At 45.0% G+C, this 57671-nt stretch carries 54 protein-coding genes (1 of these 54 only partly in view); 11 read left to right on the plus strand and 43 right to left on the minus strand.

Features of this window, described 5'->3' with window-relative positions:
• From GVN16_RS09190 to GVN16_RS09245, 12 genes are all read right to left on the minus strand, one after another.
• Positions 1–621, minus strand: the 5' portion of a protein-coding gene (locus GVN16_RS09190; protein WP_166563589.1) for a serine hydrolase. 399 nt of this gene lie to the left of the window's left edge; 621 of the gene's 1020 nt are visible here — the first part of the coding sequence; its start codon is at positions 619–621; its stop codon lies beyond the left edge, outside the window.
• Positions 622–810: 189 nt separating this feature from the next.
• Positions 811–1284 (minus strand): isoprenylcysteine carboxylmethyltransferase family protein, encoded by a 474-nt coding sequence (locus GVN16_RS09195; RefSeq protein ID WP_166563590.1) that lies wholly within the window; start codon positions 1282–1284, stop codon positions 811–813.
• A 1-nt stretch (position 1285) separates the two neighbouring features.
• Positions 1286–1729 carry a hypothetical protein gene (locus GVN16_RS09200; protein ID WP_166563591.1) on the minus strand — a complete coding sequence of 148 codons (444 nt, stop codon included), beginning with the start codon at positions 1727–1729 and terminating at the stop codon, positions 1286–1288.
• On the minus strand, positions 1726–2172 hold the full coding sequence (locus GVN16_RS09205; RefSeq protein ID WP_166563592.1) for a copper resistance protein NlpE N-terminal domain-containing protein: 447 nt from the start codon (positions 2170–2172) through the stop codon (positions 1726–1728). Before GVN16_RS09205 ends, GVN16_RS09200 begins: the two co-directional genes overlap by 4 nt.
• A 75-nt stretch (positions 2173–2247) precedes the next feature.
• Positions 2248–2670 (minus strand): VOC family protein, encoded by a 423-nt coding sequence (locus tag GVN16_RS09210; protein ID WP_166563593.1) that lies wholly within the window; start codon positions 2668–2670, stop codon positions 2248–2250.
• Positions 2671–2745: 75 nt separating this feature from the next.
• On the minus strand, positions 2746–3558 hold the full coding sequence (locus GVN16_RS09215; RefSeq protein ID WP_166563594.1) for a helix-turn-helix domain-containing protein: 813 nt from the start codon (positions 3556–3558) through the stop codon (positions 2746–2748).
• Between the two features lie 133 nt (positions 3559–3691).
• On the minus strand, positions 3692–5410 hold the full coding sequence (locus GVN16_RS09220; protein ID WP_166563595.1) for a RagB/SusD family nutrient uptake outer membrane protein: 1719 nt from the start codon (positions 5408–5410) through the stop codon (positions 3692–3694).
• A gap of 33 nt (positions 5411–5443) precedes the next feature.
• A complete protein-coding gene (locus GVN16_RS09225) occupies positions 5444–8662 on the minus strand; it encodes a TonB-dependent receptor (protein ID WP_166563596.1) in 3219 nt (1072 codons plus the stop codon).
• Positions 8663–8927: 265 nt separating this feature from the next.
• Positions 8928–10625, minus strand: a complete 1698-nt coding sequence (locus GVN16_RS09230) for a sensor histidine kinase (RefSeq protein ID WP_166563597.1) — start codon at positions 10623–10625, stop codon at positions 8928–8930.
• Positions 10626–10684: 59 nt separating this feature from the next.
• Complete coding sequence (locus GVN16_RS09235) at positions 10685–11329, minus strand: response regulator transcription factor (RefSeq protein WP_166563598.1); 645 nt, start codon at positions 11327–11329, stop codon at positions 10685–10687.
• A 201-nt stretch (positions 11330–11530) separates the two neighbouring features.
• Entirely contained in the window at positions 11531–12628 is a 1098-nt protein-coding gene (locus tag GVN16_RS09240) for an MBL fold metallo-hydrolase (protein ID WP_205748826.1), read from the minus strand.
• 398 nt (positions 12629–13026) lie between these two features.
• The gene (locus GVN16_RS09245; RefSeq protein WP_166563599.1) at positions 13027–13821 is read right to left on the minus strand and encodes a phytanoyl-CoA dioxygenase family protein; all 795 of its coding nucleotides are present in this window, start codon (positions 13819–13821) and stop codon (positions 13027–13029) included.
• A gap of 131 nt (positions 13822–13952) precedes the next feature.
• Between GVN16_RS09245 and GVN16_RS09250 the strand changes: the two genes are divergently transcribed.
• Positions 13953–14807, plus strand: coding sequence for an AraC family transcriptional regulator (locus GVN16_RS09250; RefSeq protein WP_166563600.1), 855 nt, complete (start codon positions 13953–13955; stop codon positions 14805–14807).
• Positions 14808–14814: 7 nt separating this feature from the next.
• Here the strand turns inward: GVN16_RS09250 and GVN16_RS09255 are convergent, their stop codons facing one another.
• The 17 genes from GVN16_RS09255 to GVN16_RS09335 form a co-directional block, all read right to left on the minus strand.
• Complete coding sequence (locus tag GVN16_RS09255; protein ID WP_166563601.1) at positions 14815–16980, minus strand: xanthine dehydrogenase family protein molybdopterin-binding subunit; 2166 nt, start codon at positions 16978–16980, stop codon at positions 14815–14817.
• Positions 16981–16984: 4 nt separating this feature from the next.
• Positions 16985–17458: a (2Fe-2S)-binding protein gene (locus GVN16_RS09260; protein WP_166563602.1), complete on the minus strand. Its 474-nt coding sequence runs from the start codon at positions 17456–17458 to the stop codon at positions 16985–16987.
• A 61-nt stretch (positions 17459–17519) separates the two neighbouring features.
• Positions 17520–18080 carry a TetR/AcrR family transcriptional regulator gene (locus GVN16_RS09265; RefSeq protein ID WP_166563603.1) on the minus strand — a complete coding sequence of 187 codons (561 nt, stop codon included), beginning with the start codon at positions 18078–18080 and terminating at the stop codon, positions 17520–17522.
• Positions 18081–18327: 247 nt separating this feature from the next.
• A complete protein-coding gene (locus GVN16_RS09270) occupies positions 18328–18702 on the minus strand; it encodes a hypothetical protein (RefSeq protein ID WP_166563604.1) in 375 nt (124 codons plus the stop codon).
• On the minus strand, positions 18703–19056 hold the full coding sequence (locus tag GVN16_RS09275; protein ID WP_166563605.1) for a hypothetical protein: 354 nt from the start codon (positions 19054–19056) through the stop codon (positions 18703–18705).
• Positions 19057–19143: 87 nt separating this feature from the next.
• Positions 19144–19713 (minus strand): Crp/Fnr family transcriptional regulator, encoded by a 570-nt coding sequence (locus tag GVN16_RS09280; protein ID WP_166563606.1) that lies wholly within the window; start codon positions 19711–19713, stop codon positions 19144–19146.
• Between the two features lie 60 nt (positions 19714–19773).
• Positions 19774–20214 (minus strand): SRPBCC family protein, encoded by a 441-nt coding sequence (locus tag GVN16_RS09285; RefSeq protein ID WP_166563607.1) that lies wholly within the window; start codon positions 20212–20214, stop codon positions 19774–19776.
• A gap of 76 nt (positions 20215–20290) precedes the next feature.
• Positions 20291–20863: a Crp/Fnr family transcriptional regulator gene (locus GVN16_RS09290; RefSeq protein WP_166563608.1), complete on the minus strand. Its 573-nt coding sequence runs from the start codon at positions 20861–20863 to the stop codon at positions 20291–20293.
• 8 nt (positions 20864–20871) lie between these two features.
• The gene (locus GVN16_RS09295; RefSeq protein WP_166563609.1) at positions 20872–21471 is read right to left on the minus strand and encodes a DinB family protein; all 600 of its coding nucleotides are present in this window, start codon (positions 21469–21471) and stop codon (positions 20872–20874) included.
• Between the two features lie 120 nt (positions 21472–21591).
• On the minus strand, positions 21592–22074 hold the full coding sequence (locus tag GVN16_RS09300; protein WP_166563610.1) for a DUF6265 family protein: 483 nt from the start codon (positions 22072–22074) through the stop codon (positions 21592–21594).
• 6 nt (positions 22075–22080) lie between these two features.
• A complete protein-coding gene (locus tag GVN16_RS09305; RefSeq protein ID WP_166563611.1) occupies positions 22081–22449 on the minus strand; it encodes a VOC family protein in 369 nt (122 codons plus the stop codon).
• A gap of 81 nt (positions 22450–22530) precedes the next feature.
• Positions 22531–23343: a helix-turn-helix transcriptional regulator gene (locus tag GVN16_RS09310; protein ID WP_166563612.1), complete on the minus strand. Its 813-nt coding sequence runs from the start codon at positions 23341–23343 to the stop codon at positions 22531–22533.
• A gap of 204 nt (positions 23344–23547) precedes the next feature.
• The gene (locus tag GVN16_RS09315) at positions 23548–25710 is read right to left on the minus strand and encodes a multicopper oxidase domain-containing protein (RefSeq protein ID WP_166563613.1); all 2163 of its coding nucleotides are present in this window, start codon (positions 25708–25710) and stop codon (positions 23548–23550) included.
• 38 nt (positions 25711–25748) lie between these two features.
• Complete coding sequence (locus tag GVN16_RS09320; RefSeq protein WP_166563614.1) at positions 25749–26231, minus strand: DUF3347 domain-containing protein; 483 nt, start codon at positions 26229–26231, stop codon at positions 25749–25751.
• A 122-nt stretch (positions 26232–26353) separates the two neighbouring features.
• Positions 26354–26749 (minus strand): VOC family protein, encoded by a 396-nt coding sequence (locus GVN16_RS09325; protein ID WP_166563615.1) that lies wholly within the window; start codon positions 26747–26749, stop codon positions 26354–26356.
• Positions 26750–27133: 384 nt separating this feature from the next.
• The gene (locus GVN16_RS09330) at positions 27134–27436 is read right to left on the minus strand and encodes a DUF3817 domain-containing protein (RefSeq protein ID WP_166563616.1); all 303 of its coding nucleotides are present in this window, start codon (positions 27434–27436) and stop codon (positions 27134–27136) included.
• Positions 27437–27438: 2 nt separating this feature from the next.
• A complete protein-coding gene (locus GVN16_RS09335; protein WP_166563617.1) occupies positions 27439–27903 on the minus strand; it encodes a hypothetical protein in 465 nt (154 codons plus the stop codon).
• Positions 27904–28173: 270 nt separating this feature from the next.
• On the opposite strand from GVN16_RS09335, the gene GVN16_RS09340 reads away from it, so the two are divergent.
• Positions 28174–28662, plus strand: coding sequence for a hypothetical protein (locus tag GVN16_RS09340; RefSeq protein ID WP_166563618.1), 489 nt, complete (start codon positions 28174–28176; stop codon positions 28660–28662).
• Here the strand turns inward: GVN16_RS09340 and GVN16_RS09345 are convergent, their stop codons facing one another.
• The 12 genes from GVN16_RS09345 to GVN16_RS09400 all read right to left on the minus strand — a co-directional run bounded on the left by GVN16_RS09345 (position 28663) and on the right by GVN16_RS09400 (position 42097).
• Complete coding sequence (locus tag GVN16_RS09345) at positions 28663–29439, minus strand: META domain-containing protein (protein ID WP_166563619.1); 777 nt, start codon at positions 29437–29439, stop codon at positions 28663–28665.
• A gap of 7 nt (positions 29440–29446) precedes the next feature.
• Complete coding sequence (locus tag GVN16_RS09350; RefSeq protein WP_166563620.1) at positions 29447–30889, minus strand: lipase family protein; 1443 nt, start codon at positions 30887–30889, stop codon at positions 29447–29449.
• Between the two features lie 49 nt (positions 30890–30938).
• Positions 30939–33443, minus strand: coding sequence for a cation-translocating P-type ATPase (locus GVN16_RS09355; protein WP_166563621.1), 2505 nt, complete (start codon positions 33441–33443; stop codon positions 30939–30941).
• A gap of 59 nt (positions 33444–33502) precedes the next feature.
• Positions 33503–34276 (minus strand): NYN domain-containing protein, encoded by a 774-nt coding sequence (locus tag GVN16_RS09360; RefSeq protein ID WP_229244111.1) that lies wholly within the window; start codon positions 34274–34276, stop codon positions 33503–33505.
• Between the two features lie 68 nt (positions 34277–34344).
• Positions 34345–35340 (minus strand): acyl-CoA thioester hydrolase/BAAT C-terminal domain-containing protein, encoded by a 996-nt coding sequence (locus tag GVN16_RS09365; RefSeq protein WP_166563622.1) that lies wholly within the window; start codon positions 35338–35340, stop codon positions 34345–34347.
• Positions 35341–35353: 13 nt separating this feature from the next.
• Positions 35354–36646, minus strand: coding sequence for a DUF2268 domain-containing putative Zn-dependent protease (locus tag GVN16_RS09370; protein WP_166563623.1), 1293 nt, complete (start codon positions 36644–36646; stop codon positions 35354–35356).
• Between the two features lie 129 nt (positions 36647–36775).
• On the minus strand, positions 36776–37624 hold the full coding sequence (locus tag GVN16_RS09375) for a class D beta-lactamase (protein ID WP_166563624.1): 849 nt from the start codon (positions 37622–37624) through the stop codon (positions 36776–36778).
• An 83-nt stretch (positions 37625–37707) separates the two neighbouring features.
• Entirely contained in the window at positions 37708–39147 is a 1440-nt protein-coding gene (locus GVN16_RS09380) for a serine hydrolase (protein ID WP_166563625.1), read from the minus strand.
• Positions 39148–39323: 176 nt separating this feature from the next.
• Entirely contained in the window at positions 39324–39674 is a 351-nt protein-coding gene (locus GVN16_RS09385; protein ID WP_166563626.1) for a hypothetical protein, read from the minus strand.
• Positions 39675–40430: 756 nt separating this feature from the next.
• Positions 40431–41018: an NAD(P)H-dependent oxidoreductase gene (locus GVN16_RS09390; protein WP_166563627.1), complete on the minus strand. Its 588-nt coding sequence runs from the start codon at positions 41016–41018 to the stop codon at positions 40431–40433.
• Between the two features lie 78 nt (positions 41019–41096).
• Positions 41097–41636, minus strand: coding sequence for a Crp/Fnr family transcriptional regulator (locus tag GVN16_RS09395; RefSeq protein WP_166563628.1), 540 nt, complete (start codon positions 41634–41636; stop codon positions 41097–41099).
• An 8-nt stretch (positions 41637–41644) separates the two neighbouring features.
• The gene (locus GVN16_RS09400) at positions 41645–42097 is read right to left on the minus strand and encodes a DUF1569 domain-containing protein (RefSeq protein WP_166563629.1); all 453 of its coding nucleotides are present in this window, start codon (positions 42095–42097) and stop codon (positions 41645–41647) included.
• A 342-nt stretch (positions 42098–42439) separates the two neighbouring features.
• Here GVN16_RS09400 and GVN16_RS09405 point away from each other — a divergent pair, with 342 nt between their 5' ends.
• Positions 42440–43897 (plus strand): Gfo/Idh/MocA family protein, encoded by a 1458-nt coding sequence (locus GVN16_RS09405; RefSeq protein WP_166563630.1) that lies wholly within the window; start codon positions 42440–42442, stop codon positions 43895–43897.
• 463 nt (positions 43898–44360) lie between these two features.
• Here GVN16_RS09405 and GVN16_RS09410 read toward each other — a convergent pair whose 3' ends face one another.
• Complete coding sequence (locus tag GVN16_RS09410; protein WP_166563631.1) at positions 44361–45086, minus strand: NrtR DNA-binding winged helix domain-containing protein; 726 nt, start codon at positions 45084–45086, stop codon at positions 44361–44363.
• A 187-nt stretch (positions 45087–45273) separates the two neighbouring features.
• Between GVN16_RS09410 and GVN16_RS09415 the strand changes: the two genes are divergently transcribed.
• The 8 genes from GVN16_RS09415 (at position 45274) to GVN16_RS09450 (ending at position 55198) form a co-directional block, all read left to right on the plus strand.
• Positions 45274–46215, plus strand: coding sequence for a PD40 domain-containing protein (locus GVN16_RS09415; RefSeq protein ID WP_166563632.1), 942 nt, complete (start codon positions 45274–45276; stop codon positions 46213–46215).
• 17 nt (positions 46216–46232) lie between these two features.
• Positions 46233–47633: a Gfo/Idh/MocA family protein gene (locus GVN16_RS09420; RefSeq protein WP_166563633.1), complete on the plus strand. Its 1401-nt coding sequence runs from the start codon at positions 46233–46235 to the stop codon at positions 47631–47633.
• A 310-nt stretch (positions 47634–47943) separates the two neighbouring features.
• Positions 47944–48993, plus strand: coding sequence for a sensor histidine kinase (locus GVN16_RS09425; RefSeq protein ID WP_166563634.1), 1050 nt, complete (start codon positions 47944–47946; stop codon positions 48991–48993).
• Positions 48983–49678, plus strand: coding sequence for a LytTR family DNA-binding domain-containing protein (locus GVN16_RS09430; RefSeq protein ID WP_166563635.1), 696 nt, complete (start codon positions 48983–48985; stop codon positions 49676–49678). The genes GVN16_RS09425 and GVN16_RS09430 overlap by 11 nt, the downstream gene beginning before the upstream one ends.
• 309 nt (positions 49679–49987) lie before the next feature.
• Positions 49988–52588: an outer membrane beta-barrel family protein gene (locus GVN16_RS09435; protein ID WP_166563636.1), complete on the plus strand. Its 2601-nt coding sequence runs from the start codon at positions 49988–49990 to the stop codon at positions 52586–52588.
• 282 nt (positions 52589–52870) lie between these two features.
• Positions 52871–53281, plus strand: a complete 411-nt coding sequence (locus GVN16_RS09440) for an OsmC family peroxiredoxin (protein ID WP_166563637.1) — start codon at positions 52871–52873, stop codon at positions 53279–53281.
• 52 nt (positions 53282–53333) lie between these two features.
• Positions 53334–54236 (plus strand): alpha/beta fold hydrolase, encoded by a 903-nt coding sequence (locus tag GVN16_RS09445; RefSeq protein ID WP_166563638.1) that lies wholly within the window; start codon positions 53334–53336, stop codon positions 54234–54236.
• A 98-nt stretch (positions 54237–54334) separates the two neighbouring features.
• A complete protein-coding gene (locus GVN16_RS09450) occupies positions 54335–55198 on the plus strand; it encodes a helix-turn-helix domain-containing protein (protein ID WP_166563639.1) in 864 nt (287 codons plus the stop codon).
• A gap of 122 nt (positions 55199–55320) precedes the next feature.
• Here the strand turns inward: GVN16_RS09450 and GVN16_RS09455 are convergent, their stop codons facing one another.
• Complete coding sequence (locus GVN16_RS09455) at positions 55321–57468, minus strand: catalase (protein WP_166563640.1); 2148 nt, start codon at positions 57466–57468, stop codon at positions 55321–55323.
• Positions 57469–57671: the final 203 nt, after the last annotated feature.

Below are 57671 nucleotides of genomic sequence, written 5' to 3' on the forward strand. Positions count from 1 at the left end.
TTGGGTATAGCACGGAATAATGTGCCCTTTCCGGTATAAAGCCGGGATCGTGCTGTTTTTCATTTTACATTTCCTGAACAAGGCCGTGATCAGTTCCGGGTAGGTTTTGCCACTGGCTTTTTCTGCGATTTTCGAAAGCAGTTCATAAGCGAGCAGGGGAGAATACAGGAATTTTTCTCCGGGCTTGAAAGCCAGCGGTTTATCCAATGTCGTCAGGCCTGAAGTATGCGTCAGCAGGTGATGAATGGTCACTGAATCAGTCCAGGCCTGCTGCATTTCGGGCAGGTACTTTTTTACCGGATCATGAAGCTGCAGATTCCCTTTGTCAAATTCGCTCAGGACCAGTACGGCAGTGAATTGCTTGCTGACAGAGCCGATCATGAACTGATCATGCATTGTAACCGGTGTTTTTGTACTGAAATCCGCGAAACCACGGGACGCGGAATAAACAGGTTTCCCGTTTTGAGCCACTATCAAGACCCCGTTGAGCGGCCTGGGTTTCTGACTGGAGAGCAGCGAATCAATCCGCTGTGAAATGGTGTTGGTCTGAGAAAACAGAACAGTAGAACTGACGAGAAACAGTAAGCTGAAACACAGCCTTACCCAGCCTGGGTTTTTCATAAAAATCTGAAAGGTTTATAATTTTGAAAAGCACGATTTAACACTCAAAATTATCTGAATTATTCCTGCTTTTTAAGGTTTGACCGGGATTTATTTTTTTCTTTTAAAAAGGTGTTCCCGGGTGAGATTTTCTTTAGTCTGAGGGGTCATTTTTACCATGGGAATGTGGTATCATCAGGACTGTCCGTTTCAGATCCACCGCCTTACTTTTTGGGAATATTCAGTATATTCTTCTCCGAAATCCCTCTGTAAACGTGGTTCTTCCCGGAAAACAATAAACAGGTGAAAGGCTGCAAGGATAACCAGGCTGTACACCAGTAAAGAAAATGATCCGGTATAGACAGATTCACCGATAAGGATCATCATGACGCCCACATACATCGGGTTCCGGGAATACCGGTATAAGCCTTCTAAAACCAGCTTTTTTGTAGGATCGGCCGGAGACAAGGTGCCGCGGCCTTTTACCGCAAAATTAAAGATGCAGATAAGCATGACGATAAGCCCTGAAATGAAAAGAAACAAACCCGTTTTTTCATGGATCCTTACGGGAAGCCTGATGAGGTCATCCAGGTTTTTGTCTAGAATAAAAAAAGGGATCAGCCCTGCGACAATGCCGGGTTGCAAAATGGTAAAAAACAGATTTCTCAGCAGTAACGAAAACATATTATTCTACCTTGTTTAAGGTATAGCTGTGCCCTCCGTCACCTCCCAGGGCTTTATTATCGTTTCCGAGGAAGTGGAAAATATTCTTATCAAGCTGCCATAGCCTGAGAGCAGACTTTAAACCGGGGGATTGAAGCTCATAAATGACCTTTTTTTCACCCGAACTGCTGATCTGAAATTGTCCGGAAAACTCTGATTTAATACCTCCTCCCTTATAATTCATCGAGTTGGGCAGGCCTTCTCCATAGGTACTCACGAGGTTGAACCGGCCCGCCCCGGTCATCGTAATCTTCCATTTGACAGATTCACAGGCCTGATCCCCTATACCCAGGGCAGTTTTCATTTCCTGTCCGCATGGTGTAATCCCTGAGAGCACCGTGTTTTTGTTCTGGGCAGCGGCACTCAAACCTGACATGAAGTAGAGTAAGAAACATAGCCTGGTCATATAGCCTCCGGTTTCTTATTTAAGGTATAACTGAACTGGCTGTCTCCCGGCAGCAGTTCTCCGTCAGCATTTAAAAAAAACAGAACATCATCGGCAAGGTAAAACCTCAGCGGCTTTCCGTCGAAATCAAGCTCATAAATCACAGGGTATGATTCATCTCCTTTTACTATTTTCCACGAACCGGTTCTGGCTTTCTGTCTGCAAAAAGTAGCCTCAATTTTATAGTTTCCAGGGGTTTTGGTTGAGGTATCCTGGTATAGCGTTACTTTCCATTTTAATTTGAAACAATCTGCAGCAACAGGCAGACCCAGGTTTTTTGAAATGGCCTCACAGGGGGTACGACCGACAAAGACAGCAAACACTGCAGGTTCAGCAGGTTTATCTTCCTGGAAAAAACCTCCCCAGAAAGACAAAAAGGTCAGGAAAAATGACATACTGATCATGACATTCTTTTCATTTTAAGGTCTTGATTACCAAATATAACACTTTTTGACTTATGGAGCAGGGGTGCTGTTTTATTATTCAGCGTTCATGTACTGATCCCAGAAATGCTCCTCTGGTTCGGTTTGCTGGACAATGTCAATGTACATTCCGTTGGGATCTGTCAGGCCGAATCTTTTTTGTCCCCAGGGTTCATCTTTCAAATGATAATAAATGTCATATCCTGCTTCCAGGAATCTTGTATATTCGGCATCCGCATCATCGACCTCAAGGGTTAAAAATACACCTGATTCGCTGGTCATGGCCGGCATAACGGGCGGGGAAGACGGATGTATTTCATCAATGAACCCAAAAAGATGAGTGGTTTCTCCTTCTGATTTCAGCAGGACGAAAAAAGAAGATTCGAAATATACTTCAAAGTTGAACCGGCTGACATAAAAATCCCTGGTCTCTTTTAGTTGTTTGCTGACAAAAACCGGGTACTGATCTTTAATTTTCATGATTGATTTGTTTTAATGATACTGCAAAGATAGGCCGGCAGGGAAAGGGGAACATTGTAAAAAACGGACAAAACCTCACTCGAGGGCTTTTGAAGGGGTTTCGCCATAGAGCGTCTTGAATTCTTTGATAAAGTGGGCCTGGTCGTAATATCCAGCATCATAAAATATCTTGTTTTTCCGAAGGCTCTCTGCGGATGGATTGTCCTTCAGGATATTCTGAAAACGCACGATCTTACTGAAAGTTTTGGCGGAATCTCCCACATAAAACTCAAACAAACGACGGAGTTGCCGGCTGCTCAGTCCAATATCAAGTGATTGCTCCACATGGACTACGCCTTTGTTTTTAAGAATGATCTCCAGGGCCTTGTACAGTCTTTTGTCTGAATATAAGGTTGTTTTCGAAAGATGCCCGGTAAAGTAGTCATCCCATAAAGATTTTATTTCGGACGGTAGCAGCCCTTCATGAAAGTGGTTGCTGATAAAAGAGGAGGTTTCTGGCAATACCGATTCCAGGGCTTCGAAACGGTCGGTGAGTTCCGAGGCGTTGACTTTAAACAGCTGTGGAAAAGCGGTAGGTAAGAAGCGTACACCCACATAATTGAAGGTCGTGTCGAGCGGAAACTCAATGTAAGAGGAGGCCGTCCCCATGACAAAGTTTTTGTGTGACCGGTTCAGCTCAAAGAAAATGTCAATGCAACCGTCGGCCACTACCCTGTATTGAAAAGCCTCCGTAAGTTTTGATTGGGTTTTGAGTTGCCAGTAGCAATAAATGAAAGCTCTCAGTTCTGCACCGGGCATCAACTCCGTATAATTCACTTCACCGTTTTTAAGACTCACGGTTGGCTGGACAGGGTGGTAGAGCTGCCTTATGTCAGGAATTCCGTTCATAGCTTTTGCATTTCAGTTTGTAAATTACTAAACGCGGGCATTTAAAGCATGAAAACGCACGGGAATTCTTTAAAAACAAGAAAGAGGTGACAATTCTGCCACCTCTTTCTTTCATCTTACATGTTAAATCTGGTTAGTATCCCGGGTTTTGTTTCAGGCCTTGTTTGCCGTCCGCAGTTTTACTCTGGTTGATTGCAAATTCAGGAATCGGAAGATATTCGTCCTTACCTTTTCTGAATTGCGAGCCTGCAATACTGGTTCTCAGTTTTGATTCTCTGGCGATAAATTCATTCATCACCACATCAGCAACACCCCATCTTACAAGGTCAAAGAATCTGTGTCCTTCCATGGCCAGCTCGATGTAACGTTCAAATCTTACAGCTTTACGGGCCGCAACTTTATCAGTCCATGCCACAGTATAAGGTTTGATCTGATAGTCAGCTACCGGCTTGCCACCATCCATCATTACCGTCGATTTTGCGGCACGGTTACGGATGAGGTTCACATACTCCTGGGCTTTGGCCAGACTACCCACTTCCACTTCACATTCTGCGGCCATCAGAAGAAGGTCGGCATAACGCATCAGGATCTGGTTTTTACCCAACTGGGTTTGTCCCCATCCGCCGGGAATATAGTATTTGCCAACTTCGTCTTTCCACTGTACGTGTTTGTTAGGCAACCACGGGCCACCGTTGGCCAGCTGACGGATCCAGGTATCTTTAGCCAGACCGTAATCTTTGTAAGGAACACCGATACGGCCAACTGTATAATCTAATCTCGGATCCAGTACACCTCTGTCCGGGTAGTCGGTTGGATTAGACTCCTGGTTTTTAACGTTAACGCTGTTGTAAGTATCAACCAATGGAAGACCGCCGCTTGTACGATAGGCATTGACCAGGCTTTGAGAAGGCTGGTAAAATCCGCAACAACCGCCGGGGCCGTCATTGTGGGGATTGGTCAATTCACCTTCTTTGTTACTGTTTGCTCCGCCCGTACCATCACCTACGGTATATTGAATACCGAAAACGATTTCTTTCCCGTTTTCATAATCGCCTCTGAAGACATCTTTGAAATCTTCCTGAAGACCATACTTGTCACCTTTGCTGGTTACACCTCCGGCGATAATGGCGTCGAATACCGCTTTGGCTTCAGTGTATTTGTTCTGATAAAGCAATGCTTTTGCATAGTAGGCACCTGCAGCCCATTTGTTTACCCTACCCACCTGGGCTTGTGTAGCCGGAAGGTTATCATAGGCAAACTTAAGGTCGGCTTCAATCATCGGCCAGATGTCCTTGTCGTTAGTCAGAGCTTTGTAATCATCAGTAGAGATTACTTTTTCGTCAACAAAAGGAATGTTATTGAACGTCCTTTTGCCTTCAAAATGCTGGAATCCGCGAAGGAATCTCGTCTGGGCAATAACTGAAGTCTTTTTTGCAGCAGGAAGCGTAGTAGCTTTTTCCACAAGTCTCAGTACGATGTTAGCCATACCGATACCGTCAAAAATAGCTCTCCACTTGTTGGTTACTGAAGGACCGCTCGGCAGTACTTCAAATCTTTCTACCGGGTTAATTTCAGTAGCCTGGTCTAATGATTCGGAACCTTTGTACGAATCATCCGAACGGATACCGCCCCACAGCCAGTTGTTAGCACTGGTATACCAGGCTCCGATCTGTACACCTGTCAATCCCCTGTAGGCCACGATCAATGCCCCGTCCACTCCGTTTTCGTTGGCGATAGCTTCTTCTGAAATTGCTCCCAGCGGCGGTCTGTCAAGAAACTTCTCATCACATGAACCCAGAAATACCATAGGAATACCTATGCTGGCTATCACCGTTAAAAAATATTTTTTCATTATATTTTTAAAGTTTTAATTTAAAATTTAGAATTATAGTCCAATGTTCAAACCTAGTAATACAGTTCTCGGTGCAGGGGTTCTGAACTGATCCACACCCATTTGCAATTCACTGTTACCAAGGATTCCGATATCCGGGTCAGCACCGGAATATTTGGTAATTGTAAACAAGTTTTGAACCTGTAAATAAATTCTCGCTCTGCTCAAACCGATTTTCGACAATGGTGTAGCAGGTAAAGTATATCCAAGCTGCATTTGTCTTGCTCTCAGGAACGTGCCGCTTTCTACATAATAAGAAGTCGAAATGGCTCCTGAATAAGTATCGTTGGCATTCAGAATAGGAAGTCTGGCACCGGTGTTCTGAGGAGTCCATGAGTCTGTCAGTACTTCCTGGTTGTATCCACCCACGAAACCTCTCAGGTGAGTTGACCACTTGGTGTAGTTATAGATGTCGTTACCATAGTTCCAGAAAAGGAATGTCTGGAAGTCGAACGCTTTGTAAGTCAGAGAGATATCTGCTCCCATCTGGAATTTAGGGATAGGGCTTCCAAGGTAAGTCTGGTCAGAACCATCAATTTTCTTATCACCGTTTAGGTCTCTGATTTTCCATGAACCTACTCTCTTATAAGGCATGTCAGCATAAGAATCAACCTCCTGCTGAGTCTGGAACAGACCATCTATCTGCCAGCCCCAGAATGAAGCCAGCGGACGACCGCCTTCTACCCTCTGTATGTTACCAAGTCTGCCCGCACCGAACAACAGGGCTGAGCTACCTTCCGCATCAATTTTAACCGCTTCGTTTTTATAGTGAGTGAAAGTAAGACCTACCGCATAGTTAAGGTCTCCAACCACTTTACCTCTTGTGTTAACCCCGATATCAATACCTTTGTTGACCATCGTACCCACGTTGATTTTTGGTTGTCCGACAGCCGGTTCAAGACCATTAGGCTGACGATCAACCAGCAAATCCTTAGTAGTATTGTTGAAGTATTCGATACTGAAGTCAATTTTACCGTTCAGCAAAGTACCATCCAGACCTACGTTAACCATTTCGGCCGCTTCCCATTTGGTGCTTGGGTTACCTACCACGTTCGGACGATACCCGATAGCCGGAAGACCGTTGGAACCTGTGATGTCATAAGCCGTACCACCTAAGCTGGCTGAGAAAAATGAGTAGGCATTGGAAGAACCTACGTTTCTCTGGCTACCCATTTGTCCCCATCCACCGCGAAGTTTAAGGTCAGTGATATAAGGAAGAGATTTCATGAAGTTTTCTTCAGATAATCTCCAGCCGAAACCAAAGGCAGGGAACACCCCGTAACGGTAATCAGAACCAAAAACTGAAGAACCGTCTCTACGTACCGTAGCACTGAAGAGGTATTTGTCCATCAACTGGTATTCTGCCTTACCCATGATTGAATACAAGGTTCTCGGAGTACTTGGAGCTCCGCCGTTTTGAGGAAGGTTTTTACCGGTGCTCAACGACCAGAATGAAGGGTCATTGAAGTCATAATCCGTTCTTGATCCTGAAATACCTCTGAACTGCTCAAATATTGATTCTGTTGCAGCAAAAAGTTTAATGGTGTTTTTCTCATTAATGTCTTTTTTGTACTGCAAACTGTTGGTCCATGTCCATGATCCGCCTCTTGAGAAATACTCAGAGAACGCGTTGTTTCTGGTCGGTTCAGCTTTTTCAGGCGTAATGAACGTAAAGTTATAGCCGTTCACGATTCTCTGGTCTACACCGAAAGAAGACGAGAACATCAGGTCTTTATACAGTTCAATCTGGGTATAAATATTACCGAACAGGTTGATGCCATTGAATTTGTTGTCTTTGTTCCTGTCCAGGGCAACCAGCGGAGTGGTTGTACTACCGGCCTCTCCTAATGAAGTACCTGCATAATTTCCTTTCACATCATAGATAGGGATAAAAGGCACTGTTCTGTAAGAAGCATACCACGGACCGCCTTCGTTAGAGAAGTCAAGACCGTCGCCCGAGTTGAAAGGGTTACCGCTGGCACCATACTGGTTGGTGAAGGCCACCTGCAGGTTCTGACCGACGGTTATCCATTTTTTAGGCTTGAATCTGGTATTGGCACGGACAGTCACCCTGTTCATTCCCGTATGTTTGAAGATACCGTCAGAACCGAAATAGTTCAGACCGAATGAGTAAGCTCCTTTATCTGATCCGCCGGTGGCTGTGATCTGATGGCTTTGAACCGGGGCATCCTGGGCAGATGCTCTGTGCCAGTCAGTTCCTGCACTTGTCTCTGCTATCTGATAAGTGTTATCATAGCTGTACGGGTCAAAGTTATACCTTGCCATGTTGGGGTTAGTGGCATCTCCGGGGTTGGCATTAACGTTCATGTTGGTAACCAGGTATTTAGGGATACCATTCTGGAATACGTTGCTTTTAAACGGAATGCCCGCACCCGCCGCCGCTTTTTGCAGGTAAGAGTAGTAATCCTGTGTATTCAGCATATGAGGGAATACCCTGTCAGGCAATGACTGGATACCATAATAACCATCATAAGATAAAGTGGTTTTGCCGCTTGTGCCTGATTTTGTCGTTACGACGATAACGCCGTTTGCAGCACGTGAGCCGTAGATGGAAGCAGAAACAGGATCTTTAAGAACCTGAATAGACTCCACATCCTGAGGGTTAAGGGCATTAGCATTATCAGTAGGTACACCGTCGATAACATACAGTGGGTCGTTGTTACCGAATGAAGTAAACCCTCTGATCCTTACCTTAGCCGGAGCACCCGGAGCACCTGTACCACTGACAGTTACACCCGGAGCACGTCCCTGAAGCATATTACCCAGGTTAGAACTTGGCTGTTGAAGGGCTGTTTTAGTGTTTACCACCGATACTGAACCGATGATGTCCTTTTTCTTTTCAGACGTGTAACCCGTTACAACTACTTCGTCAAGTGCGGAGATGTCTTCACTGAGTGTAACATTGATTACGCTCTGGGTTCCGATGTTGACATCCTGGGTAAGATAACCGATGGAAGAGAATGTAAGGATTTTGCTGCTTGCTGAGGTAGCAATCTTGTAGTTTCCGTCGACGTCGGTAACGGTACCTATAGTCGTTCCTTTCACAACAATACTCACACCGGGAATCCCGGTTCCTGTATTATCACTGACCTTACCACTTACAGCCCCCTGACCGTAGGTTCGTACACTTACAAACCCAAGTAAACTGCACAGCAAAATTCCTCTGATTAGAGAAAAGTAGATTTGTTTCATTGAACTTTAGATTAAAATGAGAAAATTGTTTAATTAAATCCGGGAAAAATTTTCAGGCTGAATGATTTTTAGTAAATATGATTATTTGAATAATAAATTATATTTACAAATGTATCATTATTGAATCTGTCATTTAATAGGGAATACCCTAGTTTTAATTCAATAAATTATTAGATTAATCAATTTTTCCTGAGAGGAAAAAACAAGAGAAAATATACGTTGTACGACGTACAGTGCATGATTTTTAAAATCCGGGAGGAAATTTTCAGGAGGCCGTTACTTTCTTGAGCGGAACGGATATCATCACGGAAGTTCCCCTCTCAGGGCTGCTCTGCCATATCACCTGGCCGCTCAGATATTCGACCCGGAATATAACATTATTAATTCCGCTGCCCTTTTCTTCCTGCCCGACTTCGAACCCGTTTCCGTCGTCTTCAACGTTGATCAGGAGTTCTTCTTCATTGGTAATGATCTGAATAATAATCTTGTTCGGATGGGCATGTTTAAGGGCATTGTTGATCAGCTCCTGGATGGCCCTGTACAGTAGTGCGATGGCTTCCTGGTTTAATTCCGGGAAATTACCGTATTTGCGGATACTGATTTCGGTCTTTTTGATCGACTGAAGTTTATGTATCAGGTCTTCCAGGGCGATAATGAGCCCGAAATTGGAGAGAGAGAAGGGGTGGATGTTGTGTGAAATCACACGGATTTCATAAAAAGCCTCGTCAATGATCCTGTTAACGGACTTTTTTTCTTCAGGCAGAAAGTTCTTGCCGTGGGTTTCAATAAAAAACTTGATCTGCGAAAGCTGGATGCCCAGGCTGTCGTGCAGGTCACGGGCTATCCGGCTGCGTTCATTTTCCTGGCCCTGCATCAGGGATTCGAGGGATTTTAACTCCAGGTTCTTGATTTTCTGTTCATTGATCAGCTCCTGCTGGTTGGAAATAAGTTTCTGCTGCCGGTTACCTATATAAAGGGCAATGGCCCCGGAAACAAGGAAAATCAGGACAATCACCAGGATGACGTTCTGCATATTGGTCTTCCTGATTTCCTGTTCAATCAGCTTGCTCTCCGCCTGCAGATTTTTAAACTGGTTGTTGACTTTCTCCAGCCTGAAGTTCTTGGTTTGTTCAGATTCGTAAAACTGGTTGATAAAAGAAAGGGTCTTTTTATGGTAGATATTGGCATTTTTGTGGTCGCCCAGGTCGGTATAGCAGGCGGCAACGGCTTCGGTGATGTCTTTGGCGTACGCCACATTTTTGGTTTCCCCACTTAAGGCCAGGGCTTTCAGGTAATAGTCCAGGGCCTTTTTCTTCTGGTGATTGTGGTCTTCAATTTTACCCATGTAAAAGTAATTGAGCGAAACCAGCCACTTGATTTTAGCCCCTTCAGCATACATCTGGCTCAGGTTGGCATATTTTCTGGCCTCATTCAGGTTGCCGTTAATGATATGACAGATCGCCAGCAAATTGTGGGCATAGCTCAGTTGTAAGTCATACCGGTAGCTGATGCATTCTTTTTCTACCTCCTTTAGTTCGGTTATTAATTTATAGTCGAATGGCTTCTGCAGCTTTTTGGTGTCAATAATAGAGAGCTGGCAATGTATTTTGTTTTCAATGTCCCCTGTCTTTTTAAAATACCTCAAAGCGGCGTAGTAATGCTCCAGGGCGTATTTTTTTGTGAAATTATCGACATAATAAATCGTTGCCACCTTCATGATGGCGTCATAATAGTTTGCCGAATCCCCGGTTTGTTTAAACAGCCCCGCACTTTGCTGAAAAGCCTCGAGGCTGAATTTATTAAATCCGTAAATGCTCTCATAGCTTTTTCCCAGTTTGAGGTACAGGTGTGCCAGGGCCTGCGGGTTGTTGTTGTTATTGATGATGCTTTTGTTGATTTCGAGCAAATTAAGGGAATCTGTTTCTTCTTCTCTTGATTGCCCGAGTCCGGTCAGGGTACCCATTATCCATAAAATGGTACCAGTTAAGAGAGTTTTAAACGTTGATTTATGTCCCGGAATCATCATAAAAAGTTAGCTTCCATGGCCGTTTTGATCAGTAAAGCGGTATTGGGAACATCAAATTTCACCAGTAAACTACTCCTGTGAAACTCGACGGCTTTGGTCGTCACAAACAATTTATCTGCAATTTGCTGGGTAGTATACCCTTCCGAGATCAGGAACAGCACTTCCTTTTCTCTCGGTGTCAGGTTAAGCTCCACCCCGGTACCTGCAGCGTGTTTCCTGGTTTTGTGCTGGTGGTCCTCCATCTGCTTCTGAATATAGTCATTGATGTACGCCTGGCCTTGACTGACATGGGCAATGGCATCTAAAAGCTCGGCTTTGGTGGTGTTTTTCAGTAAAAAGCCATGGGCTCCCTTTTTCAGTACTCTTTTGACAATACTCAGGTCATCATGCATGGTCAGGATAATGATCTTGATTTCGGGGTGATGCTGCAGGATATGATCGCATAATTTCATGCCGTCCTCAACTTTGGGCATTGATATGTCAAGAAGAATAACCTGAGGCCTGGTTTTAATCAACATGTCTCTGACATCTGCAGTGTTGAAGCAACTGGCCACCACACTGATATTTTCGGTGTCAGAAAGGAGCGAGCTTATTCCTTCAGCAAAAACGTTATGGTCGTCTGCTATTAAAACATTAATCATAGTATCTGGTTTGTAAGAATGGAGCAAGTTATGAAAAATTAACTTGTCTGATGTAAAACCGGCAAGGATTAATGATTGAATTAATTAAATTTTAAATGAAAATAATCCTAAGAATTTGAAAGGAAAAAGGGGACCTGTCATATACAAAAACTGCCCTCCCGACACTAAGCCGGGAGGGCAGTTCCATACATGACTACCAGGTCAGTTAAGGCCTTCCCACCATTTTTTGAAGGTCTGGGTGCTGTCTTTGAGCAGGACCGGCTGTCCAATGACCGGGGTGACCAGCGGAATACCCGGGGACTGGTTTAATTCTGTGATTTTCCGGAGAGGCTCGTCCCAGGAGTGGTTACCCAGGGCAAATTTTGATGAGTGTACCGGGAACAACCTTTTTGCATTGAGATCTTTGGCGGCCTTCAGCACTTCATCAGGCAGCATATGGATGTATTTCCAGCTTTTATCGTACTGACCGTTTTCAAGAATGGCCAGGTCGAAGGTTCCGAATTTTTTCCCGATTTCGGCAAAATGGGTGTCATAACCGCTGTCTCCGCCGATATAAAGTTTGTAATGACGAGCGATCAGGACAAATGAAGTCCATATGGCCCTGTTCCTGGCAAAAGTCCTTCCTGAAAAGTGCCTTGCAGGGGCAGTATATATCGTAAATCCTTCGCCCAGCTCTATTTGTTCGTTCCAGTCTTTCTCGATGATCGTGTTTTTGTCAAAACCCCAGTATTCAAAATGCTCTCCCGTACCTAAGCCGGTGATGACTTTGCCTACTTTGGGTTTTAGGGCCAGGATGGTTTTATAGTCCAGGTGGTCCCAGTGGTCGTGGGAGATAAGCAGGTAGTCTATTTCCGGGAAATCATCCGGGGTGTAAACGTCCGTGCCGATAAAGCTCCTTGTCGTAAAAGCAACCGGTGAGGCCGCTCCGCTGAGTACAGGGTCAACCAGGAATTTTTTACCGTCAATCTGCATGAAATAGGAGGAATGCCCAAACCAGATTATGACATCCTGCTGCGGGTCCAGGTGCTTAAGGTCTGTTTTTACAGACGGGATGGTGTCGGTAGGCTTGTTTCTGAGCTTCTCAGAAAAAATAAAATCTTTCATGACCGAGAAATAGCTCACGCCCTCGGTAAGGTCGGGGGTAACGCTGAGGTTCTGAAAGGAGCCGTCTTTATAATGAGGCGATTTTTTGATGAGTTCAAGCCTGGCACCGCTGGGGGCTCTGCCGAATTCGGGTTGCTGAATAAAAGCGTAAACAGCAACAAATAAGACTGAAATGATAACTAAGGTCGTAAGCATTATTTTTTTAATTAATTTCATTGAGTTTGTCAGAAACGGCTTTTGTATTTTCTTTCATCAATTAATTTGCTGATTATCAAATAAAATATTATTGATTGACTAATCACTCTACAAAACTATAGGATTATTTCTTCTCTGCCAATTTTTTCTTTTAAAATATTATTTCCGGTTAAATTCCGGGATGATTGGTTGTTCGGGGGAAAGGAGAACGGAAAAAAGGACAAAGGAAAAAAGGAGGAAGTATAACGAATAAAATAGGAAAGAGAGTATTCCTGCAGGACATTCAATAATTCATTGAAGCATTGAACATTCATAATTATTCAAAAAAATGCCCTCTTTCCGGAATGGGGTACCGGAAAAGAGGGGCTGTTTATAGAGTGGTTGAATAATGTCGTTTTTCAGATAACCGGGTTCAGGGGCGTGTCAATGATTTCGCCTACTTTGGCTCCCGGGCACCAGGCGTTCCAATCGTTGACCTGGTTCTGATTCTGAGGTTCTTTTAAACGTGTCTCGGCATCCATATAAATGACCGTCATAACCTTTCTCATCTGCCCGGTGTTATTGGCTCCGGCACGGTGAAAAAGCCATCCTGAATGGAAACTGACCTCACCGGCATCAAAAGGTTCGATAACATGTTCAAAATTATTGATCCGGAGGTTTTGTCTGATCTGATTTTCAGACTCATCTCCGATTTCGAGGTCTCTGCCTGAAACGATCTTCTGGCTTTTGGCCGAGAATTCCAGGGGACCCATTTCAAGAGGTGTAGCTTGCAGGGGAATCCAGGCTGTTATGGTATTGTCGGTAGCTAATGGCCAGTAGTATTGATCGGCATGCCAGGGCGTAAAGCCGCCGCCAGCCTCTTTAAATAAGGCCTGATCATGGTAAATCCTGACATTTTTGCAAGCCATTAATCCGGCTGCAATAGAGGCGAGGCGTTTACTCAGGACCAGCTTTTTTATTTCTTCATTTTCACGCCAAAGGTTAAAAATCTGCAGAAAGGCTTTGCTGTAGGTATCTCTTTTTTCGATAGGGGTGTGCACCTGATTGAGCCTTTCCACTTCCTGTCCGATCAGTTCATTAAAATAAGCAAGGGTTTCCTGATCGAGTACATTTTTGAGTTTAATGAAGTTATTTTCCTGATAGAAACGTATGCTTTCGGCTGAAAGCTCATAGGGTTGATCAAGTATGTTCATATTTTAACAGGTTAATTGAGTGGCACAAATATCCTGATAATTTAATTCTTCCTGTTTGGTTTAAATTACCCTGTTTTTGTACTATTTTAGCATTTAATAGTTTTTTGTTTATTTTTTAGGGTAAAATAATAATGAAAGCCTCTTTAGAGTATTTAGCTGATCATGATTATGACACGGTCCTGGTGCGGAAATTCGAGCTGACGACGTTTCAGCATGCCTACCATTTTCATCCTGAATTTGAACTGACACTCGTTCTTAAAGGCCATGGGAAAAGATACGTGGGAAACCATGTCGATGACTTTGAGGCAGGCGATCTTGTCCTTTTAGGGCCCGATTTGCCGCACTGCTGGCTTAGTGGCCCTGATTTTGAGGGAGAGGCAGAGGCAGTTGTGATTCAGTTCAGGGAGAATTTTGCCGGAGAGGGCTTCCTGGGATTAAAAGCCCTGGAGCAGATCAGGAATCTGCTCGAATTATCAGGAGCAGGATTATGTGTTGAAAAAGCGGCAGTGCCGGTAATCTCCCGGGATATCGAGGACCTGGTGAACCGTCCTTTTTTTGATCAGCTGCACGGGTTACTGGGTGTTCTCCAGAAGATAGCCATACAAAATCAGTTTCACCTGCTGGATGATCAATTCCTTCATTTCAATAAGACATTTTCTGAAACGCTGAGATTTCAGCGGGTTTACGGTCACCTGATCGAAAACTATACTTCTGATATCAGCCTTGACGAAATAGCCTCTGTAGCCAGCTTGTCGCAGACGGCCTTTTGCCGTTATTTTAAGAAAACCACGGGTAAAACTTTCGTGGAGGTGCTGAATGAATTCCGGATCAAACACGCCGTGAACCTGCTGCAGCAATCCGAAAAATCTGTTTCGGAGATCGGACTGGAATCCGGGTTTGATGACCTTTCTTATTTTACGAAGACGTTCAAAAAATATAAAAAAATAAGCCCTCTGGCGTTCAGAAGGCTTACTGTCAATGCGTAACTTAATGTCAGGACAACCTGATGGGTAAAGACCTGACGGCTTTCCCGGTCAGTTGTAAGATGGCACCGCCTATGGCCGGGGCTACCGGTCCCATCGGGGGCTCGCCCACACCATAAGGTTCGTCATGCCCCTGCACTATCACCACCTCTATTTCAGGGGTGTCGGCCAGGGTCACCATCGGATACTCATGGAAATTGGAGCTGGCGATCTGACCGTCTTTTACCTTTATTTCTTCATATAAAGTAGCAGTCAGGCCCATCATGGTCGCCCCCTCTACCTGCATTCTGATGCCTTCCGGATTGATCACCATGCCCGGGTCTATCACCTGGGTAATCTTTCTTACTTTGATCATTCCGTCAATAATCTCCACTTCAGCCACCGCAGCTGCAATGGTTTTCCTGTCGTTGCAAATCGCTACTCCACGCCCTGTTCCTTCAGGCTTTGTTTTGTCCCAGCCACTTTTCTCAGCCAGGACTTCCAGCACTTTCTGATATCTTTTGTTGATTTTTTCTGATCCTTTCAGCAGGTCCATTCTCAGGGCTATGGGGTCTTTGCCGGTTTTATGAGCGAGTTCGTTCATAAAACTTTCAATGGCAAATGTATTCGGAAATATCCCCACACTTCTCCAGATACCGGTGGTTACAGGTAGTTGCTGATGCCAGACAGATGTGGATTTATTTTTGACATTGTACATAATGGAGGCACCGTGTCCGGCAGAAATGAAATCTGCTCCCAGGAAAAACGCCCCGACATTTTCAGGTGCCATGGAGAAGATCTGGTCCGGTGTGGCCTGATCGTGTGTAATGGCTTCCACTTCACCGTTTTTATTCATTTTTGCGGCCAGCACGTGGTGGGTTTGTGGTCTGAAGACCCCATTCATGAATTCCTGTTCACGGGTGTTGAACACATGAACGGGTTGTCCTACTATTTTTGAAATCCTCGCTACATTTTGTGGTTGCAGCAGGTCCATCCTGCGGCCAAATCCGCCCCCTGAAAAGGCTACTTTAAGATTGACTTCGTCTTTTCCGAGGCCGAGTGCACTGCTGACAGCCCCTCTGACCATGTCGGGAGCCTGGGTCCCTGTCCACACGGTAGCTTTGTTTTCTTCTGCGTGAACGACCGATCCGTTAGGCTCCATATGGGCATGAACGGCCATCGGGGTGCGGTATTCCTGCTTAAATACTTCTTCAGGATGGTCTTTTATGGCAGATTCGGCAGAACCTTCATTTTGCACATTGACCCTTGTGCCGGTACCCACTTTTGTCAAAGCCACAAATTCATCCTGCTGCCACTTTTTAGGCACATCCCATTGGGCTTCCATTTTTTCGAGGGCAGTCTGAGCTGCATATCTTGATTTGGCGACCACGGCCACCAGGTCATCTTCATGGATCACTTTTACCACACCCGGTGATTGGGCTGCCAGGTCTGTTTTTACACTTTTGAGTTTTCCCCCGATATAAGGTGACTGGAGAATCGCCCCGTAAAGCATACCCGGAAAAGTCTGATCTATTCCGAAAATGGGCTTGCCCAGTACTTTTTGTTTTAAATCTATCCGCTTAAAGTCCTTGCCGACAAACCTGAACTCAGAGGCCGGTTTCAGTGCCGGTATTTCCGGAACTTCCCAGTCTTTGGTGCCCGCAGCAAGGGCTGCGTAAGTTATTTTTCTATTACCGGATGATAGTTCTCCGTTATGAGCTTTTACTTCTGAAGGTTTTATTCCCCATTGTTTTGCAGCTGCTATTTTGAGCATTTCACGCATGGTGGCGGCTACTTCCCGGATAGTTACATAAAGTGACGAAGTGGAATTGCTGCCGCCTGTACTTACTTTATCGATCGGGCCGTTGCTGGTGGAGGCATGTTCTACTTTTATCCTGTCGAGGGGCATTTCAAGTTCTTCTGCCGCCAGCATCGCAAAACCCGTAAAGATGCCTTGTCCCATCTCAATTTTGGGTGATTTCATCAGTACGGTATTGTCGGGAAGTATTTCAAACCATAAAAGAGCTTCATTGTTGGCCAGCATCGAAGGCATGTCCATTCCCTCTGCTGTTTCGGCTATAAACCTTCTGATCACGCCTTTGGCAGCATAAGTGGCCACCACTACACCTCCCAAAACGATGGCTGACCGCTGGAAGAATTTTCTTCTTGAAAATGTCTTTTTGTTCTCTGTTGCCATGGGATTAAGATTTTAAGGATTGTTTGATTTCAGCTGCTCTCCTGATGGCTTTGAGGATACGGGGTTGGGTTCCGCAACGACAGATGTTGGTAATGTTGTTTTTGATATCTTCGTCAGTAGGGGCAGGGTATTGTTCAATCAGACGGGCGGCAGCCATCATGAATCCGGGCTGGCAATAACCGCATTGAGGTACATTTTCCTCCATCCAGGCCTGCTGAATGGGGTGAAGGTGTTCTTCACTTTCAGAAAGTCCTTCCAGTGTAGTGACTGATTTTCCGGACACAAACTCGGCCGGAATTGAACAGGAGCGGAATGCTTCTCCGTCCACATGCAAGGTGCATGCCCCGCACATGGCTTTACCACAGCCGAATTTGGTTCCTTTCAGATTCAGCTCGTCTCTGACCACCCACAGCAAGGGCATGGCGGGGTCAATGTTGAGCCGGGTGGCTTTCCCGTTGATGGTGAAATCTATTTCCATATTGATGATGTTATCTTTATTTATTTTGACTGACTGATCACTCTGTATTAAAAATAAAAAATTAGGATATCATGTTCCACAGCATTTCAAAAGTTTCTTCTATAACGGCCTTGCGTTTTTCAGCGTCCATCTCGTTGGTAGTCAGGTATTGATACACACCGAAAACATGACTCATGATCAGGGTGTAAATAAAATCAACCGGAAGAGGCTTGATGATCTTCTGGGCAATGCCGTCTTCAATCATCCGTAAATGTGCCGTTGCCTGGTCTTTGATTTCTTCAGGAGTCACTTTTGAGAGAAACGGTGAACTGTGAAACTGCTGAATGAACCTGAATTCATACTGATTATCCATGGCCCAGTACATCGTACTCAGGTACAAAGACTTCATTTTGCCTTTTATGCTTGATTCGTTTTCCAGCCCGGTCATGAGACATCCTGCCATTCTCATTTTGATGTCCACATACAGGGCTACGATCAGGTCATCTTTGGTTTTGTAATAATGAAAGAGGGTCCCGTTGGCCACACCGGCTTCTTTGGCTATTTTGCTGGTCGGTGTTCCGTGAAACCCGAATTCAACAAATAACTTCATCGCAGCAGCAAGTAACTCTTTCTGTTTATCCATGTATAATTTCTGATAACTGCAGGTCTCCTTTCTCCATCTTCCTTTCTCCGCAAAAAAATAGATTGACCAATCAGTCAACAAAGTTATTGATTTTTTTTTACCCTGCAAATTTTCAGGGAAGAACTTGGCTTTTCAAAATGAAGGCTGCTGTTTTGGTACAGAAGTTAGCACGAATACATCTGAAAGCCTGGTTTACTTTCAGATGTATCAGAGGGTCAGATTTGTTGAGAAAGGCTTTTCACTGCTGTTATTTTGTCGCTAAGCGGGAGTCTTTTGCAAACGCCAGGGCGTACATCAGTGAAGCTCCGATCATGTTGGTAATCCTGAATACGTTCAGCAGTTCCATAGGGTCGCCTGCTTTTGGCAGATGGACCATTACAATTACCAGTAGCAGATAGACTGCCAGGAGGAGGGAGGCGAGTTTATCGTATTTGCCTGTTGTACAGCTGACAATAAATGCCAGCATCAGGATTCCGGTGAGATAATTCAGGAAATAGGGGAAGGGGAGATAGTCAGGAACGTATCTTTTCACCCCGACATCGGCCAGAAACAAATGCAGGACAACATAGAAAGAAAAGGAATAGACAAACAGCCATTTGCCTGATTTGAGCAGCTTTTTCATTTATAAGTCAATTTGAAATGGGATAAGTGGCCTGATTTCGACACTTCCATGAGGGTATTTAAGAATGGGGCAGTTAAAACTCCATTGCTGAACCTCTTCTTCAGTGCCTTTACAAATCAGGAATCCGGCAACAAGCCTGTTGTCAGTTCCTTTGTCAGGCCCTGGCTGTATGCCCGATTTGGTGATCATCTGCCCCTGATATTCCACCGGCTGTGTGGATATCAGCTTACCCTGCATCGCGATGTTACCTATCCACTGCTGCCATGCCGGCATGTCTTCAGCCATGTCTTCCTGGCTGAGGATATAGGCGTTTTCTCCGCTGATATTGCGAAATAATAACAAGAACTCTTTCATGAGAATGGTGATTTAAATGTGATTTGATGCTACAAAGTTTCCACATTTAAATTTATATTGCCTTGACATTTGTCACGATTTCAGGCCTTATAATTTCCCCTTTAGCCGGCTGAAGGTTTCCTGTGAAATACCAAGGTATGAAGCGATGAGTTTTCCGGATAAGCGGCTCATCAGCCCGGGGCGGTTGTCCATGAGCCACTTGATCCGTTCCAGAGAAGAAAGAGCTACAAAAGTATTGATCCTGTATACTGAATTAGCATAGGAGTATTCCAGGATCTGCTGATATACATTCCGGAACTGAGGGACATTCTCCATCATTTTCTGAAAACCCTGCCTGTCAATGTAATACAACTCAGATATTTCGACAGTTCTGATGTTTTCATTCGAAGGAGTCTGGTTGCCAAAACTTATCAGCTCTGAGCACCAGTTGTTTTCCACGACGATGTCACGGGTAGTTTCATTGCTTTCAGCATCGTAAACAAATACCTGCAGACACCCCCTGGCAACAAAATAGACGTTTTTGCATATTTCGCCCTGATTCAGAAGCATTTCATTCCTCTTCTTTCGGAGAATCTTAAAATGACTGATTACTTCGTCAATTTTATCTGTGTTGTCACCCAGTCTATCCACCAGGTGCTGTCGCAGCATGTTTTTCATGAGGTTTTTTTATTCAACAACTCAAAACCACAGGGCGTTGTTATCATTTTCAGTATATTTTCAGGCCTGTGTTTTTTCACTTTCCGTTTTCAGCTGATGGAGCCAGTAAGTAATGCCTTTTTTAAGCGATTTATTCATCATGGAACTTAACAAACTCATCAGCCAGCCTTCCATGCTTTCTTCAACTCTGACAAGGGTGCCGTCGTTTTTCGTTTCTAAAAACCAATTGTGGATGGCGGTTGCCCCGAAAGTTTTGCCCGTCCAGCCCAATACTTTATTTTCTTCCGCCCTGCTGAATGTTGATTTGATTTTTGATCCGTTGATTTTCCAGACAAATGTTTCCCCGGGAATTGCATAGCCTGTCAGGTTAGCCTGAGAAATGTCCTTATGCCATCCGGTCCAGGCATTTACGTCTGTTAAAATTTTCCAGACGGTTTCAGGACTTGCGTGGATCAGGATTTCTGCGGTTTGTCTGACGGGTGCGTTCTGATTGATTTCCATTTTTGTAAAGATTAAATGCTTTGAAAAATAATAAGCCAAAGGTCAGGGCTATTTCTTTCATTGCTCTTGACAAAAATCAAGAAGTTCGTTTTTTTCTGATTCTGCTGAAGGTTTCAGGTGTCATTCCAAGCATGGAGGCCAGGTATTGAAGCGGTACGAGATTAAATAAGTGAGGAGCATACCGGAAGAACCGGTCATAACGCTCTTCTGCACTAAGGGAAAGATGGCTGACAACCCTGTCTTCAAGAATAGTGAAGCACCTTGCAATAAATAGTTTTTCAAGCTCTGTCCATTTTGGCAAAAGCTCCGCGATTCTTTGATAGTCTGTCTTGCTGATTGCCCATATTTCACAATCGGTCAGGGCCTGGAGATTCCATCTGGAAGGCGAGTCAAAGAGAAATCCAGCCAGGTCAACTACAAAATATCCTGGTGTGGCTATCCATTTGGTCACTTCCTTTCCGTCACTCAGCATAAATTCACGTACAATACCTGATTGTACAAAACCCAGCCTGTGTGCATAAGCTCCTTCTTTCAGGAAGAAATCATTTTTTCGGATCTTAACCGGCTGAAAAAAGGAAAGTATTATTTCAAGGTCATCATTCGTAACCCCAAAATAAGACCGGATGTATTTTTTTAGTTCGTTTTGCATCGTGCAGGTCAGCGGGGATAATCCTGATGTTTCTTAATTTTCCTGATCTGGTTAAGGTGCCTGTCAACATGCTCAAAAATAAAAATATACAACTGGTGAACGTTGGCGTAGGCGTTGTAATATTCCCGGAGATTGAGTTTGTTGTCCTGCAACGATTTTATCGTGTCAGCCCGTCTGCTTAAAAACCAGGCCAGGTTGTTTTCACCGGAATTAATACCCAGGGGCACGGTGTAGCTGAAAGGCTTGGTATATTCAACGGCTTTGTGTGGCGTGGTTTCTTTTGAATACCCTATAAATTCACTGTCAGGTGCGGCTTTCCGTAAACTGTCACGGCCGGCACTGAAAGCACTGCTGATTTCATGCTGAAACAATAACTCCCAGATGGCCATGTGTTCGACTACCTGGCTTGCAGACCAGCGGTCGGGGCTTTCTTTGAAATTCCATTGTTCAGCAGTCATTCCTGCACTTTCTTTCTGTAACTCTTCCCTTGATCTGTAGAGATTGTCCAGCAGGAATTTTCTATCCTGTTCTGTCCAAACGGGTTTTTGAGCAAAAGAGCCCAGGGTCATCATCATTAGCAGGAAGGCATAAAGCAGTTTCTTTTTCATAGCTTGAGATTTTAGGTTTGCAGGCGGCAATTTACTGAAAATATAAGTCCGTACCCTCCCGCATAATGCAGGAGGAATCCGGCAGAAGACCTGCCGGATTCCGGGTATGTTTTAATGCTTTTATTCTTTTGTCATCGGAAATTCCTTCTTAGAAAAACTACCGTTCCGGTTGCCTTCGATACTTGCCAGCAATTTGCCGGGAGAGAGAAGGGTGTAGGTAATCCTTTGCGGATAATCATGGGTAGGGTTTTCCGAAATAAAACCGGTGGCAGTAAGGGAAATGATCTTAAAAGGAATCGCTTTCCCGTCGTTTTGCCCTGAAACAGTAGAAATATAAAACATTTCTTTATTCCGGCTTACCAGTTCGATGGTCTCCTGGGGCATTTTACTGCCGTCATTGGTCGTGAAAAATGCCTTCTGGGTCATAGTGCTGTCGTTGACATATTTCCATTCTTCGCTTATGGTTCCGTTTTTGACTTTCATGGTCCAGGTGCCTTCCAGCCATTTCAGGTCCGGGATGCCCAGGGGTTTTGTCTGTGCTTTTGTCACGAAAAAAGAAGCGGCCAAAGCCAGGGTCAGCAGCAATCTTGTTTTATTTTTCATTTTGCTTTAATGAATAGAGTGTAAAGCTAATTTATTTCCTTCAGTATCCAAAAATAGGGCAAAATATCCCATTTCAGGGCTGATCTGAGTTTTCGGAACGATGATTTTTCCGTTCAGGCCTTCTACTTTGTCCAGCATTTCCTGCAGGTTGTCGCCTCCGTTGAGATAGACCGTCAGGCCTTCGGCTGAGGGTACATAGCCTTCGCCCTGAACAATGGCCCCGGAAACATTTTCACCGTCAGAGGGCAGGAAACCCATCCGGGTACCGAACATTTCGGTTTCGCTGATTTCAGCGTTGAGTAATGTGCTGTAAAATGAAGTGGCTCTTTCAAAATCAAGAGCGGGGATCTCAAACCAGTTGACTAAATTTTGCATAAGTAATCGTTTTTAATGTTTATCTGATGCAAAATTCAGGAACTAAGACGCCTCAAAATTGTAAAATTGCGACCAGTTTTTTCAGCTGTTGAAATATTTGGCCAATTCCATGTCTTCGGCGAAGTATTGTTTGGGGTTAAATCCGGTAAATTCTCTGAAATCCTTAATGAAATGGGCCTGATCATAAAATCCGCCTTCGTAGGCCAGGGCGGTGAGGCTGTTAAACTGGCGTTTTTCAAGAAGGTTCAGAACATTCTGAAAACGGATGATCCGCGAAAGATGTTTGGGACTGAGGCCTACCGCTTCAATAAATTTCCTTTCCAGCTGGCGTCTCCCGATCGAAAGGTCATTCGCCAGGTCGTCTATCGAAATCATCCCGTTTGATTTAAAAATAGAGTCAACACAATGGTCGGTGAACAGATGACGGGCTTTGAAGTTCCGGAGTTTTTTCAGGAGAAATGACTCGATAAGTTCAATCCTCAGGGCGTTGGTCCGGGCATTGAGGATGCGGTCTTCCAATACATCTCCCTCTTTCCCCCACAGTTCGCTGACGGTCGGCGTCTGATCTGTCAGTTCGTCAATCCGATAAGGTAGAAACGGACGAAGGCCGTTAGGCGTAAAGCGTACGCTGAAAATCCCGGCAGAACCTGTGGGTTCTATTTCAATAAACCGCGTGACCTGCCCGTGTACAAAACTTCTCGGCTGAATGATGATCTCGTCGTTCCGGTGGTATTTCTGAAAGAGGTCACCGAAATGAAAAAGCAGTTCGATACAGCCGTCTGCAAATACACGCTGACGGGCAGGAGGCTCCTCTGTTTTGGAAACCTCCAGACTCCAGTAGCATTTGATGTATTTACCCAGAGGCAGGCAGGGGCTGTAAACCTGGTAATCCATGTGTCATCTTTATCGTCAGATAAAAATAGTTGTTTTTGCATGAAAAATAAAAAAGATGTTCTTTTTGCTGTAAGCTTTAAGACGTAAGCTTTAATGATGAAGAAGAGCATTCCAGGCATCCTTTAGATAAGCTCAGCCATGCATATAATCTGCAGGATGAAACTGAATAATCTGACCCGGATATGGATAATGTTACAAAGAGCATCAATAATGCAGCACCAACCCGGCTCCTACACCCATGTCACTGTCATAATGAACAGAAGCTGAAATGTATTTGGTAAGAACATACCGGGCACCGGCGGCATATTCAAAATCAGAGTTGTACATACCCCAGAGCCGTAAACGGCTGGTGACCGGAATGTCGTCTCGGCTGACCTGCAGCCTCATGTTTCCGGTATGGTCGGCCCTTAAGTCGGCTACGATAAACCAGGGTAAGGTGTATTGAAGACCCAGGCAGATCACCCCGCGGTGGTCTTTGGAATTGGTTTGTCCGAAAATATTCTTTTCTGTGCCTTCGGATTTTCTGTAACGGTAATCCCACCCTGCATAGGCCACCAGGAACTGATTTCTGCCTATGTATCTGCCGAGATGACTTTCTGATTCATAACCTTTTTGTTTGTTGATGCCCAGCCGCCATTCGGTCTGCAGCATCCAGCGGGTATTGGCGAGGGTCAGTTCACCATCACTGCCGTTTGATTCAAGACCGAGTTCGCCACCCAGGTAGAAGCGTTTGTCGTCATGATAGACTTTTTTAAGAGCCTTGACGGGATCAGGAATCTGTGGGTTAGGAGGCGAGTTTTCATAGGTAAATATTTTGCCCATACCACTCATCATGTGGTAAAGGATGTGACAGTGGAAATACCAGTCGCCGTATTCTTCAGCGGCATTGAACTCGATGGTATCCGTTTCCATGGGCATGATATCCAGCACATTTTTCAGCGGGGAATATTCGCCTTGACCGTTGACTACCCTGAAAAAATGACCGTGCAGGTGCATAGGGTGCCGCATCATGGAGTTATTGACCAGGATAATCCGGATGTTTTCTCCTTTTCTGATCAGTATTCTGTCACTTTCTGAAATGGTCTTATTGTCAACCGTCCAGACATAGCGGTTCATGTTGCCCGTCAGCTCAAAACGCATGGTTCTGAAGGGCACATCCGGCAAGGTGGTTTTTTCCGGCGACTTAAGCATGGCATAATTAAGGGTTACGATCCCTGCAGAATCTGCTGCCCCATGCACGGCATGTTCGCCGGGCTCAGCGGCTCCTGTTATTTCAGGATACATCACAGCGTTCATGTCCATTTGCTGAAGGCTCATGTTCATGCCCATGTCGTTCATTTTGCCGCCCAGGGTCATCATGCCGTTCATCATTTTCATGCCTTCAAAGTATTTAAGACGGGGCATGGGTTCCGGGGCTTTTCCATCGGATTTTCCCAGCCACAACAAAGCCCTGCCGGTACGGTCTTCTGAAGTCGCCATAAAGACGGAGGAAGCCTGTACAGTTACAACCACATCATATGTTTCCGAAACACCTACGATCAGCCTGTCCACTTCAACAGGTTCCACATCCACGCCGTCAGAGGCCACAACAGTGATTTTTGATCCGGGATAAGTAAGCCAGAAATAGGTGGAGGCACTGCCGTTGATGACCCTCAGTCTGACCTTTTCGCCTGCTTTGAACTGACTTAACTTTTGGTCACTTTGCCCATTGACAAGAAAACGCTCATAATACACATCGCTGACGTCCATGGCATGCATCCGCTTCCATTCGTTGGTCAGTTTGGTTTTAAAATAGCCTTCTCTGAGGGCTTGTCCGTAATTCTGTGAAGCTCCTTTTTTGATGGCATACCAGTCGGTGGCGTAGTGCAGCGACCTTTCTATCTGATGCGGATTTTCATCACTCCAGTCGCTCAGGAGGACGGTATGTTCCTTGTATTGAGATTTTTCTCTTTTGTGAATGATGAAAGCCCCGTACATGCCCGATTGCTCTTGCAGCATGGTGTGTGAGTGATACCAGTATGTGCCGCTTTGCCTGATCGGGAATTTATAAATGTGGGTCGAGTGGCTTTTGATGGGAGCCGTCGTGAGATAAGGTACACCATCCTGCTCGTTGGGCAGCAAAAGCCCATGCCAGTGGATGGAAGTTTCATGGTGCATCCTGTTGTGCACATAAATGAGGGCCGTGTCCCCTTCCGTAAAATGCAGTTCAGGAGCAGGGATCTGCCCGTTGATCGCAATCGCCATTTTGCTTTTCCCGGTGTAGGAGACTGTGGTGTCTTTCACATACAAATCATACCGGATGGTCTTTTGAGCGAATAATTGAAATGAACTGAAAACCAAAGCAAAAAGAGCAACGCTGTATTTCATATCGTCGAAAGATTTAAAAAGGAAGAGAGCCGTTCAGGTTACTTAAGCACTTCTTTGACACTGCCGCAGGTCAGCATCGACTTGCCGTAATAAGGATTTTTGACGGCTGATTCTGAACTGAGCCAGTAGCTCTTTTTCATCGGACAAAACTGGTAGTAAATAGCTTCTCCGGATGCAATGCTCTTCGCCACCGGGTACATATTTTCTGAAAGTGTCGAGAAAGCTTTTCTTTGTTTTTCAATGTCTTTTGAAGCACTGATCGCTTCGGCGTCTTTCAGTATTTTGGTGGCATAACCCGCCCATACTTTTTGCTGTGCCGCGGTTAAGTCCTGGGTTTTGACTGCCTTTATTTTGGCCACGAATGTTTCAGCGGAGGCTTTGGCCACCATGTCCTTGACCAGGTCATTTTTCAGTGCCAGGTAAGCCTGGTAGGTTTCTTTCAAAGGGTCCTGTGCTTCAGCGGCTGATGCTGTGAACAGCAGGGATGAAAAAAGGAATAAAGACAAAAACAACTTTTTCATAATCTTGTGAGTTTAATTTGATGATACAAAAGTCGGAATTAAAATCAAGAGCGTCATTATATCTTTTTCGGGATGATTTATATCTTTTTCCTGGTTAAGGCTTTATAAATCAAGAGAATTGCTTAAGATCCGGAAGGCTGGATAAAATCCCACAGATTGCCGTAAAGGTCTTCAAAAACACCTACCATGCCGTAGGGTTCTGTGACAGGGCCTCTGACAAATTTAATGCCTTTGGCGGTCATTTGTGTGTAATCACGCATAAAATCATCGGTATAGAGAAAGAGAAATACCCGGCCTCCTGTCTGGTTCCCGACGCGGCTTTCTTGCAGTTCGCCCACAGCTTTGGCCAGCAATAAAGAGCAGCCTCCATTGCCTTTGGGAGCCACTACCACCCATCTTTTGGTTTCACTCATTACGGTATCTTCAATGAGTTCAAAGCCGAGTTTTTGGGTGTAAAAGTTGATGGCTTCGTCATAATCGTTCACTACGAGGGCTATTTGGGCTATTTTTTGTTGCATTATGTTGTTGTTTTAAAAGACAAAAATAGGAAGAAGTCTGCGTAGTTTGAAATTATTAAGCCGCAGTGAGAGAAGCCGGACAGGAAATGTGTGACCCGTTCAGGGTCGGAATCACCCGGTGATATATGATTGCTATAAATATGTGAATCCGTTGGATTCATTACCGGACTTTCCTTCGTTTTTTTGGTGACGGATCAGATATTTGCAGAAAATGATACCGGACGGTGCGTCTGAAGATGCCGGACAGCTTTGCTTTATAATAGCCCTGAAGGGGTTAAATGTTTATAGAAATAATCGGCCGTCGAAATATTACGGCCGTGACGGGATCACACGTGTTTTATCAGGATTATTAAACATAAGGAGCTGCCTATGGAAATTACCTGTTCAGATCTTACTCAAAATCTTCCTGTCCACATAAAAAGTCCCGAAAGGAATCAGGCAGGAAATCAGGACTTTCCAGGTCACTTCCGAGAATTTCCATTGGTGTGAGATACTGACACTTATGGCATTGATCACAAATAACAGGAACAATACACCATGTATGGGTCCGATGGCTTTTACAAGGCCGGGGTTTTGGCCCATGTATTTGACCGGAACAGCGATAAAAACCAGGATGATGAGCGAAAGGCCTTCCAGCAGACCAAGAAGTCTTAATCGGCCGACAGAGGTATTTAAATATTTTTTCATGGTCAGAAGGGTCTGATATAAGGACGGTTAGCTAGGGGAGAAAATGGCCAGGGGATGGAAATGAAAATAATCAGCAGGGCAACCACAAACCAGGTAAACATGGTTTTGAATTTTTCGGCGTCTGTTGCTTTTCTTTTGGAAACGGCTGATCCGAAGGTGATGACCATGATGGCTGCAAACATCAGGATCATGTGCACCGAACCGAAAAACCAGGAATCTCCCTGGCTGAACGACTGCTTCATATGGCCCAGGAAATACCTGATCACCGGACTGGCAAAATACAAGGTAAAGCCGATCATCAGCTGGATATGTGAAATGGTAGCTGTCCAATGACGGATGGCATTATCGGCTTTCGTAAAGACGGCTCCGGTGGCATAGCCTCTGTATGCTCTGAAAATAGCATAAACAAGACTCACTAACACCAGCCAGCGGAATATGGAATGAAAGAATAGTAAATTTGTATACATGAGATACGGTTTTTGATGCCGCAAAGTTCGCTGAAAGATGACAGAACTGCTAGGACAGTACAGGCAGATTTCAGGATTTTTCAATCATTTTTGGCGTTTAGCTTTTTAGATGTTGGGGGTTTGGTTGCTTGGGTGATTCCTGTATTCAACAGGAAGGTTTCAGATGGTGACGCCATTAACCCCCTGAATTTAAGCCTGTTTGTTTCCTGTAATGGAAAATAATCCTTAATTTAGCAAAAAGACGATGCTACATTCTAAACACGATTGAAAATGATTTCAGCCAGACCTACCGTTCAACCAACTGCCTTTTTTGCGGGTACAGCGACTTCGTTGCGATATATTTCCTGCCTGCTTGTTTTGTTGCTCTTACTTTCATGTGGTAAAGAATCTGTCAGCGAACCTGAGCCCGTTGATCCTTTATTACAGGTCAAAATGGAAGATCTGGTCGGAAAATGGAAAGCAAAAGATTCGGAAGAATCCATTGAATTTACCAAAAAGGAAGGAGGTAACGGATATTACGGCGTTTATGTGTACTATTCGGACTGGTACAAAGGGTATGACACAGTGCGGGGCTCTGCCTATTTTCATCCGGTAGGCAGCATTCAAACCCCCGACAGGGTGGGAGTGAACAAAACGCCTGAAATAAAGACACAATTTACCTATTTCTATATACATGTCGAATTCGTGATTGATGCTTCAGGCAACAAACTCATCCGGTCGAAAGGGCTGAACCCTGTTTTTTATTACAAGGAAGAATAATTAGTCTACTTTTTTGAAAACCAGGGTTTCTTTATCCGGGTTGGACAGCACCAGTCTGTTGTTGGCTATGTAATAGGTGGTGGATGCTGCAAGGGCCTGCAAAAACTCACTTTCCTTATTGCCTGGCTGGCACATCATCAGCGTGGTGGCCGCTTTTTCAAACCTCAGTATCTTCTTTTCATAAAACAGCTGACCCCTCATCCGGTTGCAGCCCGCATAGCCCATAAAAGTATTTTCAGCGGCGTTGATTTCCATGTTAGGCAATTCTTTTTGAAAATCAGTGGGGCTGACGACCTTACCCGACATTTTCTCAAGTACCCAGATATCATGCAGGCGGTAATCTGTTACGTATTGACCACAGCCCGAAAGGGTTTTGAAATCCTTGTCGTTTTTACCTTTTACCTGGACAGTAACCTTATACGGGAATTTTGCTCCTGACATTTCATTGACACACTCTTGCTGGGCAATCTGGACATTAAGTTGTCCCAGGTAAGAAGTACTTCTGTACAGTTTCACGTTGGCATCCATGGCCAGTATCGGGTCTGAATGATGGAATGTGAGTTTTTCGGTGCCTTCGGATAAGGAAGTGAACTCGATGCTTTCGTCAGATATTTTCAGTCCCCAGAAGGGCTCCACGCCTGTGGCTTTGAAATAGGCAGTCGTGTCGGTGGTTTTTTCTGCCTGTGCTTTTTCTCCTGAATTCATTGTGCCTGTTTTTTTGAGTGGCTGGCAGGCCGTTAAGGCTGCCAGTACGGCCACTTTTAATATTGATTTCATGTTTGGATCAATCTGTTTTTTTGAATTTTAAAAGCTCTACGTCTCCCTTGTACAGACTCAGGAAGTTGCCGTTCAGTTGGAAACTGTCTGCCTTTTGCAGCATAGACAGAAACTGGCTTTCTCCCTGACCTTCACAAAAACGCATGGTCATCGCTTTTGGTGCCTCAATTTTGATGTTTGTTCCCGAAATCGTAAAAACCGTCGAAAATGGATTGCAACTGGTGTGGCCGTTGACATTCATGTTCTGGAAAGAAATATTGGGTTTTTGCTGCGGATACAGACCTTCGAAAGCAATCCTGAGCCCGGTGATATAAGTCAGTTCCCATTTGCCCTGAGGCAGGGCCGCGGTCTGTTGATGAAACGAGGGCTCGAGCTTGTCCAGCAGGAATAAATAAGGCTTATGCAAATGATTAATAAATACCTCTTTGGGGTCTTGCGGAAAGGCCTTGAAATAGTCCTCATCAGGTCTCAAAACAATGCTGTTGCCTGTTCTGACATAGTTATTGCTTTTGGCATAAGCGGGCATTTCAAGATCAGGGACTACTTTTTTTACCATTTTGGCGGCCATGTTGCCCAGGTATTTTTCAAAGCTTTTCTGAGCTTTTTTGGTAGGTTTGTCCATCTTTCTGTAGACATGCTTCAAGGCTATGTTAACCGGGAATTTCTGTTTGCCCATAATGGTTTTGGCATGTACAAACGGATTGATCCTGTTAAAATCATCCAGTGTCTGGACAGAAAACGGCGTTTCAGGTACCCAGTCGACGGCGTTGATCACATTATAGGCCCATCCGTTCTGGGTAAGTGCTTCATATTCATAAGCAAACTGGAGGTTGCCGGGTTTTGGTCCGGCACTGCAATAGGTTTTAAAACGGATATCTGCGGGCAGTTTGCCCAGTTTTTGCAGCTGATACAAATAAGCGGTAAGCAGGAAGGCAATGCCGCCGCCCTGGCTGTGGCCCACCACAATGACGTTTTTTGTGCCTGATTTATACAGAGAATCTATTCTGGGCACTATCTCAACCGCCTGCACGGCCATACCGTATAGCCAGCCCACGTGTACAGCAGCAGCTGGGTTTTCTGCCAGCTGATATTCAAACGGAGGGTCTCCTTTTTTGAGTTGTAAACTGCCTTTGGCCGGCACCATGGCCGCATAAAAGTTTTCCAGCCAACTGACTGTCTTTTGGGTGGTACCCCGCAAACTGACCACAGCAGTACCTTTATCGTTGGTCCAGAGGTCCCAGGAGTTGTCAAGGCCGATATCGGCAGACTGGTAAAGCATCCTGAAATGCTGGGGTTTGGGGAAGTCTTTTTCGTAATTGGGGCCTTTGACAGACCTGATGGAAATCATCATCATCTCCCTGTATTCTTCTTTGTCGAAGCCGGGTTTGAGGTCCTGGGCCCGGGAAATAAGCGTAATTGAAAGTAACAGAAGTGTAAGTGTTTTTTTCATGGTTGTCTGATGGTAAGTTTTTTTACAGCAATAAACGGAATAATTGAAATTAATGTTTAGAATTGATCCTTTTTATCCATTTCAGAGCCTCGTACCAGATCACAAACAGGAATCCTGAGCCCGCACTTACCAGGGCCTGAACCCAGGTAATGTTTGAAAAATCAAAGAATCTGGCCAGGGGCGTGATCAGCACCAGACAGCATGAAAGCAGAACGGTGATTAAAATGATCAGTGGGATAAGGTTATTTTTGTAAGTAAGGCTGGTGAGGACGGAATAATAAAATGAACGGTTGACAAGCGTCAGAAACACATTAGCTGAGATCAGGGTCATGAAAACCATGGTCCTGGTGGTATCTTCACTGTACGACTGACTTACCGCGTAACGGTAAACCAGTAAAGTGCCGGCGGTAATCATCAGTCCCTGTACGATGCTGTTGAGTAATTCCCTGACATTGAGAAAAGTGTCCGTAAAAGGCCTGGGTTTATTCATCATGGTGTTTTTCTCCATCGGCTCATTTTCATAAATAATAGAGCAGGTTGGTCCCATGATCAGTTCAAGGAAAATGATATGTACCGGAGAAAAAATGTTAGGATATACCCACCCCAGGGCCAGGGGAATAAAGACGGTGAGAATAATGGGAATGTGAATGGAAATGATATACTGAATGGCCTTTTTCAGGTTGTTGTAAATTTTTCTGCCCATGGCTACGGCGTCTACCATTCCCGATAAATCATCATCAGCCAGGATCAGTGAGGCGGCCTGTTTGGCTATTTCAGTGCCTTTTTTACCCATAGCGATGCCGATATGGGCCGCTTTCAGGGCCGGTCCGTCATTGACGCCGTCACCGGTCATGGCCACGATCTGGTTCCGGGCTTTCAAAGCGTTGATGATCTTCAGTTTGGCTTCCGGAAACATACGGGTAAAAAGGTGAAAATCCATCACTTTATCTTTTAAAGTCTCATCAGGCAGCTTCATGAGTTCCTCCCCGGTAATGCTGTTCTCATATCCTTTGAACCCGATCTGGCGGGCGATGGCTGTAGTGGTGGCGGCATTGTCGCCGGTAATGATTTTGACATCAATCCCTGCGGAGTAAAAAGCATTTAAGACAGAGGCAATATTCTTCTTTGGCGGATCATAAAAAGCCACGAGCCCCTTAAAGTCGAACCGGAATTCCTGTTGTGTTTCCGGGAAATTAATGCCCTCAAAACGGGTTTCAGCTACGCCAAGTAACCTCAAACCTTCTTCTGCCAGCGTGACGATCGCCTGCCGGATTTGCCGTTTCTGTTCTTCGTCCAGGTTACATACCTTGATAATCGCTTCAGGAGCTCCCTTGGCTGCAATTATCCTGTTCCCGGTTTTGTTTTCGAAGACATGGGTCATCATCGGCGGCTTTCCTCCGAGCGGGTATTCATGAACCAGGCTATAATCAGGTCTTTCGTCGGTTGTAACAGAAGATGAATAAGCCTGATGCAATGCTGTTTCCATAGGGTCAAACGGATGTGGTTCACTGCTCCACATCGCCATCCTGACAAGGTCTTTTTCATCATTGTCAAACGCTTTTCCGATGTCAGATATCCGGTTGTTTTTCAGGGTGAAGAGCCGGGCAAGCGACATTTTGTTTTCGGTGATGGTGCCTGTTTTGTCCGTGCATATCACCGTGGCACTCCCCAGGGTCTCAACGGTTTTCATTTGTTTTACGACGATGCCCATTTTCATTAACCGCCAGGCTCCGAGAGCCATAAAAGTAGTAAAAGCAACAGGTATTTCTTCTGGTAAAATGCTCATGGCCAGGGTCAGGGCCTTTAACAGACTGTCGACAACTTTCTGATTTTGCCAGTAGTTAATGAGCCAGACGATGATAAAAACAACCAGTCCTGTGATCACCATTTTTTTTACAAAATTGTTGATCTGAAGTTCAAGAGGAGTTTTTTCTTCTTTGATTTCCTCCAGGCTTTTACCGATTTTTCCCAGTCGTGTATCTTTCCCGATGGCAGTAACTGTAGCCACTGCAAGCCCGCTGACCACCGTTGTGCCGTGATACACCAAAGGGTCTTCTTTATCTGCAGTCTTATCAACGGACATGGACTCTCCTGTGAGAATTGATTCGTTCACAGAAAAGTCGTTGGAATGCACGATGATTCCGTCAGCAGGAATTAAAGAACCCTCCTCGATCACCATACTGTCTCCGCTTACGATGTCTTCACTCAGGATTTCAACGATTACACCATCACGGATTACTTTGCTTAGCGGCTGGCTGAATGTTTTCAGTTTATCCAGGGCACTGCGGCTGCGGGAGTCCTGGTAAAGAGAAATAACAGATACGAGTACAATGGCTGAGGCCATGAAAAGCCCGTCTCCTGTTTCACCGCTGATGAAGTAGATGGAGGAAGTAATAAGCAGTAAAATAACCATGGGTTCTTTCACCAGGCTTTTAACGGCTTCCCATACAGGGTATTCTTTTTTGTAGTCAGACCGGTTGAAGCCGTATTTTCTGGCAGATTCCGCCACCTCTGCAGCGTCGAGTCCCCGGATATTAAAGTGATTTTCAGGCATAACCCTTGGTTTAAGGGGGATCTAAATAAGTTCAGTTAAAGATACAAATTCATTCCTGATTATGATTTCTTTCGTACATAAATGTGCTTGATGTTGTTCTTGCCGCTTTCCCGTTCATCTATTTCAAAAGTATGAATGCTCCTGAGGAGGGGCAGCATCTTGGGGAAACCAAAGTTACGGGGGTCAAAATCAGGTTTTTTCTTCAGCATCAGGTTGCCTAATTCACCGAGGAAAGTCCAGCCGTTTTCATCGGCCAGGTCAGCTATACTGTCTGAAAAAAGTTTGATCACCGCCGGGTCGATCTTGCTGAGCGGTTCTTTACGTTTGGTTTTCGAAGATTCATTTTTCTCGCCTTTGACCGGAGCCGGGTGGTCGGGTTTAAGGATTTCGAGGTAGATAAACTTATCACAGGCCGTGATAAAAGGCTGTAAGGTTTTCTTTTCGCCGATGCCGATGACTTTCATGCCGGCCTCGCGGAGACGGGTGGCCAGCCGGGTAAAATCACTGTCGCTCGACACGATGCAGAAACCACCGACTTTCCCGGTATAGAGAATGTCCATGGCATCAATGATGAGGGCACTGTCACTGGCGTTTTTGCCGGTCGAGTAACTGTATTGCTGTATCGGGGTGATGGCGTTTTCGAGCAGGACTTTCTTCCAGCCCGCTACAGTAGGCTTGGTCCAGTCGGCGTAAATGCGTTTAAAAGTCGGGGTGCCGTATTTGGCTATTTCTTCAAACATTTCCTTCACGTTGGCGTAAGGAACATTGTCTGCGTCTATCAGGACGGCCAGTTTCAGGTCATTGGGTGTTTCCATGGTGTTGAATTTATCCATACGAAGGTAATTGTTTATCAGTTGTTTAAATGGATTTGGAAGAAAAAAATTAAAACCCGGTCCCCAGTTTATTTTTTGTCCAGCCAGTTTTTCCAGTCCGAGGCCACCTTGTCCCAGTTAAAAATGTCGTAGTCGGGTTTTCCGTCCGGTTTTAGCGGGAAGAAGTTATGTTCGAAGCCTATGTAGGCGTTGAATGTGAAATTTGCCTTTTTATGCCTGATCATTTCCACCCTCAGGTAATCATTGAAAGGGGCACAATAGTCTTTTGTGCCGAAAGAAACCAGCACCGGTATGCTCAGGTTTTCAAACAGGGGGTATAGTGGGGCAGAGAAGTCAAAAGTGGCTTTGTTGGTATCTCCGTTTGAGTCGTCCATGTTGTCCGGGTCATTGACCACACTTTCCCAGTAGTTGAATTCATCTTCTGTACTGGACGACGAATCCGTTTCTACAGACCTTGAACGGCCTGTCATCGAAAGGATACGTCCGGCGGGGCAGCCCCCGGCGTAGATCAGGTGGCTCACTTTCTTTGAAGCAGCGGCCATCCTTACGGCAACGGTACTTCCTTCAGAGTGGCCTGCCACGACCAGTTTCTCGGGGCTTACAAAGGGCTGTTGCTGTAAAAACCTGACGATTTCCAGGTTTCTTCCGACATAATATCCGGGCAGATTTCTTTCGCCGTAGCCTTTGGGTGTTTTGCCTGTTTCAGGGTCAACGTAATTAAAGCCACGGACCAGTTTTCCGGCTTCAACGACGACAGGAATGAAAGGTTTGCTGACGATAACGATATGGAAATCTTTGGACAGGGCATCCGTATTGAAAGGAAATACAGAATAAAGCTTGTCTCCGTCCGGTTTGATCAGCGGGACCGGCAGGCTGCCCTGGCAGAAAAAGAACAAAGGTTTTTTCTCCGATTCTTTACCCTTTTCAGATAATACCAGGATATCGACCGGGTCATTGTTATACAGCGTCCGGAAATGCCTGAAACCGAAATCTCCGGGTTGCTTTTGCTGGCCGGAGGCCACAACTATTTTCAAGAATAAGATCAGAACAAGGCATTGCTTCATAAACAGGCGGGATTCAGGGTTTTGTTTTGAATTTGACGGCGTAATCAGTAAGCGGATATCCGTCTGCCGACTTAAAGCTTCTGCCGGTGATCACAAACTCATACTCATGGTCAGGTTTCAGGCTGGTTTTGAGGGTGAAAGCTTGCTGGTCATCCGAAAAGCCCGTTACGCCGGTTAACGGAAAAAACTCCCTGCCCCGTTCTCCCATATCGATGGAATAGCCCTTGGTGTTCATGGATTTTGAGAAAACTATTTTGAGTTCTTTAAGTGAAGCGTCCACCAGCGTGTCGCCGTTGGCAAAGGCTTCGAGCCTTACTACAACCGGTTGTTTTGCCGTATATTCCGACTGCAGGGTTGTTTTGTCAAAACCCTCCGGATAATAGCCGGATTCTTTCAAAAACGATTCGACCTGGGTGACATCAGAATAATTAAGTTCTATGATTTGCCTGATGGCCTTTTTCTTGTCGGCGGCTTTCCGGTAGAATGATTTACAGATGGCATAACCCATGAAATATCCCAGGTCAGCCATCTGATCTGCATTGGAGCCGTTGTAAAGCCAGTTGTTAAAGGAGGTGGTAAACATCTCTTCTTTGAATTTCACTTTCAGCTCTTTTTCATGTTCATAACCGTATTTGATATAGTTATTCTGCATATCCCGCCCGATCACCAGCTCAGTGATGAAGTCACAGGCTCCTTCTTTGATGGACTGGGATAGCAAATCGCTGCTTTCGCCGTTTTGCTGGGTGTGCACATACTCGTGGATATTGAGCGGGATGATGTTGTCGGATGATTGCTCTTTAAAAACGCCGGCCAGCCATTTGTTCGGGAACTCAGAAACATCCGTATTCACATTTCCTGTGGCGATTTCAGAGCCTATCAGCACCAGGTTATTGACCGTAGTCCCGCCGGAATTCAGCCCGCCGACGGTAAAATACATCCTGGCCTCCCTGAGTTCGGGATATAGCTTTTTGAATTTTCTGATGCTCTTTTCTATCTCCCCGGCTTTGGAGTTGATGCTGAGGGTGTTGGGGCGAATGCTGGCCCAGAATTTCGGATATTTGTTGATGAGTTCAACCCAGCGTTTTGCGGAATAATCGCGGGCCCCCATGAAGGCTTTAAGCCCTTCTGTACCTTTATCGATGTACAAAGACTGGATAAATTGTTTTTGTCTGACCGTGTCGGAGGTGGTCCTGACGCTGTCAAAGGCGGTCCAGAAATTGTCGATGTCCCGGGTGAAAACCGTTTTGTTCTGACTGTATGCCGCAGAACAAAAAGATAAAAAAATAAACAATGTCAGTCGGTTCATAAAAAGTAACAGGTTTTTCAGAAGTTTACTGCTTTTGTATCACGGGATAGATGTAAAAATAAACGTTTGTGGTTGCATGAAGGCCATGAAACCAAGGATTTTAAACTTAAATATTGTTAAACGGTCATTTCATCTGGAAGGAATACCCAGGTCTCGCAGGACAGATTTGGTGATTTCCTTCCGGCACGATCCGAAATCAGGGCGGTTGAATTTCCTGTCCTGGGAGAGCCTTGTCGCAAAAAAGTATTTCCCCTGCGGGTTTTCGATCCAGCCTACCCACCAGCCTGTGTTGATGTTATCTGCCCGGGTCCATCCGGTTTTTGATCTCAGCAGGTACTGGTCGCCGGTTTCGGTAACCATAACTTTTTTCAGGATACCAAGGCTGCGTTCAGAGAAGGGGACTTTCCCCTGATCTACCTTTTGAAGGAATTCCACCTGGTTAAATGCCGAAATGCCGAATGAACCGAAATTCCAGAAATCATCGCCGGCCTCATCAATATTGAGGTTCCCATAACTGCATTTTGATAAATAGGTCTTGTATCTTTTCTTCCCGATTCTTCTGGACAATTCAATAAAAGCCCACCCGGCTGATACCTCAAAGGCTTCTTTCACTGTAATATCATGGTAAATGTCGGGGCGGTAGCCATATTTCGTCGTATCTGTTTTGCCCGGCCACCGAATGATCTCATTTTCGTCTTTGATCACGCCTGTTTCCAGGGCAATGAGCAGGTTGATAACCTTAAATGACGAAGCGGGTAAGGCTTCTTTTTGCATGGCCGCTGCATCATTGGTGATCCATCGTTTTTGGTTGGAATCATAAATGACAATACTGCCTTCTACACCACAATCTTTGAAATAACGGTTAAAATCAGGTCTGACATCGGTTTGTCCGGAAAGGTTCTTCTGAGCCGTGAGGTGGGTCGTAATGAGAAAGCAAAAAAGAAAAATCGAACGGAAGTCCATTTTCAGGGAAAGCATTTTGTTAATCAGGGTTATTTTTTGGTTGAAGGGTATTTATCCACGTCTGGCAGACGCATGGAAATAACGCAGGCTGGTGCGGATTATTTTTTGGTTTCCAGTTCTTTTAAACGGTTTTTGGCTTCTTCATTTTTAGGATTGAGCAGCACTGTTTTCTGATAGTATTTTATGGCGTCGTCTTTACGGCCAAGGATGGCATAAGTATTCGCAAGACTCAGCATTACCCAATCTCTTTCCGGAAATTCTGAGGCGTTATGTTCAAAAATGACCCTGGCTTCGTCATATCTCTTAAGGTTAAAAAGCTGGCTTCCCACCTGGTCCATGGCATACCAGTCGATGTAATAGTGGGCGGTATCTTTTTTCATGATCTTGTACTCTTCCACCGCTTTTCCGACGCCTTTAGACACCACCAGCTGCTCCATCACTTTATGCACGGGTTGTTTCAAAACCACCGGTTTGTCATACAAAACCTTCATCAGGTTGGTGGCAATACCGAAGAAATGGGTAGGGGAGCTGTTGCATAAAAAGACGATCAGGCTGTTGCTGGAAGGTACCCTGATCAGGAAAGAGAGGAAACCTTCGGTCATGCCCAGGTGGTAGTTGGCAAAGACACTGTCTTTCGGGGTATATTTAAATTGCTGGTTAAACCACCCGAACCCATATTGCCAGGGCCTGATGCCGGGCGTAAACATTTCATCCGTCAGTTTTTTACTGATGAGCTTGTTTTCAGAAATGGCCATGTGCAGTTTAAAAAGGTCTCCGGTGGTAGAGTAGAGGTCGCCGGTACCCATGGTGTTGGACTGGTCCCTGAAATCAGCACTGGTAAATCCTCCGAGGCTGTAATCATAGCCCGTGGCCCGTTTGTTCACAATCTGGGTGTGGTGATAAGAGCCTGACCCGTTCATGCCCAGCGGATCAAAAATGTCTTCTTTCATGAGCTGGGCGTAGGTTTTTCCGCTCACCTTTTCCATGATCAGTCCTAAAGTAAAATAGCCCCAGCTGCTGTAATAATAACTGCTGCCGGGTTCGAACACCAGGGTGGAGTCCATGTACAGTTTCATGTATTCTTCCCGGGTGAAATTCTGACGGCTGTATTTCGGAAAGAAATCTTTGATAACATCGTAATTGGGCATTCCTGACGTATGACTCATCAGCTGCCTTATGGTTATTCTGTTGCCGTTCTTTCTGGAGAATTCCGGAAGATAGTCGGAGATGGTTTTGTCGATGTCGATCAGACCTTTCTGGGCCTGGATCAGCATCAGCATGGAAGTGATCGGTTTTGACACCGAACCGATCATGAATTTGGTATCGGTTGTGTTCGGGATGTTCCATTCCCGGTTGGCCATTCCGAAAGCACCCTCATAAATGATCCGGCCGTTTTCTGCTACCAGCACGCTGCCGTCAAACATATTGAATCGGTGGTAGGCCTGCATGATCTGGTCCAGCTTTTCTTTTTTACTTTGTGCCGACCCCGAACCGGCGATTAAAACCATTAAGCCGAAAAATAAAAAGCATTTTCTCATGATCCTGGTGTTTAATACTGAGCAGAACTCATTGTATATCAGTCAAATTTAACAAAAATAAGGAAGGGAAGCAAGAACGGTTCCTGCAGATTCCCGTCAAAAAAAGAAACCCCGGTAAAATAAGTCACGACTTCATTTTACCGGGGTCATATCATTTCAAAGGATACTCTTTCAGATCAGAGGGCCAGCTTTGTTTTAATGTCATTAATGATATCGTCATTTTTGTAAGGATAATCCCATCCGGGCTCTGTTACTTTGATGTCGGGCTTGGTGGCGGCCAGGTATTTGTGTATCCGCACACGCTGCCCTTCGGTGTAGCGGCCGCCAATCAGGATCAGGTCAACTTTTGGTAAGGTCTGCACTTTTCTAATTCCTTCATCTTCACTTAATGTACCATAAACGGTGATGTCTCCAAGGGGTTTTATCAAATTAAGCAGTTGCTCTCTCCGGAGTTGGGTACTTCCGAACAGAACAATGACAGGAGCATTTTCACTTGTGGCAATTATCTCAGTCAGGAGATTTTTCATACTAAGGATAGTTTTTAATAATTGGGTTAAAACGAGATTAATTTTTCTTTGGCTTTTGATCAATAAAAATTATCCTGCAAACTTCATAGAGGCCATGGCAATGCTCACTGTAACGCATTACAGGACATACCGGCCTTTTTGCCGCCTGCGGATTTGCTTTTCTTAAATCTGATTGGATAATTTTATGAAATTTAACTGGTGAGAATCAGAAAAAAGAAGTTTTTCCCGAGTATTTTGCCTAAATACTTAAAACATCCAATTCAAAATCGGATAAGTTCAAAATACGTTGTCCCCTGAAGTTTTCGTTCACAGGTTACCCCGCAAAAAACGGGGTTTTGAGTGCAGGGTCCCGGTGCTGAATTTATTGCCCCGGATAAGCTGCTGATGTTTTTTCTTTCCGGGTGTATTTTTAAAAAAAGATACGTTTTTATTGTCCTCTTCAGACTTGACAAAAAGAATTCTGATTTTGTAAAATGTTGCCTGGTGACTGCTATGAGGTGTTTTTTGTCCGGCAGGTATGTTATTGAGACATTAATTTTATTTTAAGAAACAGCTCTTTTCCTGACGTTTGTGAAAGCCAGATGACTTTCAAACGGCTAAGGGGATACGACAAAAAATCAGGATAATTCTCGAGTATTGTAGGACTTTAACCGGAAGGCTGACCGTTCAAAAAATAAGCGGCAAAAAATCATGTCGAAGTCCTTTCCGGTTTCGCTTTTCTGCTTCCCGGGATCCGGTAAAGATAACGGCCTGGTTTTATCTTAATTTCTCAAATTTCTTTTCAAGATCCGACAACCATTTCCGGCGTTTTCCGGGGGAGACCGACTTGACCATATTCAGGCTGATCCACTTCCTGTTTTGATAACCGGTTTTCCAGAAAGTACCGTTAAAAAGGGCTTTTTTGATAGCATTTCCGAAGAATAAACGGTAAATAAACCCCGGCGTATTCATGGTGGTAATGAGGGTGATACCCTTGATGTTTACCAGTTTTTTCTGCATAAATCCATTGGGTTTGTACTCATAGGCTACTCCGGGAAAAATCACTTTGTCGATAAAGCCCTTCATCATGGCAGGCATGAGTTCCCACCAGATAGGGAAGATGAAAATCAGGTGATCTGCTGATTCGAGCCTTGACTGATAGGTAATTACCTGTGGATCAACCGGTTTTCTGTTTACAAAAGCTCTCAGGTCCTCGGCAGACATGACCGGGTTGAAACGGTCGCGGTCCAGGTGCATGAGGTCAACCTCGTGACCTGCTTTTTTGAGACCTGCAGTCACTGATGCCAGTATGGCTGTGCAGAAACTGCCTTCATACGGATGATTAAATACGATAACTGTTTTCATGTTTTTCTGATGTTTAAATGACATCACAAAATTGACATGAAGAAAGGGGGCGGGACGATAACAAATGTTAAGAAATACTTATCTGCGGCTCCTGATACGGCTCAGCGAAACGGGCGTAATGCCCAGGTAGGAAGCAATGTAATGCTGCGGAACCCTTTGCAGGATCTGGGGGTGATGTTCCAGCAGTTCACGGTAGCGTGTTTCGGGGTTGTCTTTGATGCGGGAGAGGAAAAGTTTCTGATAAAAAAGCAGCCGCTGAAAAAGCACCTCATCGATCTGTGCTTTGATGGCCGGCGAGTCGTCCAGTATAGTCATGTAGTCTTTTTTGCTGATGGTATGGATTATACAAGGCTCTATGCTTTCGATGCTGAATAAACTGGGCTGGTTGGTCCTGAAACTCTCGATGGAGGATACACCCTCCCCTTCAAAGAAAAACTGGAAGGTGACGTCTTTGCCATTGTTGTTAAACCAGACCCTGATGCATCCTTTTTCAATAAAATAAGCCTTGGTGGCAGTTTCGCCTTCCGAAAGCAGGGTGGTTTTGGAACTTACTTCCTGTCTTTTAAATAAATGCCGGTAATTTTCCCAGCCCGGAATACTCAAATGGGACTCTTTCATTCTGGTTATCAGATCAGTCTGAACTGTTGAAAATGATGGGTAAAGTGCCTGTTATGGAAGATGATCCATTCATCGCGGTTAATGGCTCCCATGGCCGGATGCACGGGTGTGACCCCGGGATTCTCTTCAAAAAAACTGTAGAATTTATCCAGCTCCTTTTTCAGCCGTGCAATCGCCGCAGGTAAATCATTAAAACTGAGCGGCGGAGGTGTTTCCCCGAGCATGGGAGCCTTAAAATTCATGGGGAAGGTTTCTTCTTCCAGGAGCATCTTTTTAAACCTGCCTGCCTGCTCTTCCGTAAAATACAATTTCTGAGGAAATCTGCCTGTTGACATGGCTGTGGAATACGAGAGGTGTTCCACCATGTGCTGGGGGCCCATCACCCCGAAAACCGGCAGGGCGTCAGCTTTGAGTTGGTCCAGTCTTTTTAACAGGTCTTCCTGGTTATACAGGTTTATCATAGATTTTATCATTATCGGCACTCAAATATAATTCTACCCGGGTGAAAAACCTACAGTTAGCGGAAGAGGGCGGCTCTTCTGAAAAAATAACATTAAGGAAACGTGTTTGTACCTGTAGGGAACTAATTTTCCGAAACTTTTGAATGGACACCAATAGCCGGAAAATCCCAATCCGGAGTACTTCTTATGAAACCGTTATTTAATGCACAATTCTATTCCGGTATAAATGTAAAGAAAGCGGAGGCGTTGAGGAATACGGAGCAATAAAGTGTGGATATTTTAAACAAAATGTATAAATAATTTTTAACTTACAGCCGAATACCATGTATCAATTCAACCTTTATGAAGAATAAAAAAGAAACAAATTCAAGAAGAAATTTTCTCAAGACAGGGGCGGCAGCAGCCAGCTTTTACATCGTTCCCCGCAATGTGCTGGGTGGCGTGGGATTCATTGCTCCAAGTGACCAGTTAGTACTTGCCGCTATCGGTGCGGGAGGAAAAGGCAGAAGCGATATTAAAAATGCTTCGGTAAACGGAAGAGAGCGTGTGGTAGCCCTCTGTGATGTGGATTTTTCAGGAAGTGCGGCAGACAGCGTCAAGCAGTTTCCCCAGGCCAAATTGTATGCGGATTACCGCAAAATGCTGGATGAGTTGAAGGAAATCGACGCATTGACGATCTCCACCCCTGACCACGTTCATGGTCCAGCGGCAAAATTTGCCATGGAAAGAAACAAGCATGTGTACGTACAGAAGCCGATGACCCACAACATCCGTGAGGCCAGACTTCTGACCGAACTTGCCCGTAAACAAAAAGTGGTGACCCAGATGGGTAACCAGGGAGGATCAAACCCGCAGTTGAAAATCATCCAGGGATGGGTGGATTCGGGTAAGATCGGTAAGGTTTCGAAAGTACAGATCTGGACTAACCGCCCGGTGTGGCCACAGGGAAACCCGATGCCTAAGCCGGATGCAGCTCTAAAACCGCAGGCCCTTGACTGGGACCTTTGGTTAGGACCATCTGAAGAAACGCCTTATATTCCAAAAATGCACCCTTTCAACTGGAGAGGCTGGTGGAACTACGGTACCGGTGCTTTGGGCGATGTGGGATGTCACCTGATTGATATTCCGTTCCGTACCCTAGGCCTGATGTACCCGACAGATGCCGAGTGCAGCGTAGGTTCAATATATTCGCAGATGTGGAGTGCAGACTACAATCCTGAGGGATGTCCTGCGGCTTCATTCATCACCCTGCATTTCAATGCGACAAAGAAAAACGCGTCCAAAATTGAGATGACCTGGATGGACGGTGGCCTGAGACCTTCTCACCCTGAGATCATCCCTGCCAGCGATGAAATCGGTGGGCCGGGAAGTGCCAATGGTGTATTGATGATCGGAGAGAAAGGTATTATCTCGACCAATATCAATGACAGTTCGCCTATTTCTCTGAAACTGTATATGAATGACGGCACCAAGGAAGTCATTGCCGAGCCGACCGGACCAAGAGAACCGGAGTACGGACACCAGAGACTTTGGGTGGATGCCTGCAAAGCCGGTTTCGGAAGCAAGGAGCATAAAGGACTGACTTCGTCGTTCGATTATGCCGGACCGATGACAGAAACCGTATTGATGGGTAACCTGGCCATCAGAAGTTATATGCTCAGAAGACAGACTGCTGACAATAAAATGGAGTTCTTCGGCAGAAGAAAGCTGCTTTGGGATGGTGAAAACACAAGAATTACCAACCTGGAAGAAGCCAACCAGTTTGTTACCCGTACCTACCGTAAAGGCTGGGAAGTGTAGTAAGCGATCCGAAATAATATGATAGAAAAAGCCACCTTCCGGGGTGGCTTTTTTGATGTTGAAGGGGGCTAGTTTTAATGAGGTTAATGGGTTTCATTAATCTACCCTAAGTGTGACCCATTCAGGGTCAGTTTTATTTTTTCATCCGTGGTTTTCTATAAACATGTGAATCCTTCGGATTCATTCGCTTGTATACAGCTGAAATGCTTAAAATGCCTGTGGGGCATGTTGTGGAGAGCAGAGGCCCGGGGAGGTATCATCTACCCCTTTTTTGATCCATTCGCGGTCCGTTTCATTTTTCTACAAATATTTTAAATCCATCGGATGCATAACATGAAGATTTTGATCCTGAAGGGATCATATGTTTATAGATAGGCCAAAAAGGAAAAGACCTGACCCTGACAGGGTCACACGTTTGGCCCTGATATCTCCGGATTTGTCAATCCGGCTATTGTACAGATTTTCAGTTTCTTATGAATCTGTACAAATAAGGGGCTTTATTCTGAGCTCCGGTAAACTTTTTTTCAAGACGCTCCAGCACATTCAGGTCCAGTATCTTCTTCTGGAAATTATTTCTGGCAAATGGCCTGTCATACACAGCTTCGTACAGCTCCTGTATTTCCTTTATGGTAAATGTTTCGGGCAGAAGATTGAAGCCGATCAGTTTGCGGTCAAGGTTTTGTCTGAGGGCTTCGAGGCCGTAGGTCAGGATCTCGTTGTGGTCATAGTTCATTTGCGGGATGTCGTTGATGCTCCGCCATTCAAGGTACTCATCAAAAAAGCCGTTTTTCGGGTTCACCTTATGGATATCCACGAGGGCATAATAGCCCACGCTGATAAACCTGCTGGTTATCCACTCTGTAACTTCTTCGTCAAACCGCTCATCATAAGCAATGAGGTCTGCCTTCATGATCGCTTTATGTTCACTGTTGACAATACGGTTTTCATCACCGAATACCCGGAACTGTTCCAGGTAAATATTCTCCAGGCCTGTCCTGTCCTTTAAAACCCTGCTGGCTGCCTTGTCAATCCCCTCCGTCTTCAATACATGCCCTCCGGGCAGCATCCAGGTGCCTTTTCCAAATTTGAATTTAGAAATCAACACCTTCAGTTCCTTGTCCTTATATCCGAATATCACACAATCGATCGAAAGGTGTGCTATAAATTTCCCAATGTCAATCTTCTCCATACGTGAATTTTTCTCAAAACCGTTCAAATGCAAAGGTAAGTTGAAGCCGCGTAATATATCACTTATGAAATTTGAATATTCAAAGATAAAATAAAATTTAAACTAATTGTCTTTTTTTTAGACAATAAAAAAAGAATGTTTATATTTGTTTATTCAACCAGATTTCAATAACCAAATTTTTTTTGCTATGAGAACATCTATTCATTTCAGGGCCCGTTTCAAAACAGGCTGCCTGGCCGTTCTGTGCCTGGTTTGTTCGCGGGCAGCACATGCCAAAGCCGATACCACGAGTTACATTCAGACCCTGGATATCACCACCGGGAAAATTGATACGGTGCTGATCACTAAAAAGCACTTCGAAGCCCCTAACTGGCATCCGGACAATTACCTGATCCTTAACAGTAAAGGGAAAATTGTGACCCTTGATCTTTCATCAAAGAAACTGACTGAACTCAATACCGGGTCTGCCAATCAGAACAACAACGATCATGGCATTTCACCGGATAAAAAATGGCTGGCCATCAGTCATAACGACAAGTCTGATCCTTCGACAAAGCCATATAAATCAGCTATTTATATCCTTCCGATTACTGGCGGGCAGCCCCGGAGGATAACACCTGAAGTGCCGTCTTTCTGGCATGGCTGGAGTCCTGACGGCAAGACCCTGGCTTATTGTGCCGAACGAAACGGCAATTTTGATATTTATACCATTGGCACAGAAGGCGGTCCTGAAAAAAGATTAACCACTACAGAAGGTCTGGATGACGGCCCGGATTATTCCCCGGACGGGAAATACATTTACTTTAATTCCTACCGTACCGGTCATATGCAAATCTGGCGTATGCTGGCAGACGGGACACAGCCCGAACAACTGACATTTGATGAAAATTCCAACTGGTTTGCCCATCCGTCGCCGGATAATAAATGGATTGTTTATATTGCTTATACTTCCGATGAAAAACAAAGCCATTTGTTTGGAAAAAATGTTAAACTTCGCCTTATGGATCTTAAAACCAAAGTGATCAGGGATATCACCCCTGTGTTTTTTGGCGGCCAGGGCACCATTAATGTGCCGTCATGGAGTCCGGACAGTAAAAAAATTGCTTTCGTCAGTTATTTAGTAAGATAAAACACCTTATCAGAAATATGAAAAAAGACAATTCAACCTCAAGAAGAAAGTTTTTGCACCAGATCGGTGCCACCGGTTTGATTACCGCCGCCTCGCCTTTTGCCTCTTTGGCTGCACAGGAAAAAGCGGAGGAACGCATTCTGAATTATGACAGGCGTATTTCGTCAAATGATAAAATCCGCATAGGCGTGATAGGTTTCGGAGTCCAGGGACATTTTGATCTGAATACAGCCCTCAAAGTACCCGGTGTGGAACTGGCCGGCATCTGTGATCTGTATACCGGCAGGATTGAAAATGCAAAGGAATTGTACGGCAAAGACCTTTACACTACCCGTAATTACAAAGAACTGCTGGACAGAAAGGACATTGACGCGGTGTTGATTTGCACTACAGACTGCTGGCATGCCCGCATCACCCTGGATGCCCTGGCAAAAGGCAAACATGTCTATTGTGAAAAACCGATGGTTTATAAAATAAAGGAAGGCTATCCTGTTATGGAAGCTGCCAGAAAATCCGGTAAAGTGGTGCAGGTCGGGAGTCAGCGGGTCAGCAGCATAGGTCTGGCAAAAGCCAAAGAACTGCTGGCTGCCGGTGAAATCGGTAAACTTAATATGGTGAATGCCGTTTACGACAGGCAGAGCTCTATCGGGGCCTGGCAGTACACCATTCCGAAAGATGCTGATGCCATGACCACCAACTGGGACAAGTTTATCGAAGTCACTGAAAAGATGGCTTTTGATGCCAGGAAGTTTTTCTGGTGGAGGGCTTTTAAGGAAGTGGGGACGGGCGTAGCCGGTGATTTGTTTATCCATTTACTGAGCGGCACCCATTTTATGACCAATTCAAAAGGACCGGAAAGCATTTACAGCACCGGGCAATTCAGCTACTGGAAAGATGGCCGCAACCTGCCGGATGTCATGTCGGGGGTGATGCAATATCCGGACTGCAAAGAACATGATGCTTTCCAGATGACACTGCAGGTCAACTTTATCAGCGGCACAGGAGGCCAGGAGATCATCCGTCTGATTGGTTCGGAAGGCACAATAGAGGTAAGAGGAAACAACCTGACCATCAAACACAGCCTGATGCCTGAGGCTCCGGGCTTCGGGGGGTATGACTCAGTTTTTACGTTTTCAAAAAGTATGCAGGACGAAATGAAAGCTGATTACGAGGCCAAATGGACGCCTGAACAAAGAAAAAGAAAAGTAAAAGAAGATATTATTTTCAAGGCCCCTGAGGGTTACAGTGATCATTTGGATCACTTTACCAATTTCTTTGATTCTATCAGAACCGGCAAACCGGTGGTGGAAGACGCCGAGTTCGGGTTCAGGGCAGCTGCACCGGCCTTGTCGTGCAACGAAAGCTACCTGTCTAAAAAAATAGTCAAGTGGGATCCCGTCAACATGAAGCTGAAATAGACAGAAATGTTGATACGTCATTATGCTGACAGTGAGTAGTTTGTGTTTTCAACAGATCCGTTTTTAAATTATCAGGTTTATAAAATGCCGAAAAAAGACACTCCCCCGGTTTCCGGGGAGAGTGTTTTAAAGATGGTGTTCCTGCTCAGTCTGTCAAGGGCTCAAAAGCCATGATCATTCCCCCCGAAGCAGCCGTTTTTTGATGCTTCAGTAACAATATCCATAAAACCCGGGCACTATATTTTGATAAGTACTTTAATAGTCTGATATTTAAAATGAAAGAAGAAATGGGTTTCTAAAAAATACAAAAATGAAATATAGGTACTTCAGATTTACAATGTTGCAATTGATTTCCTGGATTGTAATATTTATTTTACCTTACCTCAATATCATATTCGAGCCGGAACGGATAAACACCGTTCACCCGGCGTTTTTGCTGACGCCATTTCTGCCGATACTCTTTTTACTCCTGGTATTTTACGGCAACATATTTTTTGTGGCCCCAAGTTTTATTCATAACCGGCCGGTGATCTATTTTGTGTTTTTGGCTGTGGGGCTTGCCTTATTCCTGTTTTACAATGCTGCGATTTTAAACTACCTGTCGGAAATTACCCGGAACACCGCTCCGAAGACACAAGTTGACAGGAGGTGGGAAATATTCCCGAGAATTATTTTCCCCGGCATTTTATATATCCTTACCGTTCTTGTCAGCAACATCAGCTTTCTTCTCGATGAAAGGCGGATTGAGAAAGAAGAAAAGCAGATCATGAATATCGAAAAAATAGCGACGGAGCTGGTCATGCTGAAAAACCAGATAAGTCCGCATTTCCTTTTTAACACCCTGAATAACATCCGCTGGATGGTCAGAAAGAACATGGAGAACACCGAGGAGGTGGTCCTGAAGCTCTCAGAGATTTTAAGGTACATTCTTTATGAAGTCGGGGAGGTGAAAGTGCCCATAAGCCAGGAAATAGAACACCTGAAAAACTACATTCAGCTGCAAAGTCTGAGGCTGCCTGTGCCCGGTGTGATAGAATTCAATGTGCAGCCGTCGGTGGGTACTCAGAAAATTGAGCCGCTGTTGTTTATCCATTTTGTTGAAAACGCCTTTAAATATGGTATAGATGCCAAAAATCCGCCCGAGATTGTCTTCGAGCTGGATACTGCGGGAAATCAGCTGATATTTAATGCCAGGAACCGGATCCTGAGTCCGGACAACAAACTGGAGAGTTCAGGCATCGGGCTTTCAAATATCAAACGGCGGTTGGAACTCCTGTATGCCAACAAACACGTGCTGGAAACAGAAGTAAAGGACGGCTATTACCTGGTGAAATTAATCATAACCTTAGATGAAAATTAAATGTATCCTGGTCGATGACGAGCCGTTTGCCCTTGACATCCTGGAGGATGATTTAAAGTCATTTGACACCGTCGAGGTTCTGGCTAAATTCAATGACGCGGAAGAGGTCATTGAGTATCTGAAATCAAACGCCGTTGACCTGATGTTTACGGATATTCAAATGCCCGGCTTGCTGGGAACACAGTTGGTGAGGTCGCTCGAAAATCCGCCGCTGATCATCTTTACCACCGCCTATCACCAGTTTGCGGTAGAGGGGTTTGAGCTTAACGCGATCGACTACCTCATGAAACCCATCCGGAAAGAACGCCTGGGAGAGGCATTGAAGAAAGTCGTCAACCAGTTAAGCCTGACCCAAAAAGCCTCCGGGGAACCCGATCATAATTTCATCATTTTAAATGTGGAGTATAAGAAAGTAAAACTGCTCTTTGATGAAATCAGATACGTGGAGGGTCTCAAAGATTACGTTAAAATATACCTGGAAAACAGGGCCCACCCGCTTCTGACAAGGAGCAACCTGAGGGGCATGGAAAACAAACTCCCGGAAGAATTTTTCATAAGGATCCACAACTCCTTTATCGTCAATAAAAGCAAGATAGAAGGTTTTAACCAGACCAAAATAGCTGTCGGCAACACAGAACTTCCGGTGGGCAAAGCTTACACCGCCAAAATCAAAGAGCTTTTCTGACCTGATCGATCAGCCATTCCTGTTTGTCAGAACTGGCAAAAACTTCCTCTCTGCAGCTTTCGTCCTTCCCCATTTATGACTCAGATCGTACCCGTTCCGGATCACTCCCGGACAAAAAAACGGTGTCTTGTCATTCAATAGTATACACTTTATATGCATAGATATACACTTCATTTTCATCGCTAGGATGGGGATTATCTCTCCTATACTTTTGATCTCAAATCAGGGGCATCTGTTTTTAAAATGCTGAAAATCAGAAGGTAGGTTAAAGAGGTGTCACAATTACAAATCATATAAAATTTTAAAGAAATGAAAAAATTATTAACACTGCTGACCCTCTGCCTTCTGGCTGTATCGGGTTATGCTCAGATCCCGGCCGCAGGTGGAAAAATGCCTGACATGAACATTGGACACATCTACGGGAAACTGGTAGATTCAGAAGGTAAGCCTCTTGAATTCGCCACCGTGGTGGTGATGAAATCTACCCTAGACAGTGCAACCAAACAAAGCAAGGAAATTGTCGTAAAAGCCCAGACTACGGGAGACAACGGCGAGTTTGATATCAAGGATTTGCCTGTGAGGGCCAAACTGACTTTGAAAATCAGCTCTGTCGGTTTCCAGACATTTAACATGCCCATTGACTTTACCCCACCAAAAATAGAAGGCATGACTCCGGGCAAAGCACCTGATGCGGCTATGATGGCTAAAATGATGGCCTCATTTGAAAAAGACCTGGGCAAGATCAAAGTGGAAAATGAAAGCAAGGAACTGGACGCTGTGACGGTGAAAGCCACCAAGGCTTTGCTCGAAATGGACATTGACAAAAAGACATTTAACGTAGAGAAAAACATTGTGACGGCAGGGGGGACGGCCATTGATGTAATGCGGAACATTCCGACGATCCAGGTAGACATTGACGGCAACGTAAAACTTCGCAATGCTTCACCGACACTGTTTATTGACGGCAGACCGACCACACTTACCCTGGACCAGATTCCGGCAGATGTGATTGAAAAAGTGGAAGTAATCACCAACCCATCGGCCAAATATGATGCTTCCGGAAGCATGGCCGGTATCCTGAATATCGTTCTGAAAAAGAACAAACAAAGTGGCTACAACGGTATGGTGATGGCGGGGGTAGACCGGTTGGGCGGCTCAAATTTTATGGGCAACTTTAACCTGAGACAAAACAAATTTAACCTGTCACTTATGGCCATGAACATGAGGATGCGTAGCACCACCGAAGGCTACAGCGAGCGTTCAAGCGACATTGTGGGGATTTCGACGCTGACCAACCAGGACATTGAAAGCAAAAACAAATCGCTGATGAGTTTCGGAAGGCTTTCGCTGGATTATTACCTGAGTAAAAAGACTTCATTTACCATCGCCGGTATTATCGGGGGCGGACAGTTTAAGCCCTCTGAAAACCTGTTAATTACGAATACAGCAGGAACGGTGACCACACTGAGCAACAGAATTTCTGAGAACGAAAGACAATTCAAACCCCTTGGTTTTCAACTTGGGTTTAAGAAGGAGTTCGAAAAAGCGGGTGAGGAACTTACCATGGACTTCAACTTTTTCGGAGGAACAAACAGCGGAAACGCGGTATACAATACCAACTATCTGAATGCTGCCAACCAAATCACAGGGGTGCAGATCCAGAAAAACATCAGCACAGGTTCCAACCGGTTCATGACGTTCCAGACGGATTATGTCAGACCGCTGAAAAACAACGGTAGCCTGGAGACCGGGGTAAGGGCTCAGATCAACAGCTTGTCCAATAAAAATGACAATTCACTGAAACCCGTGGGTTCTGATGTTTATAACAGCATTTCATCAGCATCTACCAATTACGAAAGCAAAAATAATGTATTCGCGGCATATATTTCGTTAAGCGGAAAAGTGAGCAATGCCTTTTCTTACAAAGCGGGCCTCAGGGCTGAAAGCTCATCGTATGACGGCAAATTGCTGAATACCGGAGCCCAATTCTCTAATAACTACCCCGTAAGTTTGTTTCCGTCCATTTTCCTGAGCAAGGACCTGACTAAAACAGACCAGATTCAGCTGAGTGTGACCCGCAGGGTAAACAGGCCTAATTTCTTCCAGATCATCCCGTTCATAGATTACAGCGACAGCCTGAACATCACGAGAGGAAATGCCGATCTGAAGCCGGAGTTTACCACTTCAGGCGAGATTTCCTACAGCAAGTCCAAAGGCACAGGTACTTTTCTGACCTCGGTTTATTACAAGTACACCAACAACCTGATCACGAGATATCTTAACCAGGAAGTGAACCCGGTAAGCGGTAAGACAGATCTGATAAACACCTATATCAATGCCAACTCAAGCGAGAATTACGGTGCAGAGATTACCTATACCAACAAAATCACGAAGTGGTGGGACTTTACAGCCAATGTGAACTTGTATAATTCAAACATCAACCTGGAAAACGTGGAGAACAGCACCCCCCAGGACGCGATCTGGACTGCCTTTGGTAAGATCAACAGCAATTTCAACCTCAAAAACAAATGGGTGATCCAGCTTTCGGGCGATTACCAGGGAAAAACCAATATGCCGGTAACGCAGAATCAGGGCGGAGGATTTTCGATGAGCCAGGCTCAAAGTTCGTCGCAGGGATATATCGAACCCTATTATGGTGTTGATTTGGCGATTAAGAAGTCTTTTATGAAAAACGATGTGGCTTCGCTGACCTTATCAGCCAGTGATATTTTCAGAACAAGAGGAAACACGATGGTTTCGTCAGGAGAGGGTTTCAGCCAGACTTATTACAGATTGACTAACCCGCAAATGATCAAACTGAATTTCTCTTTCAGGTTCGGGCAAATGGATGCTAAACTATTCAGGAAAAACAACAATACTTCTTCGATGGAAGGCATGCAGATGCAATAATAACATAAATGATTTGTAACCTGGACGATCAGAATCGGTATGGCAATTTGCGATACCGATTTTTTCTTTTTTAAAGCCTTTGCTCCTCTCATTCTCCCTGTGGCTATAATCGGCTGAATTTGTCCCGGAAAGCCCTTCCCATCCATATATTTTTGCTACAGAACAGTTCGATTTTTCCTTTCCGGGAAAAATATACAAGACACGTCGCTTTTTGTCCATTCCCCGGCGTCTGCTTTCTGCTGAACTTTGCATCATCAAAATAACAATAACAATTTAAATAAAATGAACAGATCAGCAAAAGCCCTATGGAATGGCACCATCAAAGAAGGTAAAGGAAACCTTACGACACAAAGCCAGACACTTGATAAAACACCTTACTCTTTTGTCACCAGGTTTGAAAACCAGGCAGGGACAAATCCTGAAGAACTGATGGCCGCAGCCCATGCAGGATGTTTCACCATGAAACTGAGTGCCGACCTTACTGCAGCCGGTTTTGTGCCCGGTGAATTGCTTACAGAAGCCGTTGTTTCACTGGTTAATGGCGTTATTGCCAAATCTGCCCTTACCCTTCACGCCGAAATTCCGGGCATCACTGAAGAGCAGTTCCAGGAAATTGCCCTGAACGCAAAAGCCACCTGTCCGGTCAGCAGGGCCTACAATTTAGAAATCAGCCTAGAGGCCCATTTACAATAATTTATAAACATCAAACAAAATAATCTCAGAAACAAATAAACAATTTAATAAAATGAAAACATTAGTAATAGCATTCGGAATATTAGCAACATTAGGTCAGTCTGTTTTAGCCCAGGGGAAAAGAGTACCAGCCTCAGCGGGCAGAGAAGAATACATTGAAGTGGAAAAAAATGTAAAACTCCATGTGACAGACCTCGGGGAAGGCCAACCGGTCGTACTCATACACGGCTGGCCCTTAAGCGACGCCATGTATGAATACCAATACCAATACCTGGTCAGGAAAGGTTTCAGGGTAATAGGCATTACGCTCAGGGGTTTCGGGAAATCCGATAAACCCTACAGCAGATATGACTTCGATGTTTTTTCTGATGACATTCATGTGGTTCTGGAAAAACTGAAGATTGAAAACGCAGTTTTGGGTGGTTTTTCGATGGGTGGTGCTGTGGTGCTTCATTATGTGACCAAATATAACGCGGCCCATGTCAGTAAGCTGGCTTTGTTCGGTGCTGCTGCCCCGTCGTGGAAACAAAGGGAGGGCTTTCCTACCGGCATACCTGCGGAAGCTGCGGAGGGTTTAATCAAACAGACCATGACCAACAGACAAGACCTGATAGCGGGTTTTGGGGCGGGGTTCCCGGCCAAGGAAGGCAATATTTCAAAAAACATGGAAAAATGGCTGGAGAACATCAACCTGGAAGCCTCACCTTATGCCATCACAGAATCTATCACGGCACTTCGCGACCTTGATTTACGTCCCGAACTGTCAAAAATCAAGATACCCGTTGCCATATTTCACGGGGTTTATGACAAGAACTGTCCTTTTGTCTGGGCGGAAGAATTAAACAAAGGCCTGAAGAACTCCTACATCGTCAGATTTGAAAACAGCGGACATGCCTTGTTTATCGAAGAGATGGAAAAGTTTAATACCGAACTTGAGAAATTCGCCAGAAAATAATCGGTAATCAGCACACGCGGAGTCTTTACAGGACTCCGCGTGTTTTTCTGCTTGCTGGGAAATGCGTAATATTGTAAACGGTGTTTTAATTATAAGTCATGATAAAGCAGAATCTCTTTGAAAGCAGTCTTAAAACCATAGGGCTGTTACAGCTGAACAGCGAAAATGTGGATACGGTCAACAGCGATACCTATAAATCTTACATCAAGGCATTGTATGTGCCCGAAGGTTACAAGATCAGGGTCGATTTTCATTTGTATACGACTATACAACCCGCCCTTTTCTTTGTCAGCCCCAACCAATTCCTTGAAATCGAAGGTTTTGGTACAGAGCCCGGCCATTTCGTGTTTTATAACCGTGATTTTTACTGCATTCAGATACACGATGAAGAAGTGGCCTGTGACGGAATACTTTTTAATAACATCCACAACATCCCGATGATTAATGTGGCGAAAGAAGAGGCCGCTTTTGTGGATTACCTTTTCAGGCAGATGGAGGATGAATTTGCTCTCAGCGATACCTCGCTGGAAGAGATGATCCGCACTTATCTGAAGCAGCTGCTGATCAAAGCCACCCGACTATGGAAAAAACAACACCTTGACAAAGAAGTATTGCAGCAGAACAATGACCTGGAGTTTTTCAGGAAGTTTACCATCCTGGTTGATGCCCATTATAAAGAGAAACATACCGTGGCAGATTATGCTGACCTGTTGTTTATGGCCGCAAAAACCATCACCCACAAATTTAAACGCCTGAACCTGCCACAGCCTAATGAGGTCATCAAAAACCGGATTGTGCTGCAAGCCAAAAGGCTGCTCGTGCACACTTCCATGACGGCCAAAGAAATCGCCCACGACCTCGGCTACGATGATCCTGCCTATTTCAGCCGGATATTTATGGTAAAAACCGGGGAATCGCCTTCGGGTTTCAGGGCGAAGTACCTTGACCGGGGCCTAGAATAGCTGTCATTTTTACTCTGACGGCTGATACTGAATAACGCGGTCATTATTCCCAGTCCAAAAACACAGAAGCCCCGGTGTTTTCGGCACCGGGGCTTCTTCAATATTCTGAAACCGGCTGCTGATCAGGACGGTACTTTTCTGGCCAGCTCCCTGTCCCAGACCCGGTGACCGGCCACTGCCTTGATAAATGCGTCGACTTTCTGTGTAATATCTCCTGATGGAATAAGTATGACTCCTTCATCTTCCTTCAGGTAAGTGGCTCTCAGAAGCGTTTCAGCTCCTTCCAGGGCTATCGTTTTACAATGCCTGTACGCTTCATTGATAAAGTGAAGGGCATCCGTATTCTCAGAAAGTATTTTAATGCTTCCGTTGCCTCCGGGTATGATAACGGCATCGTACAGGACAGAAGAAGTGTTGAAAAAACTGGCTTCCGCTGTTAAGATCTGGTCCTTAAGACCGGTTACCGGTCCTAAGGAAGGAGCGATCAGCTTGCCTGAAGCTCCTTTTGCACCCAGGGCCTTTTTTATTATGTCGACAGAGGAGGTATCCACACCATTGGCAATCAGAATAGCTACCACTCTTCCGGCCACGCTGTCTTTGACTGTATTGGCCATACTCAGGGCTTCCGAAACGGTGTCTGACTGTTTTACAGGGATAGACTGGAAATTTCCAGGTGTTTCATCCGCAGGGATACTTCCGTTCAGATGGCCGTTAAAAGAGGATTCCGGAATGGTCATTCCAAGGTTCCTGGCAACTTCTTCAGTCAGGTTTTTGTCTATATTATTAAGATGAAGCAGCATCCGCTCGCGTATGGCAACGGTTTCAACTTTACTCAGTTCAAAACTCAGTGCAGCGATGAGGTGCTTTTTCTCCGGTTCCGACTGGCTTCTGAAAAACAAACCGGCCTGGCTGTAGTGATCAAAAAAACTACGGCTGCGACCTCTGATCTTTTTGGCTTCGACTTTCTCCGGATAGGAGGTAAATCCGCCCTCCTCCATTTTTGCCTGATAAGGACAGCCACCAGCCAGGGTATTGGGTTCATAACTTACCCTTCCTTTGTTAATGGTCTGACGCATGTGCCCGTCCCTTTGATTGTTATGGACTTCAGCCACGGGTCTGTTGATTGGAATTTCGTGGAAATTCGGTCCCCCAAGACGGATAAGCTGCGTATCGGTATAAGAAAATAAGCGGCCCTGCAGCAGTGGGTCATTCGTGAAGTCGATCCCCGGAACCAGGTGTCCCGGATGGAAAGCCACCTGTTCTGTTTCTGCAAAAAAGTTGTCGGGATTGCGGTCCAGCGTCATTTTTCCGATCCTGATCACAGGGACGATTTCTTCAGGAACCAGTTTTGTAGGGTCCAGCAGGTCAAAATCAAATTTGTGTTCATCCTCTTCTCTGATCAGCTGAACGCCGAGTTCCCATTCCGGGTAATTCTGATTTTCGATGGCATCCCAGAGGTCCCTCCGGTGAAAATCCGGATCAAACCCGGATATTTTCTGAGCTTCATTCCAGGCCACAGAGTGTACACCGAGAAGCGGTTTCCAATGGAATTTAACGAAATGCGACTCGTTTTTTTCGTTGACAAACCGGAAAGTATGCACCCCAAATCCTTCCATCATCCTGTAGCTGCGGGGTATGGCCCGGTCTGACATCACCCACATGATCATGTGCATGGACTCGGGCATGAGCGATATGAAATCCCAGAAAGTATCATGTGCTGAGGCGGCCTGGGGCATTTCATTGTGCGGTTCGGGCTTGACGGCATGGATAAGATCCGGGAATTTCAGGGCATCCTGGATAAAAAACACCGGGACATTATTGCCCACCAGGTCGTAATTGCCCTCCTGTGTATAGAACTTAACGGCAAATCCCCTGGCGTCTCTTGCGAGATCTGAAGAGCCCCGGGAGCCGGCTACCGTTGAGAACCGGACGTACACGGGCGTTTTTAATTCAGGATCCTGCAGAAATCCTGCTTTGGTATACTTGCTCATGGATTCATACACCTGGAAATGACCATGTGCTGCCGAGCCCCGGGCATGTACTATCCTTTCCGGAATTCTTTCATGATCAAAATGAGTGATTTTTTCACGCAGAATAAAGTCCTCCAGTAAAGAAGGCCCCCGTTCTCCGGCTTTAAGTGAGTGCTGGTTGTCGTTGATTTTAAGCCCGTGATTGGTGGTCAGAAACTGGTTTTCGCCAGATTCGGAATGACCCTCCAGCTGCTTGTCTTTTTCGGAAGCTGCTGCTTTGTTTTGTTGTTTGTTTTTCATGGACGAAAGAGGTTTAGATGATTATTTACTGGTGTGAAATCCGACGTAAGGCGATGATTTTAAGAAGCCACAGATTTCCTGACTTAAATTTTAAAAGGTTGAAAATCAGATATTATCCTGTCTTATGCCTGTAACCTCCGGTTAAAAAATCATTCCGCGTTTTACAAGAGCCGGCTTTTAACCGCTTTATCCTACAAACAGGT

Origin of the sequence: Emticicia sp. CRIBPO (genome assembly GCF_009905725.1) — a bacterium.
Classification (GTDB): domain Bacteria; phylum Bacteroidota; class Bacteroidia; order Cytophagales; family Spirosomataceae; genus Leadbetterella.

Excerpts from the sequence above, each read along its gene's own strand:
- GVN16_RS09195 (WP_166563590.1), bottom strand. The coding sequence starts at position 1,284 with ATGTTTTCGTTACTGCTGAGAAATCTGTTTTTTACCATTTTGCAACCC.
- GVN16_RS09200 (WP_166563591.1), bottom strand. The coding sequence starts at position 1,729 with ATGACCAGGCTATGTTTCTTACTCTACTTCATGTCAGGTTTGAGTGCC.
- GVN16_RS09205 (WP_166563592.1), bottom strand. The coding sequence starts at position 2,172 with ATGATCAGTATGTCATTTTTCCTGACCTTTTTGTCTTTCTGGGGAGGT.
- GVN16_RS09210 (WP_166563593.1), bottom strand. The coding sequence starts at position 2,670 with ATGAAAATTAAAGATCAGTACCCGGTTTTTGTCAGCAAACAACTAAAA.
- GVN16_RS09215 (WP_166563594.1), bottom strand. The coding sequence starts at position 3,558 with ATGAACGGAATTCCTGACATAAGGCAGCTCTACCACCCTGTCCAGCCA.
- GVN16_RS09220 (WP_166563595.1), bottom strand. The coding sequence starts at position 5,410 with ATGAAAAAATATTTTTTAACGGTGATAGCCAGCATAGGTATTCCTATG.
- GVN16_RS09225 (WP_166563596.1), bottom strand. The coding sequence starts at position 8,662 with ATGAAACAAATCTACTTTTCTCTAATCAGAGGAATTTTGCTGTGCAGT.
- GVN16_RS09230 (WP_166563597.1), bottom strand. The coding sequence starts at position 10,625 with ATGGGTACCCTGACCGGACTCGGGCAATCAAGAGAAGAAGAAACAGAT.
- GVN16_RS09235 (WP_166563598.1), bottom strand. The coding sequence starts at position 11,329 with ATGATTAATGTTTTAATAGCAGACGACCATAACGTTTTTGCTGAAGGA.
- GVN16_RS09240 (WP_205748826.1), bottom strand. The coding sequence starts at position 12,628 with ATGCTTACGACCTTAGTTATCATTTCAGTCTTATTTGTTGCTGTTTAC.
- GVN16_RS09245 (WP_166563599.1), bottom strand. The coding sequence starts at position 13,821 with ATGAACATACTTGATCAACCCTATGAGCTTTCAGCCGAAAGCATACGT.
- GVN16_RS09250 (WP_166563600.1), top strand. The coding sequence starts at position 13,953 with ATGAAAGCCTCTTTAGAGTATTTAGCTGATCATGATTATGACACGGTC.
- GVN16_RS09255 (WP_166563601.1), bottom strand. The coding sequence starts at position 16,980 with ATGGCAACAGAGAACAAAAAGACATTTTCAAGAAGAAAATTCTTCCAG.
- GVN16_RS09260 (WP_166563602.1), bottom strand. The coding sequence starts at position 17,458 with ATGGAAATAGATTTCACCATCAACGGGAAAGCCACCCGGCTCAACATT.
- GVN16_RS09265 (WP_166563603.1), bottom strand. The coding sequence starts at position 18,080 with ATGGATAAACAGAAAGAGTTACTTGCTGCTGCGATGAAGTTATTTGTT.
- GVN16_RS09270 (WP_166563604.1), bottom strand. The coding sequence starts at position 18,702 with ATGAAAAAGCTGCTCAAATCAGGCAAATGGCTGTTTGTCTATTCCTTT.
- GVN16_RS09275 (WP_166563605.1), bottom strand. The coding sequence starts at position 19,056 with ATGAAAGAGTTCTTGTTATTATTTCGCAATATCAGCGGAGAAAACGCC.
- GVN16_RS09280 (WP_166563606.1), bottom strand. The coding sequence starts at position 19,713 with ATGAAAAACATGCTGCGACAGCACCTGGTGGATAGACTGGGTGACAAC.
- GVN16_RS09285 (WP_166563607.1), bottom strand. The coding sequence starts at position 20,214 with ATGGAAATCAATCAGAACGCACCCGTCAGACAAACCGCAGAAATCCTG.
- GVN16_RS09290 (WP_166563608.1), bottom strand. The coding sequence starts at position 20,863 with ATGCAAAACGAACTAAAAAAATACATCCGGTCTTATTTTGGGGTTACG.
- GVN16_RS09295 (WP_166563609.1), bottom strand. The coding sequence starts at position 21,471 with ATGAAAAAGAAACTGCTTTATGCCTTCCTGCTAATGATGATGACCCTG.
- GVN16_RS09300 (WP_166563610.1), bottom strand. The coding sequence starts at position 22,074 with ATGAAAAATAAAACAAGATTGCTGCTGACCCTGGCTTTGGCCGCTTCT.
- GVN16_RS09305 (WP_166563611.1), bottom strand. The coding sequence starts at position 22,449 with ATGCAAAATTTAGTCAACTGGTTTGAGATCCCCGCTCTTGATTTTGAA.
- GVN16_RS09310 (WP_166563612.1), bottom strand. The coding sequence starts at position 23,343 with ATGGATTACCAGGTTTACAGCCCCTGCCTGCCTCTGGGTAAATACATC.
- GVN16_RS09315 (WP_166563613.1), bottom strand. The coding sequence starts at position 25,710 with ATGAAATACAGCGTTGCTCTTTTTGCTTTGGTTTTCAGTTCATTTCAA.
- GVN16_RS09320 (WP_166563614.1), bottom strand. The coding sequence starts at position 26,231 with ATGAAAAAGTTGTTTTTGTCTTTATTCCTTTTTTCATCCCTGCTGTTC.
- GVN16_RS09325 (WP_166563615.1), bottom strand. The coding sequence starts at position 26,749 with ATGCAACAAAAAATAGCCCAAATAGCCCTCGTAGTGAACGATTATGAC.
- GVN16_RS09330 (WP_166563616.1), bottom strand. The coding sequence starts at position 27,436 with ATGAAAAAATATTTAAATACCTCTGTCGGCCGATTAAGACTTCTTGGT.
- GVN16_RS09335 (WP_166563617.1), bottom strand. The coding sequence starts at position 27,903 with ATGTATACAAATTTACTATTCTTTCATTCCATATTCCGCTGGCTGGTG.
- GVN16_RS09340 (WP_166563618.1), top strand. The coding sequence starts at position 28,174 with ATGATTTCAGCCAGACCTACCGTTCAACCAACTGCCTTTTTTGCGGGT.
- GVN16_RS09345 (WP_166563619.1), bottom strand. The coding sequence starts at position 29,439 with ATGAAATCAATATTAAAAGTGGCCGTACTGGCAGCCTTAACGGCCTGC.
- GVN16_RS09350 (WP_166563620.1), bottom strand. The coding sequence starts at position 30,889 with ATGAAAAAAACACTTACACTTCTGTTACTTTCAATTACGCTTATTTCC.
- GVN16_RS09355 (WP_166563621.1), bottom strand. The coding sequence starts at position 33,443 with ATGCCTGAAAATCACTTTAATATCCGGGGACTCGACGCTGCAGAGGTG.
- GVN16_RS09360 (WP_229244111.1), bottom strand. The coding sequence starts at position 34,276 with ATGGATAAATTCAACACCATGGAAACACCCAATGACCTGAAACTGGCC.
- GVN16_RS09365 (WP_166563622.1), bottom strand. The coding sequence starts at position 35,340 with ATGAAGCAATGCCTTGTTCTGATCTTATTCTTGAAAATAGTTGTGGCC.
- GVN16_RS09370 (WP_166563623.1), bottom strand. The coding sequence starts at position 36,646 with ATGAACCGACTGACATTGTTTATTTTTTTATCTTTTTGTTCTGCGGCA.
- GVN16_RS09375 (WP_166563624.1), bottom strand. The coding sequence starts at position 37,624 with ATGCTTTCCCTGAAAATGGACTTCCGTTCGATTTTTCTTTTTTGCTTT.
- GVN16_RS09380 (WP_166563625.1), bottom strand. The coding sequence starts at position 39,147 with ATGAGAAAATGCTTTTTATTTTTCGGCTTAATGGTTTTAATCGCCGGT.
- GVN16_RS09385 (WP_166563626.1), bottom strand. The coding sequence starts at position 39,674 with ATGAAAAATCTCCTGACTGAGATAATTGCCACAAGTGAAAATGCTCCT.
- GVN16_RS09390 (WP_166563627.1), bottom strand. The coding sequence starts at position 41,018 with ATGAAAACAGTTATCGTATTTAATCATCCGTATGAAGGCAGTTTCTGC.
- GVN16_RS09395 (WP_166563628.1), bottom strand. The coding sequence starts at position 41,636 with ATGAAAGAGTCCCATTTGAGTATTCCGGGCTGGGAAAATTACCGGCAT.
- GVN16_RS09400 (WP_166563629.1), bottom strand. The coding sequence starts at position 42,097 with ATGATAAACCTGTATAACCAGGAAGACCTGTTAAAAAGACTGGACCAA.
- GVN16_RS09405 (WP_166563630.1), top strand. The coding sequence starts at position 42,440 with ATGAAGAATAAAAAAGAAACAAATTCAAGAAGAAATTTTCTCAAGACA.
- GVN16_RS09410 (WP_166563631.1), bottom strand. The coding sequence starts at position 45,086 with ATGGAGAAGATTGACATTGGGAAATTTATAGCACACCTTTCGATCGAT.
- GVN16_RS09415 (WP_166563632.1), top strand. The coding sequence starts at position 45,274 with ATGAGAACATCTATTCATTTCAGGGCCCGTTTCAAAACAGGCTGCCTG.
- GVN16_RS09420 (WP_166563633.1), top strand. The coding sequence starts at position 46,233 with ATGAAAAAAGACAATTCAACCTCAAGAAGAAAGTTTTTGCACCAGATC.
- GVN16_RS09425 (WP_166563634.1), top strand. The coding sequence starts at position 47,944 with ATGAAATATAGGTACTTCAGATTTACAATGTTGCAATTGATTTCCTGG.
- GVN16_RS09430 (WP_166563635.1), top strand. The coding sequence starts at position 48,983 with ATGAAAATTAAATGTATCCTGGTCGATGACGAGCCGTTTGCCCTTGAC.
- GVN16_RS09435 (WP_166563636.1), top strand. The coding sequence starts at position 49,988 with ATGAAAAAATTATTAACACTGCTGACCCTCTGCCTTCTGGCTGTATCG.
- GVN16_RS09440 (WP_166563637.1), top strand. The coding sequence starts at position 52,871 with ATGAACAGATCAGCAAAAGCCCTATGGAATGGCACCATCAAAGAAGGT.
- GVN16_RS09445 (WP_166563638.1), top strand. The coding sequence starts at position 53,334 with ATGAAAACATTAGTAATAGCATTCGGAATATTAGCAACATTAGGTCAG.
- GVN16_RS09450 (WP_166563639.1), top strand. The coding sequence starts at position 54,335 with ATGATAAAGCAGAATCTCTTTGAAAGCAGTCTTAAAACCATAGGGCTG.
- GVN16_RS09455 (WP_166563640.1), bottom strand. The coding sequence starts at position 57,468 with ATGAAAAACAAACAACAAAACAAAGCAGCAGCTTCCGAAAAAGACAAG.